The organism is Paenibacillus sp. FSL R10-2782, from assembly GCF_038592985.1.
Lineage (GTDB): Bacteria > Bacillota > Bacilli > Paenibacillales > Paenibacillaceae > Paenibacillus > Paenibacillus terrae_C.
Window position 1 is genome coordinate 230,344 of the sequence record NZ_CP151951.1, and the last position, 57,671, is coordinate 288,014.

The following is a 57,671-nucleotide window of genomic DNA, read 5'->3' on the forward strand; positions in this document are numbered from 1 at the left end:
GTGTGCCGGAACGGATGGATTTGCAGCGCGGACGTTTGCAGGCTCATGCCAAGGGATTTGCTTTTCTGATCCCAGAAGACCGGGAGCACCCGGATGTGTACATTCATGCTAATGACTTGAAGAGTGCAATGAATGGAGACACGGTACTGGTAAGAGTAACGTCGAAGGGACCTTCGGGTGGCCGTTTGGAAGGCGAAGTCGTGCGGATCGTGAAGCGCGCAGTGCTTCAGGTGGTAGGCGTGTTCCAGAGCCATGAAGCATACGGTTTTGTTTTGCCGGATGATAAGCGCATTAACCGGGATATTTTTATTCCAAAAGCCAGCTCCAACGGAGCCGTAAACGGTCAAAAGGTTGTTGTGCGTATTGTGAGCTATCCGGAAGGACGAGCTGCGGCGGAAGGCGAAGTGTTGGAGGTGCTGGGGCACAAGGATGATCCGGGTGTCGATATTTTGTCGGTCATTCGCAAGCATCAGCTTCCTGAAGCTTTTCCCGATGAAGTGACAGAGGAAGCGGAAAAGGCCCCCGATGCGATTACGGAAGAAGAAATCGTACGTCAGGGGCGGCGCGATCTGCGCGATAAAACGATTGTTACGATTGATGGCGAGGATGCCAAGGATCTGGATGATGCGGTTAATGTAGAGCGTCTGGCGAACGGCAACTACCGTCTGGGCGTTCATATTGCCGACGTAGGGTATTATGTGCGTGAGAGCTCCAAGCTGGATCAGGAGGCGTATAACCGCGGTTGTAGCGTGTATTTGGTCGACCGTGTTATTCCTATGCTTCCGCATCGGCTTTCAAACGGGATTTGTTCCTTGAATCCGCAGGTGGATCGGCTGACTTTGTCCTGTGAGATGGAATTTAATGAGCATATGAAGGTCGTAAAACATGATGTTTTCACCAGTGTCATTAAAACGAAGGAACGAATGACGTACACTAACGTTCGCAAAATCCTCGAAGAGGAAGATGCTGAACTGATGGAACGGTACAAGGATCTGGTTGAAGACTTCCGCACGATGAAGGAACTGGCTTTGAAGCTGCGAGCTAACCGGATGCGCCGGGGTGCGGTTGATTTTGATTTTGATGAAGCCAAAGTGATTGTGAATGATGAAGGCAAGGCCGTGGATATCGTTAAAAGAGAGCGCACCATTGCCGAACAGATCATTGAAGAGTTCATGCTGGCTGCCAATGAAACGGTAGCTGAGCATTTTCACTGGCTCAAAGTGCCGTTCCTATATCGGATTCATGAGGACCCGGACCCGGAAAAGCTACAAAACTTTATGGCTTTTGCGGCCAATTTTGGGCATCAGATTAAAGGTCGGGGGAACTCCATTCATCCGCGTGCGCTGCAAACGTTGCTGGAAGATATTCAGGGTACGAAGGAGCAAACCGTGCTTAGCACGATGATGCTGCGTTCGATGAAGCAGGCGAAGTATGATGCGGAGTCGACAGGCCATTTTGGACTGGCTGCGGAGTATTATTCTCATTTTACATCACCAATTCGTCGTTACCCTGACTTGGTGATTCACCGTGTCATTCGTGAGGTATTGGAAAACGGTGGGGCTTTAACAGCCGAGCGTCAGGAGTATTTGACTGCACGAATGCCAGATATTGCACAGCAATCCTCTGAGCGGGAACGTGTGGCTGTGGATGCAGAGCGTGATACGGAGCAGATGAAAAAGGCTGAATACATGCTGGACAAGGTCGGCGAGGAATTCGAGGGGATCATCAGCAGCGTAACCAGCTTTGGTATGTTCATTGAGCTGGACAATACGGTGGAAGGTCTGACGCGCCTGAGTGCGCTTACGGACGACTATTATCATTTTGACGAGCAGCATATGGCGCTGATCGGTGAACGTACCTCCAAGGTGTTCCGCATCGGAGATGAAGTTAAGGTTCGCGTCGCGCGCGTGAATATGGAAGATTACACGATTGATTTTGAACTCGTCGATATGAAGCAGCAGCAACGTCGTGAGCGCACGGGTGGTTCAAAGCCAGGTGTTGGCTTTGCGCGTGGCGGTGAGGGCCGAGGTAAAGGCAAGCCCCATGAAGGGCGCGACCGTAAGGGTGGCAAGGACAAGGCTGGCAGAGAGCGTAAAGGCGGTCGTGATGCTGCCGGGAAGCCTAAAGAAGCCGGCACAGTTGTAGGCGGCAGGGGTATTAGTACCACAGGTCGTACGGGCCGTAGCGGCGGAAACGGCGCAGGAGCGGGCTCAGCCAGCAGTTTCGGTTTTGGCAGCGGCAAGGGGGGCTACAACTCGCCAGCAGCGGGTGCGGGTAAACGTAAGAAAAAGACGTCAGCCAGCGGTATTTTTATCGGTGGAGCAGCTACCCCAGGAAGTGATGCCAGCCCGAGCGGTGACGGCGCTGTACGTCGTAAGCGAAAGAGCAAGGGCAGTGGTGGTGGCGGTAATAGCACCGCTGGATTTGTGCGGAAAAAGAAGAAGTAAGTGGCGGTAGCTTGCTTGTTGGATGGTAGGGCCTTTTGAGTCAGTGCAAGCTGATTTGAGGCTTGGGTTTGCGGCGGTTTCTGTCTGATGTTGTGGACGGAGGCCGCTTCGTTTTACAGACTTGACCTTTCTTGCTTTTACTGTCTGAATTTTGTTACAATATATTTCTAAGCCGCTCATTTACAGTTATGTAGTGAACGCGCTGAGTTTTCTTTTTACGGAATAGATTACATTAGGAACAAGGAGTGGTATTCATGGGTAAGAAGGCAGACGGGAAAGTGCTCGCCCAGAACAAAAAAGCTTCCCATGACTATTTTATCGAGGACACCTACGAGGCGGGCATGGTGTTAACGGGAACGGAAATTAAGTCTTTGCGTAATGGTCGCTCTAATATCAGTGATGCATTTGCAACTATTCGTAATGCTGAAATTCACATCCACAACATGCATATCAGTCCTTTTGAACAAGGCAATCGTAACAATCCGACCGATCCGACACGCACACGTAAGCTGCTGCTGCACAAAGAGCAGATTCGCAAGCTTATTGGTCTGTCCAAACAGGAAGGCTACACGATTGTGCCGTTAAAGATTTATGTTCGCAACGGTTATGCCAAGCTGCTGCTTGGACTCGGTAGAGGTAAAAAGCAGTACGACAAACGTGATGCTGCGGCCAAACGTGATGCTCAGCGTGATATCCAACGCGCTTTGCGTGAGAAGCAGAAAATTGCGAGATAATTTAGCGTAGCTTGGAGTCGGTAGACGAAGTGAAGCCATCGTAATGATTAGGCTGGAGCTGGAGTTTGCCATTGTTACTTGAATTATTAGGTATGGTACAAATTACGTGAATAAGCTACTTGTTCCTGCAATGGTGCTATTTTGTGGAGCTTAAATAGCTTCATTCCGTTCCGTTATGATGTGTAATATGGTATACTAATGAAGTAGTAAGTTTTAATGTTTTTGTACTTCTGAGCTTCGACTGTTGAATCTCAGGATTCAGCTTCCGATATAGTTACATGCATGCTTATGCTCCGGTATTTCCGGATTTATCCGTGGAGCCCTTTTATAATAAGGGGGCGTTTATGGATTCGACGGGGATAGTTCGAGCATGGGTAGCGGGTAGTGGGGACGCGTCCGCTTCATCAACGCTAAAGCCTATTAAACGGCAAACAACAAAACAACTACGCTTTCGCAGCCTAAGAAACTGTGTGCGTGCTTCTACTCAGCATCGTCCATGTGACTGGGATAGGGGCTAACAAATAGTGGAATACGCTGTCTCATCTCCGCCTGCGGTGAGCTGAAGAAGATAATCAGGCTGACCCGAAGGGAATCCGGTGACGGGGAGTTCCTAGGGTGACATCAAAACTGTCACTACACCCGTAGAAGCTTATGTGTCGTTATCTTCGGACAGGGGTTCGACTCCCCTCGCCTCCATTGCTAAAAACCCTGTACGTGATATCAGCGTCAAATTGGTTAATATCCTTTGATGGCTGGATTACTACACGGTCAACGTATTCTTGAAGGACCTGCTTCTTTTCGTCTTCATCGTCGGAAAGGAGTGAGTCCTTTTTGCTTTCCAGAATTTTAAGTATTAAAGATTCATCCAGCACAGATGTTTGTTTCATAATCTCAGCTTTTTGCAATTCATACTCAAGAGCCTCTTTCCGTTGTTCAGCCTGTTTAATGCTGTCGATAACGCTTTTTACACCTGCCCCCAAAGCTTCCATCCAGTTCGATATTTTCATATCCAATTCTTTTAATTCTTGCTTTATAGGCTCAATGTCATTTTCAGTTTGGTGTCTTTCTTTCTGGTACAGTTTCTGAACGCTTTGAACAATTTCGGCCATCCCATCAACGGAAAAACATTCTCCTAATAGATTTTTGATAGCAAGATGCTCAATGTCGTCTTTGCGAACATTTGTATTTCCACATTTCCCTTGGCACTTGTAATAGCTAAGAACTGTCTTTTCACTGCTCTTAGAATTCGTGTATGAATTCCCCGCATATAAAGCACCGCAGTTTCCGCAATAAATTTTACCTGTCAGTAAGTAGTTCACCTTAGCTTTCATCCTTCCTGGTTTACGTTTTCGTGCATTTTTCTTCTGGTTTACACGGTCCCATTGATCGGGTTGAATAATTGCAGGTAGGGCTCCTGGGATGATGATCTGTTGCTCCAAAGGTTTCTTATTATTCGTGTTACGCTTCCCATCTTCATCTTTGGGAGCTGATACATCGAATGCATAGTCGCCTTTATACTTAATGTTTGAGGCCCAGGTAGCGAAGCTGCTTTTAGTAAACTTGCGACCAGCAAGTGTTCTATACCCCTTATCGTTAAGTATTACAGCTATCTGTTCGTTGGGTACATCATTCTCAATGGAATCAAAATAAATCTGTACAGCCTTGTAACGAGCCGGATCAATCTCCAGTTTACGTGTTTCAGGATGTACTCTCAAGCCGTAGGGTGGTAGCCCCCCAGTGTGTTTTCCTTCCTCTGCATTTTCACGCATTCCTTTACGAACTTCACGGGCAAGATTCAATGAGTAGTATTCGGCCATTCCTTCAAGGACAGACTCTAGGACAATGGATTCAGGTGAGTTGTCTAGATGCTCAAGGACAGATTCTACCCGTACACCATTCCGCTTTAATATCCTCTTATAGTGGGCGCTGTCATATCGGTTGCGGGCAAAACGGTCCAGCTTATGTACGATAACCACATCAAAAAGATGCTTGGCTGAATCCTTAATCATTCTTTGGAAATTTGGGCGTTTATCTGTAGTGGCTGACTTTTCTTCGTCGGGGTACGAGTTTACTAATACATAACCTTTCTGTCGGCAGTATTCTTCAATTGCTCGCATTTGGGCAGTTATAGATTCTTCACGTTGGTTGTCCGAACTGTATCGCGGGTAGGCGACGGCACGAATTAGCTTGCTAGATGTATCCATTATTCAGGCTCACTCCAAACATATGTTCTGTATAAAGGTATATGTAAACGACCTTGCGGCTGGAAAGCGCAAAGGTATTTCTAAGTTGGGAACACCTTTATGACGCCAAGAGGATCAAAAAGAATAACATGGTGATCATCAGCTTTTACGGATATGCCGTACTTCTCAGTATACCGATCAATGGCTGCCTGTAAAAACTCTTCAGTGACTCCTAAGTATTCGGCCAGGTCATACCTGCCAGATATACGAGCATGGTGGGCCTCCACGATACGGTTCAAGGGTATCATACAATGGTAGGCCCACTGCCTGGCGCGTAGCTCCTGTTTGCGATTACGTATGTCTTGCTGGTCAAGGATATCTCCGGTACTGGTGTGGTAGTGTCCTATCTCTTCAGCAAGAGTACAGGCTTTATCTACTGTAGTTAAGGTGTATTTATTTACCCACACAATTCCATCTGCGTACAACCCCTTATTTCTGGGCAACATTGGCATTTCGTAGACTTCTATGTTGTGTTTTTGAGCTTCATCTAGAAGGTTTTCGTATGTTGCCATATCATCTGCCCTTTCGTTTTGACCTAACAAATTCTTTGAATCGTTCTATTTCAGCTAGTTCTTCCTCAGACCAATCCTCTCCTTCGTGATGGGCCGCTACGGTGTCGAAGTCTTCATCTTCAAAGTCCTTCTGTAATTCCTTAAAGGCTTCTTCTGGAGTTAGCGATGGTCCATCATAGGCCGGGGGTTCCTGCCGGGCTAGAGCCGATCTCAACTTAGATGGTGTGAGTTTAAGAGCTCTGGCAATTTTCTCAATCGTGACGTAATCACCAGCATCTGGAGTGACCTTGTCGACATTGAGTATAAAGCTTTTATTAACTCCTGCCTTCTCAGCTAGTTCATCTACAGTCATACCCTCCATTATTAATTCAAACTCAATGATGGCTCCTATTGAGTCTCCTGAAAGGTAATCGACAGTAACGCCTAGGAAGTCTGCCAGTGTACTCAAAGTATCAATTTGGGGATTCTTAGTTGTGCCATCCATAATTTTAATTAGCGTTGTGTACGGAACCCCAGTCAATTTTGCAAGCTTATACCGAGTCAGCCCTTTCTTTTTCATCAATCTGTCTAGTGTTTCGGCAATTTCAGTTTCACGTAATCCCACTTTAATTCCTCCTATTACTATTCAGATTATTACCGTATATGGTAATGATATTACGAAATTCGGTAGTAAGTCAAGCATAAGAGAGATATTGGAAGAGAAATATCATTTTATTACCTAATTCGGTAAATTATAGAATTAGCAAAAACATACCGTATACGGTAGTATTGCCATCGGGAGGTGAAAGTATTCATGGGAACAGCAATAAAGCAAAATGTGGACAGGCTCCTTGAGCGCAGGGGTTGGACTCGTTACCGTCTTAGCAAAGAAAGTGGAGTTGCCATGTCAGTAATCTACAGCCTTGGTGAAAAGGAATCCGGTCCAACGGCGGACAAGCTGCTAAAAATCGCTAATGCTCTTGGGTGCACTGTGGATGAATTGGTTAGATAAACAACTGTGCATTAAATCCGTAGTAAATCCATAGCGCAGGTGTAGTAAAGCTCGGATACGATTATTTCAAATTAGAAAGTGAGGTAGTGAAATGATTAAAAATGATGCATTAATCGAAAGTAAGACGCTCCGTGAGTCGTACATGAAGCATCTAAATGTTTTGGAAAAGGTGAAGAAGCTAACGTTGCTGCCGGATAATCTGAACGTAACGGTAGAAATGTCTGCAAATTATTACGAGGTTCATATCGATGCGATTGAATCTGTGATCCGCGACAACAAGGAAGAATTAATGTCTGATGGGTTGGAAGTTATAAAGGGCGAACGACTCTCCGCCTTTAAGGCGGAGTGTCAAATAAGCAGTAGAGCCTCTTCTTTAACTATTATCCCCCGTCGAGCTATCTTGAGGATCGGTATGCTGCTGCGAGACAGTCAGGTAGCTCGTGCGGTTCGCGACCTGCTCCTTAATGTTGAAGAAGTGGCACGTGTTGAACAGCCTCAGCTCATCCAGAAGGCAACTAATCAGCTTGAACTTGATATCAAGATGAAGCGAGCCGATGCCATGCTCAAAAACGCCACTACGAAACAGGCAACGGTCGTATTGCAGATGCTTGAGAAATTCAGTTCTGATTTGTCGCCTGTGGCAAAGGAAAGTCTCATTTCTGTAGCGACCAACACTCTGACCGGCACTTATTCCGCACCATTGCCGAACGTACAGAAAACATATACTGCCACTGAAATTGCTGAGGAACTTGGCACAAATAAGAGTGTCATCGGTAAACTGGCGAACAATCTGGGATTAAAAACGCCGGAATACGGAATTGAAGTGATGGACAAGTCGCCATACAGCTCTAAACAGGTTACTTCATTCCGATATTTCGAGTCTGGACGTCAAGCCCTTATCCAAGCTTATAGAAAGGGGGAGTGAACCCGCATGAAAGCCAAAATCAATGCAACGGTTCGAACTATCCCGCATCCTGACCCACAAAGGCTTATTGATCTATGGTCCCAGATTGTTCTAAAAGAGTTGCTTCGGCGCGAACAAGAAGCCGACCTAAACAATGGATAATGCATTCATGTGAAAGGAGGTGAATAACTTGCCACTACAAACATCCCGGCACTATGCCAGCGTGTGCGCCTTTTACTTGGACTGTGAAGCGCGGGCACGTCGCAAAAGACGGTTCGGTCTTATCAAGCATTACCGCAAGCAATACAAAAAGTACCGTGGTCTTCTTTATCGATCGGTATACGAAAAGAACCCAACAGGGTTAGGAGCCTGTTAGGTTCGGCACAAAAAAAACTAATACGATTGGCCCCATTATAACACGGGGTCGGAAAGAAGGAAACAAGTGAAAATCTGTTACCGGGAAATTCGGTTTCGTTCAGAAAGCCTTCGGCTGATTGAGAAGGTAAACGGGATTATAGATGAATATTCATCAATGGGCTATTCCCTTACCTTACGTCAAGTTTATTATCAGCTCGTCGCGCGTGATGTGATTCCAAATAATGAGCGTTCGTATAAGAATCTTGGAAACCTTATTTCAGATGGTCGTATGGCTGGCCTTATTGACTGGTCTGCTATTGAGGACCGCACGCGGAATCTGCGGAAAAATAGCCACTGGTCCACTCCAGGCTCTATTATCCACTCTGCTGCTTACTCTTTTGCCTATGACAAGTGGGAAGATCAGGAGAATTATGTAGAGGTGTGGGTAGAAAAAGATGCCTTAGTAGGTATCGTCGGTCAGGTGTGCGAGGAACTGGATGTTCCGTACTTCTCTTGTCGGGGGTATGTGAGTCAGTCGGAAATGTGGGCTGCAGCTCAGCGACTTGAAGATGTGGCGGGACAAAAAGATATCCATATTATCCATTTAGGTGACCATGACCCAAGCGGGAAGGACATGAGCCGGGATATCTGCGATCGGTTAGAGCTTTTCGGTGTGATGGTTGAATTTGAACGAATCGCCCTCAACTTCGATCAGATTGAAGCGTTTAACCCGCCACCTAACCCTACTAAATTAACGGATAGCCGGGCACCGGGATACATCGCTAATTTTGGGCATGAATGCTGGGAACTTGACGCTTTACGGCCCGATATCATTGAATCGTTAATTCGCGAGTCTGTTAACAAGTATTGTGACTTGGAACTGCTACAAGAGGCCAAGGTCAGAGAAGAAGAGGCAAAGCGTACTTTAAGAGCTGTTGCCCATGATTGGCCTAATATTGAAAGTAATTATTCAAATTAATAATCCTTAGGAGGACTCATACATGCCCGTTCAAATTAATATCACTGGCGAAGATGCCAACCAAGCTATAGAAGAATTCGCCATTTTATCTGCCGCTTTTACAGGTGTCCAGGCTCCAACTGTTCAGCCTACCCCGCAAGAGGATAAGCCTAAGCGCAATCGCACCACAGCGCCAAAACCTGAACCGAAGGAAGATCCAAACCCGGATAAAGTCAGTAATGAGGTTCAGGAAGACGGTAAAAAAATTGATATTCCTAGTGTGCTTGAGCTGCGGGAAGCTGCTGCAGGTGTTGGCTCAACACCAGAAGCTAAAGCCAAGATCAAGGCGCTGCTGGATCAGTACGAAGCCCGTAATCTTTCCGCTGTTCCTGATGATCAAAAAGTCGGATTTCTCGCAGCCTTGAAGGCTTTGGCTAATGAGTAGCCAACCGCATGCCGAACGTGCCCATGCTTTACTGGGCGCGTCCAAGGCTAGTCAGTGGATCAATTGTCCTCCAAGTGCAAGGCTTCAAGAGAGTGTGCCGGACAAGCGCAGCGCATATGCCGATGAAGGTACAGCAGCCCACGAGCTATCCGAAATTAAGCTGCGCCGCCGAATCTTACCTTGTGATTCCAAGGAACGTAAACGGCTTGATAAAGAACTTACCAAAATTAAGGCCTCAGAGTATTACAATCCCGAAATGGAGAATGCCACCGACGATTATGTAGAGGTAGTGGAAGAACGTTTTATGGCTGCAAAAGCCCGTTCTGCTGATGCGCTGGTGCTGTTGGAAGAACGGCTGGATTATACCGCTTGGGTGCCTGATGGTTTCGGTACGGGTGATGTGGTGCTGATTGCAGACGGTGTGATGGAGATTATCGACCTTAAATATGGTAAGGGCGTTCCGGTGAGCGCTATTGGTAACCCACAGATGCGGATTTATGCTCTTGGTGCCTATGACGCTTACAGCTACCTGTACGACATTCACGAGATTCATATGACTATCGTACAGCCGCGCCTTGATAGTGTCAGTACAGACAGTATTCAGGTGGATGAGTTGCTTGAATGGGCCGAGACTGTGGTCAGGCCTGCTGCTGCCCTGGCATTTGCCGGAGAGGGTGATTTTACAGCGGGGGATCATTGCCGCTGGTGCAAAGTCAAGGGGAAATGTCGTGCTCGTGCCGATGCCAATATGGCCGCCTTGGCTCACGAGTTCAAGGACCCGGCACTTTTAAGCCTGGATGAAGTCAGTTCCATTCTGTTCATTGCGGATCAGCTTTCCACTTGGGCAAAAGATGTGAAGGACTATGCTTTTGATCAGGCGAAGAACGGTCAGGCTATTCCGGCTTGGAAGTTGGTTGAGGGGCGTAGTAATCGGGCTATCACAGACAAGGAAGCTGCCAAAGCCGCAATGATAGCGGCTGAAATAGACGCGGACAAGTACCTCAAGCCGCAGGAGCTGCTTGGTATTGGCGATCTGGAAAAACGGATTGGCAAGAAGGAGCTTACGGCCTTGATCGGGGGCTTCATCATTAAGCCTGCTGGTAAACCTGTGCTCGTACCGGAGACGGATAAGCGTCCAGGGCTTAACAGTGTAGACGCTGATTTCGCAAATGAAAATTTTGGGGAGGGTTGACATGGGAGATATAGCAGATTATCACGTTGATAGGATGTCTTCCGGTGCTTGGTCTTCTGGCTATCATAACAATTCAATTCAAAGGAGAAATGGAAAAATGGCAATCGACAACCAAACAACCAAAGTAGTTACAGGAAAGGTGCGCCTTTCGTACTGCAACATTTTTGTACCACAGGCCAATGATCAAGGCGTTGATAAATACGGCACAGCTATTCTGATTCCTAAATCAGACAAGGACACGCTGCGGAAGATTAAAGCGGCTGTAGACGCTGCTGTTGAGCTTGGTAAAAGCAAATGGGGCGGTAAGATTCCGGCTAACCTTAAAAAACCGCTGCGGGACGGTGACGAAGAACGCCCGGATGATGAAGCTTACGCAGGGCATTATTTCTTAAATGCTTCCTCTAATAACAAACCTGGTATTGCTAAACCAACGGGTAAGGACGCGAACGGTAAAACCAAATTTGCCGAAATTACGGACTCTACTGAGGTATACAGTGGCTGCTTTGCCAAGGTGTCCCTTAACTTTTATCCGTATGATGCGAAAGGAAACCGGGGGGTCGCAGCCGGGTTGAATAACATTGTTAAGGTCCAGGATGGTGATTTCTTGGGTGGTCGTTCCAGTGTTAACGACGACTTCGCAGGCGAGGATTTTGACGACATTGTGGACATTAGCGACGATGACGACTTTTTGAGCTAAGTAACAGGATGCGTAAGGGGGATTTTTAGTGCCCCCTTTTTCTTTACCAAAAAATCGGGAGGAATCACGATGAATATACAGGATTTGGTTAAAAAGACACATGAAAATGCAGTGAATAAAGGTTGGTACGAGGAACCCCGCAGCTTTGGTGATGTAATTGCTTTGTCCCATGCGGAGCTGTCAGAAGCACTGGAAGACTACCGGAACGGACACGGCTTGAAAGAAATCTACTTTGAAGGATCGAAACCCTGCGGCATTCCAATTGAACTAGCTGACACGCTGCTACGTATTTTCGACTTCTGTGGTCATGTAGGCATTGACCTCGAAGCAGCTCTGGCTGAAAAGATGGCTTACAACGAATCCCGGCCACATAAGCATGGCGGCAAGGTCATATGACAAAGGTTCTGCAAATTGACATTGAGACGCACAGCAGCGTTGATATTCGGAAATCAGGGGTGTACCCCTACGTTGAAGCTCCAGACTTTGAAGTGTTGCTTTTTGCTTATGCCTTGAATGATGAGCCTGTTACCGTTGTTGATCTGCTGGATTATGAAGACATTCCCGAATCTGTACTTGAAGCGTTATGGGACCCCACCGTACTTAAAACAGCCTATAATGCCAACTTTGAACGAACGGCTTTGCGCAAGCATTTCAACCAAGACATGCCTGCGGATCAGTGGCAGTGTACCTCTGTTTTGGCGCTCACGCAAGGGCTACCGGGTACGTTGGACGGGGTTGCTAAGGTACTGGATCTGGGAGAGCAAAAGGATAGTAAAGGCAAGGCGCTCATTAAATATTTCAGTGTGCCGTGTAAGCCAACCAAGGTTAATGGGGGGCGAACCCGTAATATGCCCTGGCATGACCCTGACAAGTGGCAGGAATTTAAAGATTACTGTGTTCAGGATGTTGTGGTAGAACGGGAAATTCGCCGCAAGCTGGTTAAATATTCGCCTTCTAGATTTGAACAGAAGCTTTGGGCGCTGGATCAGCGGATCAATGACATAGGTATTCAAGTAGACCCGCAAATGGTGGAACATGCGATTGCGTGTGATGCCGCGTTCCAAGAACGCAAGCTGACGGAAGCCGCAGCGCTTACAGGTCTTGAGAATCCAAATAGCCTGACCCAAATTAAAGGGTGGCTTGGGGATCAAGGGTTAACTGTTTCTACTCTTACTAAGGAAACGATGTCGGATCTACTCAAGCAAGCCAAAGAGGAAGGGTTAACCGAGGCGCTTCAAATGTTGAACCTACGCCGGGAAATGGCAAAAACCAGTGTGAAGAAATACGAGGCCATGGATCGGGCTTTCGGTCCTGATTCACGGGTACGCGGATTGCTCCAATTTTATGGGGCTAACCGGACAGGCCGATGGGCCGGACGACTGGTGCAGGTGCAAAACCTTCCAAAGAACGAGCTTCCTGATCTGGATCTTGCCCGGAGACTGCTGCTGGCAGGAGACTATGAATTTATTGAAATGCTTTACCCTAGCGTTCCAGATGTCCTGTCCCAGTTGATCCGGACGGCATTCATAGCCTCAGAAGGTAACCGATTCATTGTTGCGGATTTTAGCGCCATCGAAGCTCGGGTAATCGCTTGGCTTGCCGATGAGCTATGGCGAATGGTCGTGTTCCGTGGTCACGGCAAGATATATGAAGCTTCCGCTTCGCAGATGTTCAAAGTACCGATTGAAGAGATTGGTAAGGGGAATCCGTTGCGTCAGAAAGGTAAAATCGCAGAGCTGGCGCTAGGGTATGGCGGTAGTGTCGGTGCTTTGGAACAAATGGGTGCCCTCAAAATGGGGCTGGAGCCGGATGAACTTAAACCACTCGTTGATGCTTGGCGTGCGGCTAATCGAAAGATTACAAAATTCTGGTGGAATGTGGGCGACGCTGCAATGTCTGCTGTTGCGGATCAGCGCAAAGTGGTTCTACATCACGGCTTGGAATTTAGCTGTAATGGCGGTTCTCTTTACATCAGGCTTCCCAGTGGTCGCCGTCTGGCTTACGTAAACCCAAAGATCAAGGAAGGCAAATTTGGAAAGCCTGCATTGACCTATGAAGGTATTAACCAGACGAAGGGCCGTTGGGAGCGGATCGACACATATGGGCCGAAGTTAGTGGAGAACATCGTCCAGGCGATAAGTCGAGACTGTTTGGCTGAAAGTATGATCCGACTGGACGATGCTGGATACAAAACAGTTATGCATGTGCATGATGAGGTGGTTATTGACGAACCAGTAGACCAGGATTCAATGGCTGAGATTGTTGGTATAATGGGTCAGCCTATCAGTTGGGCCCCTGGATTGCCCTTACGAGCGGATGCCTATGAGACTGTTTATTATAGAAAAGATTAAGCCTCTTTAATTTTATTTTTTTTCTATATCATCGAGATATTAAAATTTTCCTATTAAAAGGATAATATTTGTATTCTTTCTTGATTGAGAGAAATGGTATCAGCTACGATCCCTTCATGTCTCGTGTGAACCGGGGCTGGTCAATGGAAAAAGCCGCCACTAAGCCATTACCGACAGCGGAAGAAAGACGGCAGCAGTCGCAACACGCTACTAATCATCTTCGGGTGTATCCCGTGGAATACATCCAACTCGCTAACCAAAACGGCATTCCCTATCATACATTCTTTAACCGGGCTAAGAACTGTGGTTGGGATATGGATCGGGCTGCAACGGAGCCGTTATGGACGCGGGAGCAAATGGGCAGGCTGGGAGCTCAGCGATTGCGTGAGCGTGAAGGCGATTGGGCTGCACAGATTTTTGGAAAACAACAAATGAGCCGAAAGGGTTGACTATAAATGAATAAAAATGATCTGAAAAAAGTGATTAAATCCCGTATTGCGAATCAAAAAGAGGCACTGGAGGAATCACGGCCTACCGGTCTGCTCACGGCTCAACGATTCTTCAAGCAACATGCACCGCACATAAAATTCACCGTGATTGATGATCATGTGGATTCTATCGATCATATTGGTGATGAGCTTGCAAAGCAGTTCTACACTGTAAACGACAGTGAATATTCCGGTTTTGGCGGAGCATTATCTGCCTTACGAAATACCCAATCAAGGGTTGTAGATGCTTTGTCCAGTGTCTTTGATTTCGCAGCAGCCAACGGGTCAAGCTGGAAAACAGACTATCAGCTACGTAAATTCCTGAATTATCCTATCAGCAAAGAGATCGAGGCTATTGCCGATGATCTTACAACTAAATATTACGATCAGCGGGTAGCTTTGGACAAGCTTGAACTGGAATTGTTGTCCGTGGTGACGGCTGCCAAGAGCGCGAAGGCTGCGACTGAGACATTGGACGAACTAGGTATCACTCTAGATATTCCTGAGGCTAAGCAGGTTCAATCCAATCTGCCGGCAGTAGTTCAGTTGTCTGTACCGACAACGTTGTTCAACAAAGATATCAAAAAGGAAGGTGCCGGGGCATGAGTAAAAAAGTGATCGTTACGAGACCCCAAGCCGAAGCGCTTAACGGAATCATCCTCAACATGGAACAATTCGAAGCTATCAGGGCTCATGTGCTATCAAACGGATCATGCTGGGCCCGACTTGACCGGGCAGCGCTTAACGGTATGAGCGCTGAGGACCTTATTAGCGCGCTGGTGTTTGATTTTGAGGTTGAGAAGACGCCGCATGAACGGTTAGCGGAGGTGTACCAGTCGCCGGGGAAATCCGGTATATCACGTTCGTATATCACTTCTATGCATTCGGAGGGCTTTCGAACCGGTATTAAAACGGCCCTTGAGTTTTTAGGCATTGAGGTAACAGGGGTCAATGTGTGATTTGATTGAAAGGTGTTGGCTGAATTGACTGAACTAGAACTGGATATAAGCTTCGGGAAGCATCGGGCAGACACGAATTGGAAGCCGGAGTATTTAACCTGGGAAGAGTTCGTTACCCGGCTGCAAAAGGTACGACGGACGGTGGAGACGATGGCGCAGTATGACGGCATGAATGCCGCTTCTCAGGGTAAAGCCAAAGATGGTCCTGCTTTTGTTGGCGGTATGATACGGGGCGGCCGCCGGAAAAAGGAGAACGTAGACACCCGCAGCTTAATTACTTTGGATATTGATAACGGTGACGATGATTTTATTTTCACTTGTGACTTGGTGCTTGGGGGGACAGCTTATGTCGTCTACTCCACGCACAGCCACCGTCCACACAAGCCTAAATACCGTTTGATCATCCCTGTTGATCGGGCTATGAGCCCGGATGAGTACGCGGCAGTCAGCCGGAAGCTGGCAGAGCAAATTGGCATGACGTACTTTGATCGGACGACCTTCGATGTGCATCGTCTCATGTATATGCCAAGTTGCTCCAAGGACGCGAATCCGGTCATTGAAGTGTTTGACGGTGATCCGCTGGACGTAGACCAGGTACTTGCTCAATACACCAACTGGCAAGACGTTATGGCCTGGCCTCGTCATAAGGACGATAAGGGTGGGCCTGTACTGTTCGGTAAGAGGGCGCAGGACCCACGGGAGAAGTTCGGCGTTATTGGTCTGTTCTGCCGGGCATTTTCCATTGAAGAGGGAATTGACACGTTTCTGTCTGACACCTATACGCCTGGAACGATGGAGAACAGGTATACCTATATCCCCGGCACATCCGCCAATGGTCTGGAAGTTTACCCGGATCAGGATCTAGCCTATTCGCATCAAGACAGCGATCCGGTGGCTGATGGCCGTACTTATAATGTGTTTGACCTGCTGCGGGTGCATAAGTTTGGGCACCTTGACGAGCGGGTGAAAGACCATACGCCGGATGCTAAGAAACCGAGCCATCTGGCTATGGAACAGTGGGCGGCGACGCGGCCGGAGGTAAAAAAGCTCAGTACCGCCGAGCGGATGGCTGATTTTGCAGAGATGGCCGAAGGCTTCGAACCTGATAGTGATGATGAAGACCCGGAGGACGACGAGTGGGAAACGAAGCTGGAGCTTCATCACAAGACAGGCGCATTGCTACCCACGGCCGGGAACGTGGAGCTAATTCTAACACATGATATCTGGCGTGGCATTCTCGCCTTTGATGCGTTTGGCAATACAGAGGTTATTAAAAAGCCGTTGCCTTGGCGGCAGAGGGACCGGGAGAACCGGGACTATGAACCCTGGTTGGGGGCCGATGATAAACGGCTGCAACATTGGTTTGCCAAAGCACACAGTATTAATTCCGCCAAGACCATCCAGAACGCCTTTACGGAGGTTGTTCACCGGAACACGTTCCATCCTATTAAAGCGTATCTGGAAGCTATACCGTGGGACGGTGTGCCGCGTGCAGAACGGATTTTCGTGGACTATTTGGGGGCCCCAGATACGCATTATACCCGGCAGGCTACCCGGAAGATGCTACTTGCTGCGGTTATGCGGCTCTATCGTCCTGGCTGTAAGTTTGATCAGATGCTTGTTTTAGTGGGGCCCCAGGGGGCAGGTAAGAGTAGTTTGCTGGCGAAACTTGGCCGTGAGTGGTTTTCTGACAGCTTGCGGACGTTTGAAAATAAGGAAGCCGGGGAGCATTTGCAGTCAGGTTGGATCTTCGAGATCGGGGAGCTGTCGGCGCTTAAAAAGACTGAAGTGGATGAGGTAAAAGCCTTCTTGTCTAAAACGGAAGACAGGTACCGTGTGGCTTACGATCGGCAAGTTACGGAATTTCCACGTAAATGCGTGTTCTTCGGGACAACCAATACACGGGATTTTCTTCGCGACACCACAGGAAATCGGCGCTTTTGGCCTGTGGAGATTTTCCCAGATAATGCCGCGCTGAGCCATTGGGACGATATGGACGATGATGTGGTACGCCAGATATGGGCAGAGGTTATCCGCTGGTTCAAGGCGGGGGAAACCTTGGAGCTGGACCGGGAAGCACGCGTGGCGGCAGAGCAGCAGCAAGCATCACACATGGAATCTGATCCGCGTGACGGACTTATTCAGGAATGGCTTGATCAGCCCATTGAAGATGAAATGGGTCGGCCTACCGAGGATTTTCGGGATCGGGTGTGTGCGTCTCAAATATGGACGGAGTGCCTAGGTAACAAAAAGGGGTCTTTGCGTTCATGGGAAGCTAAGGAGATTATGAGTATCATGCGCAGTATGCCAGGATGGGAAGAAAGAAAGGGTAAAGCCAAGGTGACGGGCTACGGTGTCCAACGTGTATTTGAGAGGTTGCACTGAAAGGTTGCCTGAGGGTTGCCATACAGATGTATGGCAACCTTTACGGTTTCCGTAGTTGCCCTGATGTTGCCGGGAAAACATACCCTGTGGCAACAAGAAAACTACTACAACCCAAAGGCTTTTATCTATGAAGTTGCCAAGGTTGCCGTAAAATCTCTATAAGTAGTAGTAGTAGTAATTAAGTATACGTAGGGACTACTTAAACACCCATACAGGCTGTACGCGTGTGTGAGAAGCAATCCGGCAACCTTCAAAAAGGAGGACGCATGAGAGAATCTACACTGGAACGAAAGTTGGTGGATGCCGTCAAGCGGATTGGTGGTATGGCACCGAAATGGACAAGCCCTGGTAATCGTGGTGTACCTGATAGGTTGGTTATCCTTCCTAATGGCCTGACGGTGTACGTTGAGATGAAAGCTTCAGGTAAACCATTGCAGCCACTTCAAGTCCATTGGGCCAAGAAGCTGACCAAGCTAGGCCACCGAGTTTATAAAATTGATTCAGCCGCCGCCATAGATCAATTCATCAAAGAGGTGAGCAGCGTTGAGATATAAAGCACATCAATATCAGGATTATGCCACAGAGCGTATTTTGGATACGCCTTATATCGCCTTGCTACTCGAAATGGGTTTAGGTAAAACGGTATCTACGTTGACCGCAATTGATCTACTGTTGAACGAATACTTCGAAGCTGGCCGTGTCCTGGTGATTGCGCCGTTGCGAGTAGCGGAAGACACTTGGGCACGAGAGGTTGAGAAGTGGGATCATCTAAAGCATTTGCGTATTTCTAAAGTGTTGGGCAGTGCCGCTGTCCGGCGAAAGGCATTGAAGGCAGATGCCGATCTGTATGTGATTAATCGGGAGAATGTGGAATGGTTGGTGAGTGAGTACGGGACCAAGTGGCCGTTTGACACTGTTGTAATAGACGAACTATCCAGCTTCAAGAACCATCAATCCAAACGGTTTCGAGCTCTTCGTCGGATTCGACCTATGGTGAAACGGCTGATCGGCCTGACCGGAACACCAGCCCCAAATGGCTTGATGGATTTATGGGCACCTGTTTACCTGCTGGATCAGGGTGACCGGCTTGGTAAAACCGTGACTAGCTTCCGTGATCGTTACTTTGTCCCTGGTGAGCGTGACGGCCACGTTGTTTATAAATGGCATGAGAAGAAAGAGGCGCAGGAGCGGATTTATGAAGCCATATCAGATATAGCCGTGAGTATGAAGGCCGAAGACTGGTTGGAGCTGCCTGAACGAATTGACAGAATCGTTGATATCAGGCTGTCCCCTAAAGCGCAAGAGCTGTATGAAAAATTGGAAGAAGACTTATTAATCCCTTTCCGCGATGCGGATGTAGTTGCCAGTACCGCAGCCGTGTTGAGTAATAAGCTGCTGCAAATGGCTTCCGGCGCAGTTTATGACGAGGACAAGGGTGTGAAGCTGATTCATGATGCCAAGCTGGATGCCTTGGAAGATATCATTGAGGCGGCGAATGGTAAGCCTGTCATGGTGTTTTATAACTTTAAACATTCACTGGCCCGGATTCAGCAACGGTTCCCACAAGGCCGAATTTTGCGGAAAGGCAAAGACGGTACCGAGGATATTCGCGCTTGGAACAATGACGAGATACCGCTTCTGCTGCTGCATCCAAAGTCTGCCGGACACGGCCTGAACTTGCAGGACTCAAGCTGCCAAACCGTTGTATGGTTTGACCAAATTTGGAGTCTGGAAGAGGATCAGCAGGCCAATGCCCGTGTTCACCGTCAAGGGCAAACCCGCCGTATCGTGGTTATGCGTCTGGTAGCAGCAGGCACAATAGACGAGGATGCAGTAGCAGCATTGGAGCGTAAGGCTTCCGGTCAGGACGCGTTAATGGATGCTGTGAAAGCAAGAATTGAGAGGGTGAAGGGTTCATGAAAAAAGATATGGTAAATTCCCCGGACCACTATACAACTGGCGGAATTGAAACGATAGATTTTATACAAGCCAAGCTAGGTGTGGAAGGTTTCCGGGACTATTGTGTGGGGAACGTCATCAAGTATTGCAGCCGCTACAAGCACAAAGGCGGCAAAGAGGATTTGCAAAAAGCACGGTGGTATCTGGACCGCATGATTCAGGATGGTGAGCAGAATGAGTGAACAATTGACAGTCAACCAGCTTCAAGAATATAAACGTCTGCTTGCACGTATTAAGGTTTTGGAGACGTATTCCATCACAGGAGGACTTTTGCTGAGTACCCTTGCCGGTGATGATCGGTTGCAGGAGCTGCATAAGAAATTACGGGGTATAAAGACTTACATGTACCTGAACCGCCATGAACTGGAGCTGGAGCAAACCGCACACGCCTATCTGACTAGATACCCGACAGGAACACGGGCGCAACTGGCAGAGGTCAGACAGTGTGTTGGGGCTGACCCGGATGATGATAAGCTACTGCGAGAGCTGGAGCAGAAGATTCAGAAAGTCATTAAAGCGCGCGGTGGGGAAGTTGACGGGTACGGATTTGAGGATATTTTAGACCGCATTAGCCAGTTGCAGGATCTGGAGAGCCAGAAGAAGTATTTTCTACTTACGCTGGACACCTTGACCGGATACAATCAGAAGTATGGACGCATTTTGTATCTGCAATACGTAGAATTCAAAGAGCCGGGAGACATTGCGGACGAGATGGGGATTTCTTTACCAACCCTGTACAAATGGCGTAGACTGGCGATCAGGGAATATGCCGGGCTTATTGACGGCGTACTACCGATAAAATTGTGATAAAAAAGCGATAAAATATTGATAGTAAATCGAGACGACAACCCCGTTTTGACCGTGCTAAAATGGTATTGTGCCAAAGTTGTAAGAGGGTGTCTGTCTATGCTGTAGCGGTGTACGAACAGCACCTTTCATAAAATCGAACCAGTAAAAGGGCGACGGGAAACCGTTGCTTTTTTGCGTTTATGACACAACAGGTAAATAGGCGGTTCGATTCCGCTGTGTGTCTTAATAATGGGTTAGATGAATTTATGGGTTGCTGTTTGATATCGAGTATGATATATTTATATCGAGGACGATATCAGGCGTCCGATATCAAACAGAGAGAAGGAATAATCGATTTATGGCAGAAATCATCAATTACGCAACACCAAAAGGAAAGTCTGAGGTGGAAGAGGCTATTTTACAACTGAGCGAGAAAGCCGAAAAAGGTAATAAACAGGCTACTCGTGAGTTGGACGATATCCTTTACACCTTGGAACGATACGAAGACGGAATGCCACATTCACGGCAATTAAGGGGGCGTCTTTATGAACTGCGTCCCGGAAGGTACAGAATCCTTTACTTTCGTTGGCAGGGTAAACTGGTACTACTGACGATGTTCAGGAAGAGTACCCAGCAAACCCCAGTTCACGAGATTGAACGTGCCGAATCAAGAATGAAGGATTGGCTTAATCTTTACAAGGAGTAACGAGAATGGTAGGGAGGCTGGAATACAGCCTCCAAAATTCCGGCTTAGTGGAGGTGAAAACATAAATGGAAGATAATAAATTTAAAACTTGGTCCGACCTTAAGAGTAAATTGACCTACAAAACAGATCATGAAAAGAAAGTAATTTCTGAGATGGCACGTATGGTGAATGCGATCGTTAAAAGACGTAAAGAGCTTGGTCTCACTCAACGCGAAGTAGCTGAGAGAGCGGGCGTTACGCAGGCGCAAATTGCGCGATTGGAAACATCGACTTCTGTACCATCCATTGAAACAGTGATCAAAGTTGGCATGGCACTTGGTCTCACGGTTGGTTTTAAAGAATCCGCTGATGAACAAGCAGCCTCCAAACTGGTTTATGCGTGATCTTAAGGTGTAATAAGTAATATGATATTTCTGCCATAAAATATCAGGAGGGAGCCGAAAGGCTCCTTTTTCTTTTGTGATTTTAACTATCTTGTGAGAGGAGCTGAATTGTGATGGCAGGAGGACGGAAAAGTAAATATCAAACCCACGTTGAACCCAAGCTCCTGCTTATCGAAGCATGGGCACGTGATGGGATGATTCAGGAGGATATTGCCAAGAAACTTGGGGTGGCGATGTCCTCTTTTTCTGAGTATAAGAACAAATACCCGGAATTATCGGAAGCCCTAAAAAGAGGGCAGGAAGTCATTGATGTGCAAGTGGAAAATGCACTGCTTAAGCGAGCGATGGGGTATCGGTATGATGAGGTGACATGCGAGTATGGTGAGGAAACCAAGCGAGTTACCAAAGAGGTACAACCGGATGTGACCGCACAAATATTCTGGCTTAAGAACCGTAAGCCGGATGTGTGGCGGGATAAAAAAGAAGTGGATGCGAATGTAAGGGCTGCTAAGCTGGAGGATCTGCTATGATTACCTGCCGGCAGATCATTGACCGTCGCCGTGAGTTGTGGGAACAGAACCATGATGTGGAGCAGGATAAAGCCTATCGTGAATCCGTTGCTGTTTATTTGGTTGATCATCCCGAGGTACGGGCTGAGGTCCGAGACCACCCAGAATGCTTGATTGAAATGCTGTTCGTTATCGTCGATAAGGATAAGCAGACTTCACCATTTTTCCTGAATGACGCGCAGCGCAGCTTCTGTGACAAGCTCAATGCGGCCATAGAAGAGTTCAAGGCAGGCAGGCGGCTACACCTTAAGTTTCTCGTCCTGAAGGGGAGGCAGCAGGGGTTTACCTCTTTCATCACTGCTTACCAATTGGCCTGTACCATCACCCGTAAGAACTTTGAAGGGTTCACAGCAGCCGATGAAGATGGTAACAGTAGCGCCATTTTTGAGAACAAGGCCAAGTATCCATACAACGCGCTGCCAGATGCAATCAAGCCCACCGAGAAGTTCAACAACCGCAAGCAGCTCCTGTTCGATAAGCTGCACAGCTCGTGGGAAATCAAAACGGCCAGCCGGAACATGGGGCGTTCCCGTACAATCAACTTCTTTCATGGTAGCGAGGTTGCTTTCTGGCGTGACGGGATCAGCGGTGTACAGGCCGGGCTAGGTGAAGCTCTGACCAAGGATGCCATACAGATATACGAGTCTACCGCCAACGGATATAACGAGTATAAAGACCTGTGGGACAGTGAGGCCTGGGAGAATTGCTTCTTCGCTTGGTGGTTGACCCGCGAATATCGAATGGCGTTCGAAAGCCCTGAGCGTGACAAGTGGTTCCGTAGTCAAGTTGCTGGAGCTGCGGGCTGGATATGGGAACGATGCCGATGGCTGCTGGATACGATTGAGCTGGAATGGTCGCAGGTCTATTGGTACTACGTCAAATACGACGGGTACATCAACAAAGACATGATCAAGCAGGAGTATCCTTGTTCACCGCATGAAGCATTCTTGGCTTCTGGCCGTTGCGTGTTTAATCAGGAAATCATCGTCATGCGAATCGAATACCTCAAGCGTATATACGCCCAGCAGCCCCCTAAACGGGGCTATTTTCGTTTTCGCTGGAACGATGCTGAGACACAAGACCGCATCATAGATGATTCCATAGAGTGGGTGGACAAGGCTGACGGGCCAATCACCATCTATCAGGATGTGCAGCATCGGTACCCGTATGTTGTCGGCGGTGACACTAAGGGTGAAGGCCGAGATAAGTACGCAGCCACTGTCATTAATAACGTGACGGGCAAGCGTTGCGCCACGCTTCATTGGGAGCTGAACACCAGTAAGCCGTACACCTGGCAGATATATTGTCTTGGTCGCCATTTCAATACGGCACTGATTGGCATTGAGATGAACTTTAATACAGCTCCAATTGAAGAGCTGGAACGGCTCAAGTATCCCAAACAATACATGCGCCAGCAGTATGACAGCATGGCTAAACAGGTTCAGCGTAAATACGGCTGGAAGACAGACGGCAATACGCGACCTTTGATCATAGATAAGACGGTGGATCTGATTGAGAACAATATTGATTTGTTCGTGGATATCACCTTTTTGGAAGAGTGCCTGACATTCGTGTATGACGACAACAACCGTCCAGACGCTGAGAACGGCAAGCATGATGATGTCCTTATATCGGACATGATCGCCAATGAGATCCGCAGCCAACAAAGCTTTATTGTTCGGGACGATCCGGTGGAGGCTAAGCCTTTGCCATTCCCGTTTCAGTCCAATACAGATGGTGACGATGAAGGAGGGTTCCTAACATGGTAAACGAGATGATGGTAATCGGTAATCTACTTGCCTTACCGAATCTGGAGGAAGAGACAGTAAAAGTGGTTAACAAGACGCTGCGTGACATGGTAGGCCAGTACACATACAGCCGCCCACCTGATACAGAGTTTCAGCCGACTGACCCTATCGCGGTAGCTCAAAAGGCTGTTGCCGATGTGTTTGGTCAGAGCGTGCTAGATGAATGGATGAATGGGGTGACGCCGCGTGGCAATGCAGACAGCTGAGGAAACCACAATACAGAAACAGTACAAGGCCGGGCTAAACTACATGCAGCAGATGGGGTTTACAGATGCTTGGCCTGAATACGAGCGGTTCAAAGCTGGTGACCAGTGGCCGAAGCCTACAGCCAAGACCAAGACGATGCCGCGTCCTGTGTTCAATATCATCCGGTACATTCAGAATCACAAAGTTTCATCTGTAATGAATGAGAACGTCAATATGCTGTTCTCAGCACAGGAGAATGTTAACGGTATGCCGGAAGAAGCTGAGGCCGAAGTCAAACGAGCTCAAGAGGCTGGCGACCTGTTTACTCGCTTTTCCGCTACCACTTGGGAGAACAGTAAACAGGATGAGCTGAATGAGGAAGCACTGGAGAGTTGTTCCAGCGTTGGTACGGGTATCTGGCATTACTACTGGGATAGCAGTCGTAAAGGCGGCTTGACGCGTCCGTATCAGGGCGAAATGGTGGGTGAAGTGCTGGACCCAATCAATGTATTTTTCGGCAATCCGCAACAGCGCAAAGTGCAGAAGCAGCCTTACATCATTATCAGCAGCAGGGAGCCGTTGGATGTGGTGAAGAAAGAGGCTACGGCGAACGGACTGAGTGCAGACAAGTTGTTATTTATATCCGCTGATAAGGAAACACAGGTCGAGGCGTATGATCCGGCAAAGCGGGAACTGGATGGATCTGAAAAGGTTACGTTGTTGACGAAATATTGGAAGGAAGACGGTAAAATCTACTTTTCCAAAGAGGCATCAGGGCAGACGGTTAAACCGAAACAGGATACAGGCTTTACGCTGTACCCGATCATTGTCATGCAGTGGGAACGCCGGAAGAAGTCCATTCACGGAGTGGGTGACACTGAGGGCATTATACCGAATCAGAAAGCTATCAATTTCCTTATGGCCATGCAGCTCCTGTCTGTACAGCTCACGGGCTGGCCTAAGATGGTATACAATCCGAATTTTATAGATGCCAAGTCGCTGAACAATGACCCAAGCCAGGCAATCCCCGACCAGTCTCCACCAGGACAAAGGTCAATTGATTACCTGACACCGGGGCCTGTGTCCAGCTTGGCTAATGGTCTTGTTGAATCTTTCATGGACTATACCAAAATGTTGTCGTCTGCTCAGGATGCCAGCACGGGGGATATGTCGTCCGGTAATCTCAACGCCACGGCCATTATGTTGTTGCAAAAAGCCGCAGGGGTGCCAATTGAGACCATCAAAAAACGATTCTACCGGGCGATTGAGGATATCGGTAGGGTGTGGGAACAGTTCTGGAAGGTGCGCTATAACACGACAAGACGTGTCAATCTGGAAAATGATGATGGCGAGGAATACAGTCAGGAGTTTACAGGTACGGATTACGCCGACATCGAGCTCAACCTAAAAATAGACGTTGGGCCTGCTTCCACCTACAGCGAGGAACTTATGATGTCCTCCCTTGATAAGCTGTTCGACAGCCAACAGATCACATTGGAAGATTACCTGGAGTTCGCGCCGAAGAATGTCATTCCGTTCAAAGACCGTTTGCTGAAACGCATCAAGGAGCGTCAAGAACAGCAGGTGGCGCAGGAGCAAGCTATGCAGCAGATGCAGGCACAGCAGCCACAGGAAGATCCGGCAGCGGCACAAGAGGCACAACTCCAGCAGCAGTTAGCTCTTAAACAACAGGATCATGCCAACCGCATGGAGCTGGAGCAAGTCAAAGCACAAACCCAATTACAGCAGGCAGCTATGAAGCAGCCTGAATCTAAATAATTCTGGCTTCCGCTGAGACTGCGGTGGCCTATTCTATTTTCAAAATTCGGACGTAATAGCTGTGGTCGTCGCACAGCAGGAGGATCGGTATGGATGAAGAACAATTGCAAGGCCAATCGGGCGTAGAGGTTCCCGTCGCCGGGGAACAACAGGAAGGACAGCAAACGGAAACTACAGCCACCGAAACGGGCGCAGCATCACCTGAGGTCGCCGCTCAGAGTGGAGAGGATAAAGATTATGGCCCGATCATTACGGCAGAGATTGCCCGTAGAGAGGCCAAGCTTCAGGAACGATATGGCGCTACCCAGAAGAATCTGGAGCGTGTAGCTAAGCTGTACGGCTTTCAGGATGTTGATCAATACATGACTGCTCTTGATCAGTACGAGCGTGAGCAGGAAATCGCTGCCGAAGCGCAGCGCCTGGGTATCGATGAACAATTGGTGATTGAACACCTTGCCCCATTACGGGAAAAGCTGACCAAATACGAACAGGAAATGCAGTCAGTCCGCGAGGAAAAAGAGCTACTTCGTGTGGAACGGGAAATCGCGGATCTGACCAAACAGTATCCCGATTTTGGGCAGTATCAGGACAAGGTGATTCAGAAGGCCATAGAAACAGGCTACCGTCTGGAGGATGCCTATAAGCTGGTCACTTTCGAGGACAAGCTAGCCAATGTCAGCAAGCAGACCGAAGCGGATACCATCCGCAAATTGCAGGAGAATGCCAACAGCACACCGGGGGCGCTTGGAAGCGAAGGCGCTGAGCACAAGACGGGGTTTGCAGCTCTGTCTAAAGCGGATCAACGAAAAATGATAGAAGAGGTCAAAGCCGGAAGGCGGACTTCACTTTAATATTGAGAGGATGATTTTAAATGCCAACACAAGTACAGTCCTATAACAATACTACAGGCACTAACCAGCTATCTGCGGAGAACGCAACGTTCTACCAAACTGCAATGCTGGATCGGTTGGTACCGGAGCTTGTATACATGAAATACGGCGATAAGAAGAACATTCCTAAACGGTCAGGGGCTACAGCTCAATGGCGACGACTGAACAGTTTGGCCGTTTCCACTACCGCCGTAACAGAGGGTGTCACGCCGGATGCAGTAAACTTGGATATCACAGCTGTTACCGCCACGGTACAGACATACGGTGCTTGGACGAAAATTTCTGACTTCTTAGATCTGGTCGGCCTTGATCCGATACTGACAGAAACATCAGAGTTGATGGGTGAACACGCTGGGGAATCGTCTGATACTATTGTTCGAGATGTTATTTTTGCAGGTACCAACGTGCAATATGCCAACGGTAAGGCTACTCGTGCCACGTTAACAGCTACGGATACGGTCAAGGCGATTGATATTCTCCGTGCTCGTCGGACGCTGAAACGTAACAAGGTTAAACCTATTAACATCCCTGGTCGTGGCCGTGGATACATCGCCTTTGTGCATACCGACGTGGCAATGGATCTCATGCAAATGCCGCAGTGGGAAAAGGCGAATGTCGAGAATGCAAAGAGCGATTTTGTAGATGGCATTATCGGTAAGATGTACGGTGTTTATTTCATTGAGGTTGACAACGGTATGAAGTATGCAGGTGCCGGTGCAGCAGGTGCAGACGTATTCGCTACGTTGTTTATCGGTCGTGGTGCGTATGGTGTGCCTGACGTCGAGGGCAGTTCCAAGCCAGAAATCATTGTTCACGGTGCTGGTTCCGCCGGTACTGCTGATCCGATGAACCAATTCAATACGGTGGCTTGGAAATCTGTTTTTGCCACGATGCGTATTAATGAGCTGTGCTTAGTTCGTCTGGAATCTGGCGCAACAGTCTAATAAAAACATTCTGGAGGGGCTACGGCTCCTCTTTTAATTTATAGGAGGGTAATTTATATGGCAGATGAAACAAATGTGAATATTGAAGCTACGGAGGCAGAGGACAAAAAGGCCACAGCCGAAAAGCAGAAGAAAGCAGCCGACCTGGAAAAACAACTGGAAAATCAGATCACTCGCGAGGAAAAGGATTTTAAAAAACAGTTGGTAAAAATGAAGAAAGTCTTTATGACTATTCCCGAGGACCCAAACAACCCTGATGATGTTGTGCCAGTGGGCTGGAACGGTGTTATCTATACCATCCCACGTGGAATTGAGGTAGAGGTGCCGGAAGTGATACGAGATATCTGGCGCGAAAGTTATGCCAAGACGCAAGAGGTCAATAAGCGTATTCGCGATTCTGTTAAAAAGGAATTGAAGATTAACTAATTAGGCGGGGTGGTACCTTGATACTACAGGAGATATTGGATGAGATTGCAGAGAAATACCCTCACGGATTGCCCAGTTCTAGTGTGTTGCGGAAACTGAATACGTTGCAGCAAGAGTTGTTTCGGCTTTACTTCCGGGTAAACACTATGATTAGGTACGAGGTCGTGACAGGAGTGTTTGCCTACCCAATGCCTGCTAAGAGGTCCAACATAATTGACGTTGTGGTTGGCGAGCGGGAATATGTCTACTATGCGGTAAAAGGACAAGCGGACTGTCCCTTTTATTATATTACTGAATCAGACGAGTTGGGCATTTATCCAACGCCGGATGAAGACGGGACCATGATTATTTCTTATTACAAAGAGCCGACCCTACTGGTGGAAGCGGATTTAAAAGTCGTTCCTGACTTGGATTCAGATTATCACATGCTACTGGTGTACGGCACGCTGGCACAGATATGCGAAGGTTTCAACGATGTTGATATGGTAAACAACTATACGGCTAAATTTAATGGCTTGCTGGAGGACTTCAAACGGGTCATACACGAAACCCCGGATTACCCAGTAATTGAAAACGTGATGGGGAGATACCTGTTATGAACCAAGCCAGCTTAATGATCGCCGCTCAGTACCGAAATGCAGAACTCGTCAAACGCGGGTTCGGTGATGCCTTTTATATAGCTACAGCTTTTGGCATTTTCCCGAATGGCAAAGACATGACAAACAAACTCCAAGCCCTTGTAAATCTGGCTAATTCCGAAGGGCGTTCTGCAATATTCTTCCCGCACGGAGATTACACCGTTACCCACATCGACAATGATGAGAACATTACTTATTTCGGGGACAATGCTAAATTTGTAGGGTACGGAAGGAAAATAAATCAGGTTGGATATGGTCCGACAGACAGCATCTTTATAAATGTCAAAGAATTCGGAGCTAAGGGTGACGGGGTAAGCGACGATTCGGCTGCTTTTCAGAGTGCTGTCGATGCTGTAATTCAAGTAGGCGGGACCATCTACGTGCCAGTTGGTCGATATGTGCTTAAAACAAGGGTTAATATCGACCTGACCAACTTTACCACCTCAGGAAAAGCAGTGAATATCCGAGGGGATAATGCAAACACCACATTTATAATTAATCAAACGAACGCTGACTTTGCATTTTACGTACATGGTAAACACTTTTCCTACTTCCATATGGAGAATATGACCATAACCGGAACGGACCTTAACACCCATAAGGGCCTTCACATGGTGTTTCTTTCAGAGCAGTATCTGGAGAACTTGGTATTCACTAATTTGTTTTTAGGTATACAAATGGAGGATGTTGTTCGGTGCAAACTCATGTCGTGTACGTTCAACCAAAACAAAAACGGCATGTACTGTAACGATCGGATATCTGAGTCCACGGCGAACGCCATTGATTTTTTCGGCTGTGTGTTTTATGGAAACGCTGAGGCTGGGCTATATGTAAAAGGCGGCTGTAACATAAACTTTTTCGGGGGTACAGTAGAGACTAATGGTCATGCATCTATGCCAGCTCAGCGTTGGGGAGTGCGATTGCAGGACATGGGCCGATATGGTGCGGGTGGCGCTACTTTTGTGGGAACTTATTTCGAAGGCAATGCAAATATCGCAGATGTTTGGATCAATGAGTCGACATACCCAAGCACATATACCTTTATCGGCTGCACTTTCAATCGCTTTGCAGCACCATTGAACAATGACCACAACATACGAGTAGATGCAGGTAATTTTCCTGGGCCAAACGGCTACCCTGTAAAGGTTGTAGTGACTGGATGCGCATTTCGAGATATGGGGAATACGCCATCAGCTACTACTCAGTATATCAAATTTTACACAGGCGGCGCCCCAGTTATGTTCGAGCAATCCGGGAATTATTATCAGTCTCAGGTCGAGTTACCTGCCCCCTCATCGAATCGGGTGTTTGCCACAGGTAGGATTGTAAACCTCAACACTACACCATCAATATGGAGAGCATTCAACGTGGATTCGGTAACCAAGATAAGCACGGGGGTTTATCAGGTAAATTTTATCTTCCCGAGCACATCAGACAAAAATATTACAACGCTGGGGATCGATATATTGGGATTCTGCCGGGTAACAGCTGAAACGAACGCGGGATTTCGAATTGAAGTATTTAATTCAGGTGGCACGCCTACCGATCCGGGGCAGATCACGTTTATAAGCTGCGAATAGGAGGCGTAATATGGAACCTTGGGTATCCTCTCCAACAAAAACAAAACAAGCTATTTTAACATTGGCAGACGGGATTAATCAGGCGACAGAGTCTATAGAAATTAAAGATAGTCAATGTGTGTCTGCGGTCAATCTAGATTCGTCTTTGTATCCTACCCTGCAAGTGGTGGATGGATACGCGTTGCACAGCCAGCACACGGGTTATATAAGCCGCCTATTTAAGTTTGACAATAAACTATACTGTACCAATGGAAAGGGTCTGTATAAGTATTCTGGCGGCTCTTGGAATACGGTATTCGAGCCTGGTGGAGACGATAACAATCGTCCTTGGCCGTATTCAATGTTTTTTGATGGTAGCAAGCTATTTTTTTCCGATGGAGATATTCGGCTTCACCAGTGGGATGGTGCTTCCATTACCACAGTAACAGATGCCCCGTTAGGCGAGTCATTCATAACATCACACTCTAACCGCTTCTTTCTTGCTGGTAAAGGCGATAACCTGTTGTCCTTTTCAGGGCTACGAGATGCTACAGACTGGAAAAGTACAGATAAGTATGTGGGCACGGGTAAGATCACAGTAGAGACTTCTGACGGTGAAAAACCAAACGGATTGACGTCCTTTTCTAATCACGTTATTTTGTTCAAACGCTACACTATGCATAAGTTGTTTGGCGAGGACTCTACCAATTTCAATATGACTCAACCGTATGGTGTAGGGTGTGTGTCTGATCGCTCCGTTGTACCGACACGGGATTCACTGTTTTGGCTCGGGCCTGACGGGTTTTATGACTACATGGGTGGAGCTGCACCGACCAAGATTAGCGAACCAATCAAAAATTACATTGCACAGATTAATCCACTATACGCCCAAAACTGCTGCGCTAGCACAGATGGGCGTTTTGTATATTTGTCGTTGGTCACGGGCACAGCAACATTACCCAACGTGACACTTAAATACGACATGCAGGGTGGTCGCTGGTGGCCTGTTAGCTTTGTGGCTACGGCCTATTACTTGGACGGTCAAACGCTGTACTTCGGTACGGCTGACGGTAAGATCATTAAAGTAGGCGGCAATGACTTTGCAGGGTCGACAATCAACTGGTCTATTGAAACCAAACCATTCAGCGAAGACGACGAGACGATCAGAAAGACCATTAACCGCCTGTTTATCGTGGCAGACATAGAACCCGGATCAACGCTAAATGTTGCCTATGCAGGCGGCACAGAAGGCGGTACGTGGAATCAGGTGTATACCACTAGCAATGGTACGGGTGCAATCCAAAGTATCCGTATCCCTGTCATTGTCCGCACGCCTGAAACATGGTACCGGCTTAAGTTGTCGGGTACAGGTAAAGTTAAGATGCATCGCATTATACGGGAGGTGAGCAAACGCAATGGCTAATGTGGAATTGCCATCCGTTAACCCTAGCTTAGGGGATATAAGTCAAAGTGGAGTTGATCAGCTGCGAACGCTGGTTAAACAGCTCCACAACGCGTCTGTTATGCAAACTGAGGAATTATTGTACATCCTCAATAACCTGGACACGCGCAACGTGAATGAAATTGATGGGGATATCCTCGTAAAAGGCACAGTAACAGCTATCAAAATGAATGTGCAGAAACTGTCTGCCATTACCGCCGACCTGGGTAAAATGACGGCTGGGGAAATCTACGGCGCGTATATTGCCACATCTGAGGATCAATATCCTATGGTGACTATTACACCGGAAGGATTCAAGGGTTATGGTCCGAAGGGTGGGGAGTCTCTTTCCTTGGGGCAGGCAGACGATGGTGGCCACTTGTTGTTTATGGATGAAGGCTCCCCCCGAGGATCTATTTACGCTGACACAGAAGGTCTTCATATAGGGAACATGGCGAGTGTTCATATTAAGTCAACTGATGATGCGACTTACCTTGAGGGACCGATTAGTTTTGAAAATGCGTTAGAAGTAATTGGCTTGAAAATAGAACATATAAAAGATCTATCGCAACAACTCGCGGAAATTAACGGTGATATTCTTCAAAACATGGTGATCAACGCCAGTTTTGATAATAGTACACGACATTTAAAGCTGTTTAGTAAAACAAGAACTGTTGCTACAGTATTTATCCCTGCGAGTGCGCCTGAATAATCTCATTGACTTGCTGACCTGAAATGGTAGAATTAGGGCAAATCTACTATTCGGGGGAACTGAACGTGAAAAAATGGTCTTATTTACTCATTGGTATGCTGATCGGCGCGGTTGTTGCTACAGCCGGTAGTGCCTTTGCGGGCCGTGTCCGATTCTTTGGGGGCTGGTGTAAAAGTGGATGGAAAAACAATTCAAATAGATACCCAAACAAGTGCAGTGTCTTCTGTTGAAACGAAAGACACATCTAGTAAAACGGTCGTCGAAAGTCAAGGTGAGAAAACAGAGGAAATTATAGAATCTATAAAAAGCTATAAGGGCTTTTGGGAAGGACTATTGCGCGATGCTGAGGATAGTCAAGTAAAATACAACAAAAGAATAGATGAATTAACGAACCTTCCAGCTAGTAACGATCCAATTACTCAGGAGAATAGGAAGAAATCTTTAGCCCGCGCACAAGAGGCGATTGAAGAAAACAACAAAAAAATTGCTGAATACAAAGCGAAGATTGCTGAGATAGAAGCTCAGCTTGCAGCTAAAATGAATAAATAAACTAAGGACTCTCAATCGAGGGTCCTTTTATTTTGTCCAGAAAGGAGTGTGGGTATATGGTAACTGTCCGAAATCAGATCGGTAACGGCGGTGCCAATTACGGTACTGCGAATGCCGCACTCAAGAAAAAGCTTGTTCAGACTCAATCCAATATTGCCAGTAACGCTGGATTCAAACAGAACGAGACGCAGCGTGCGCTTTCAGTGCTTCAGCAGCGGGAAGCCGTAGGACAAGACACCTCAGCTCAGCGTAAGTACCTTACGTCCAACTTGGGTTATCAGTTTCCCGCTGTCACCAAGCCATCGATAACGGCGCAGCCATTTAAGCCGGTTAACACCATCAGCGCCAACACGCAAAGCGGAAATGAATTGATGAGTCAGATGAGGCAGCTCGCTTCCCAGCAGCCGAAGCTATTTGACTATGACGTGAAAAGTGACCCGGAATATCAGGCTGCTTTACAGCGCGCACAGTCTAATATTAAGACGGGAACCAATCAGACTATGGCCGAAATGAATCGACGTGGCATCCTGAACAGTACCATTACAACGGACCGAGCTGACGAGATCGCAGCGAATGAGATGGGACGTGTAGAAACTGACGTTGTGCCGTCGCTGGTCAGTCAAGCTTATCAGCGTTTCCAAAACGAGCAAGCGCAGCAGCAACAGCAGATATCCAACTATGCAACGATGGCACAGATGTACCAGGGCGAGGATCAACGGGGCTTTGGGAATAAGGTAACTGAATCAGGAATAACCGGCAACTGGATGCCAGAGGGAGCGCAGGAGATTGTTAATAATATCTTGTCGTTCAAGCAGCGGGCCGAGGCGCCGGGGGTTACCGCTCAACAACGTGCGCAGTTAAGTGCACAGGCTGACGGGGCGCGGGCTCAGTTGTTGTCCTTGGGGGTTAACCCTAGTGCTTACGGCGCGAACGTTAATTCTTCCGCAGCTCGTGCTGTTAATCAGGGTATTCGTACTTTGCCAGGGCAGGCGCAGGATCTGGCAGCTCAAGGTCAGCAGTTCAACCAAGGGCTCCAAACGGCGCAGTACAATGAGGGCGTCCGTCAGTATGATCAGAACTTTGCTTATCAGACAGCGCGCGATGCAATTACCGATCAACAGTGGCGGCAGGTATTTGATAGGGACGTTAGTCAATTCGGCATGACCTACGCTTTGCAGAGACTTCAGGAGCAGAATAACCAAGCTTTCCGGCAGGCTTCTCTGGCGCTTCAACAGGATGATAATGCGCGGCAATGGGCTGACTTGGATTATAAGCAGGCTAACCCAAGCGGTGCAGCAGGCGGGCTTACAACTAATCAGGTCTTGTCCAGTATGCAAGATCAATATTCGGTGCCTACCTTCACGAAAAACGCTGATGGCAAGAGCGTTAAAGAAGGAACACGGATAACGTCAGATCCCGCTAAGCGACAGCAGATGTTCCAAAATGTGATTGATGCTGGACTGTCTGACGCTCAAACCGATCAGATTTTTGCGGCTCTTGGATTAACCAAAAAGGAAATTACGGATTTCAACAAACTGTATCAGGGAAAATGAATACCTCGTTAGGTGCGCCGCAAGCCTATCGGGGGTTAATTACCAACTCAGCTAATAAACATGGTGTGCCTGCTGGGTTGGTCGATGCGGTAATTAACGCTGAGAGCAGCTACAATCCACGAGCAAGGAGTGGCGTAGGAGCTACCGGTTTGATGCAACTCATGCCCGGTACCGCTGCCGGTCTTGGCGTCAGCAACCCCTATGATCCTGCCCAGAACATAGATGGCGGGGCGAAGTACCTTAAAGGCCAGATTGCTCGGTATGGTGGCGATTATCAACTGGCGCTGGCTGCTTACAATTGGGGCCCGGGCAACGTGAACAAGGCAATTAAGAAATACGGTAATAGCTGGTCGGCTATACAAGCACATGCGCCAAAAGAGACGCAAAAGTATGTAAATAAAGTAATGAAGAATTGGAGGGGATAACATGGCATCTAAATACGACGCAGTCCGTAACCGTAGGCAACAAGGAGAAGAGGCACGAGCCCGTGTCTTGGCGCGAGCAAGCAACCCGAATCCTGTAGGTGTGGGGAGCGAGAGCAAATATGCGGCTGTGAGAAATCGTACTGCTGACATTGCCCCTCCTACTTTGTTGAATAACGTGAAAAACACCCTAACGGGTCCGGCTGTTCAGGACTTTGTGGCTAAGGGGTTGGACTATGCGGGAAAGGAAATGCAGCAGAAGGCTGCTAATCGAGAAAAGAACCGGCTTAAACTGCCTCCTGCGCTCGTTGTCGGTCCAGGCTTCATAGAAAACTCTACCTTTGCCCAAGCGACTCAAGGCAACCGGGATGCTATAGGCACATATAGAGCAGCAACAGGTAGAACGATTAAGCCGCTGACGCAATATGAACAGAATCTAGAAGAGATCAATAAAGCTGCCGCGGAGCACCCGTTTTATGGAGAACACTTAGCTCCCTTGTCTCGTGAATTAAACTGGCTTACAGAAGGTAACCCTGTAGGTCGATTCATTGGACGCGCCACAACAACAGGCGCTGAAATGTCTCTAGGCAAAGCTTCTACCATGCCAACTACAGGCAACGCTACAGCAGATAATGTAGCAGACAAATTGGGTATGGTTGGCGGTGTCTTTGGGATGGCATTTAATCCTGCTGCACCTGGGGTTAAAGGTCAAAACCTGCTGACCGGGCCAATGGCTGCGGCAGAGGGTGCGATTGCTACACGAACGGGGAATGCTGCTGTAAATGCGATTAGTCGACAGGCATCCAAATTACCAGGCGTGTCGTCTGCCGCTGCTGATCGTGTTACTCGAGGGATTGCTACCGGAGCAGCGACAGGAGCCATTGGTAATACAGCCTATGGCCTTAACATGGATCAGTCTACAGGTGAGGAAGTGCTTCATAATGCCGCCCTTGGCGCAGCGTTCGGTGCTGGTGGGGAAGTAGTGGCCAGAGGTGTCGGCGCTGGCTGGCGTTCGCTGTTCAAAAAGAACGGCATCCCTGACAGGGAAGTGTCTGAAATACTCAGCCTGCCGGTGGGTAGAAAGGAAGCTCGTATTAATTCGGCAACGGCCCGATCTGTCCAACAGGCAGGGGACGAAGCAATTGCTAATCCGTTTACGTTTACTCTTCCGGAAGGCTCACCACAGACTCGCCGCGCTACTGCAAATGCTGCTGAAGGTCGTGGAGAAATCCAACAGATTAATTCACGTCTGCAAGAGCTGGAAAGTCAGTATGGCCAGAGGGTGATTGATGAGTATAAATACCTTAAGCAGTCCCGTGACAGTCGCGGTGGCGTATCGCAAGGTCAACTTCAACGTGGATTAGACGGTGATGTTATTGGCCGTACTGGACGCACGTCTCAGAATCCACTGTGGTATCAGGAGTTTTACCAGACTCATGGGAAAGCGCCTAGCAACAATGATTTATATAAACTGGCACAGGAACGTGTTGATAACGGCTTTATGGATGAGTCGGGCCGTGTGCCGTCGTGGAGGGAAACAAGCGGGTTCGACGAACAGTTGGCGGCATATACAGCGGCTCGGGATAATTTACGTACCGGTGTGCAAGAGCTTGACCCTGCTTTGCGCGTTACCGATCAGCCGCTTGTATCGAGCCGGTTAAAGCAGGAGAGTTCAGGCCTCCGTGTGAATGAATCTTCTATTAATAAGCAGGAAACTTTCAGCGTTAATGATCCTGCGGTTCCTGAGTTCATGCGTGCGAGACAGGCCAGACAAGAAGCGGCTAAGGGAAAACAGGAGTCGGTCGCACCTGAGAATTCACCGATTAAACCGGACGAAAATTATGTCCTTCCGAAACAGTATGAAGAGCAAAATGGATTAGGTATTTCAGCATTCGCCCAAACGAAACCCTATGATTCGCTGTCCACGTCAACCCGTTCGCAATTGGTTACCCGTCAAATGCGCGACCCGCGGAGCCTGAAAGGTTCGTCGGATCGGCTATACACCGCTTTGGTTGATGATGCACATCCATACAATCTTTTTGACAGGATGGTGGAGAAGGTCCTCGGGAGAAAACTAGATGCGTCGGAATCAACTCATAAACTCGCTTTAGCCTCTCGCGGTTCGGACATGGTAGCAAAGCAGATTGTCACAGATAAGATGGTCAATAGTGCTGGTGAGGTAGTAGGAGATTCTCTGAAAGATGTCTTATCCACTTTGCCCGGCGGGAAAAACGCGCCTAAGGTAGAAAGTGGCACACGTGGAGAACTACGCTCACGCACCAGTAAAACCATCTATGTTGATTTTGAAGACTACCTTATCAATAAGCATGCCATCACTCGGTGGGATCGTGGCGAAAAGGTGTTCGCTGATAAGCTGGAGTGGACGCCGGAGAAAGGGCAAAAAATCGTTGATGAATATGAGCGGTTGTTTCCTGAGTTTGTAGAGACTGCTGATAATTTGTATAAATTCAATCAGAACTTAGTAAACAACTGGTTAGTGGATACGGGTGTTATAAGCAAGGAAATGGCAGAGACTTGGTTCCATGAGAACCCATACTACGTACCGAATAAACGGTACTTTACCAGTCTTGAGAAACGCAATGGAGCTGGAGGCAAGGCAAAGCAGGGATATGGAAATCAGTCCAATCCGGTTAAAGGTTACAGTAAGGGCGGTTCACAGAAAAAGATTATATCGCCGATCGAAGCCACGATCGAGAACGTCGATGCCTATGTGAAGACGGCCAAGCGTAACCAGGTCATGCAGCAGTTTGTTAAGAACTTGAACCAAGACGCTGAAGCATTTAAAGATATAGCCACGGTTGTTGTGTCTCGTGATATAGGAAAAGAGAAGCTTGCCCGTGAGATTTTGGAGGAAAATGGACTTGATAAATTTATGCAGTCGCTTGACGAAGATTATGCACGGCTGCGCCGTGATCGGCTCGATACTGACAACACTGTACGGGTGCTGATGAACGGTGATCCGGTACGTGTAAAGGTCCATGACGCTCAGACCCTTGATGCGGTTACGTCTCTCGGGCCTCAAGGTGCCAATGCTGTTATGGATGCAATCGGGTGGCTAACCAACAAGATGAAGACATTAACAACTGGAGCCAACCCGGTGTTCTCTCTGACACGTAACTTATTTCGGGATATTCCACAGGCTTATGTAGCTTCTAAAACGACCAATAACCCGGTTCGGTTCATCGTGGATCTGGCCGACGCTTCTGTGCAGATACTTCGTAATGGTGAGCTATACAAGCGGTACAAACGGATAGGCGGAGGTCATAGTTCTCCTATCGCGGCAGACCGAAATTTGCTAAAGCAGAGCAAACGTGAAGTATTACCCAAAAGTATGGTGAAGGATCTCGGACCACGTTTGTATTACGGATTGGAAAACATCATGAATGCTGTGGAGTCTGCGCCTCGATTGGCAGAATTTAAGCGTGTAGCTAAAGGCGGAGCGCCAGAGGACATCCAAAAAGCTCTCTTTGCAGCCCAGGATGTAACGGTTAACTTTAAGCGGCGGGGCAAACTGGTGAGGGATCTGGACAAGGCTTTCCCATACATGAATGCAGCTCTACAAGGTTTAGATCAATTCGTCCGGGTTTACAAGGACAATCCTGCAAAGGCAACTATGAAAGCTGTTTTGGCCCTGACTATTCCAAGCATTGTGACGTATGTGTGGAATCATGATGACCCGAATTACCAAAAGTTAAGTAACCGGATAAAGGATTCGTTCATCTTGATTCCTAAGGGGGATGGCACTTTCATCAAAATTGCTAAACCTCAGGAGCTTGGTACTCTCTTTTCGGATCTACCGGAACGGCTGCTTCGTAAGTTTCAGGACGATGATCCGGCGGCCTTTAGGGATTTTGCCGACCGTATCCGTACCACGTTCACGCCACCAGGAGTACAAGGGGCACTGAAAGAGGGCGGTATAATTGATCGACTTCAGGGGATGGGCGGTGAAACAATTCTTGGCCCTGTCCCAGACCTAGCTGCAAACAAAACCTTTTCCGGCTCCCCTATTGTTCCAGGCTATCTGCAAAACCTATCGCCTGAGTTACAGACCGATGCCAAAACGACCAAGATCGCTACTTGGCTGGGAGAGAAAACAGGCACAAGCCCTAAGCAGTTGGATTATCTGGCTCGGCAATATACGGGCTTCATTGGGCAGTTTGGACAGCCGCTCTTGTCACCAGGGGGAGACTTTGGCAATGCTCTGATACAACAGGTTACCACTGATCCTGTTTTCAGTAATGATATCAGTACTGAGTTCTACAAGTACAAGGAGAAGCTTGACCAGGTCAATTATGACTCTGATTTGCGGAAGCCTCCTGCTTGGTATGACGATTCGCTACGTAAGAAGATGACTAAGATTAGCAAGGAAATGGGCGCGATTCGTAAGGATGTTAGGGCTGTACAGGACGACGAATCTATAAGCAATAAGGAAAAACGCGCAAGATTACGGGCGCTGCAAGAGAAGATCAACCAACTGGCTGAGGGCGGCAATGAGTTGGCCCGAGGCAAAGTCCCTTATTAATAAGGTGATACCTGGGCGCGTTATATGACGCGCTCTTTTTGTTGTTCAAATAATTTTGACAGGTCAGGAAAATTTCCTGAACAGAAACAGGAGGAACATAATGGATAGATTGGATTTGGTATTTAAATGGTTTACTGCTGCTGGGAGTGGTGCAGCAGCTTATTTTTTTGGCGGGTGGTCTGGTGTACTAAGCGCCCTACTGGTATTTGTCGCAGTAGATTACATTACAGGGTGTGCAGCGGCGGCGGCAGAAGGTGGTCTTAAAAGTAAGGTCGGCCTTATTGGCGTAGCACGTAAGGTATTTATTTTTGCTATGGTCGCTGTGGCGCACTTGGTAGATGGTGTATTGGGCGACTCTCATTTGTTTCGGGATTCCGTTGCTTATTTTTACATCTCCAACGAGCTGCTATCTATTATCGAAAATGGCGGGAGATTGGGAGCGCCGATCCCGCCGGTTATCCGTCAGGCCGTGGAAGTTCTCAAGGGTAAAGGCAATATTGATAAAGGAGCTGATAAATAATGCGGAAAATATCGAAAGCGGGAATTGCGTTAATTAAAAATTTCGAGGGCGTGCGCCTGACAGCGTACAAGCCCGTCCCCACCGAACAGTATCGGACCATAGGCTGGGGCCATTACGGACAGGACGTTAAAGCAGGCATGACCATAACGCAGGCCCAAGCTGACGCAATGTTGGTCGCTGACCTTGCCAAATACGAGGCGTATGTAAACAACCCGTTATATGTCCCGGTAACGGACCAACTCACGCAAAACCAATTTGACGCGCTGACGTCGTTTTGCTACAACTGCGGCGCAGGTAGTCTCAAGACACTCTGTAAAGGTCGCACAGTGACGCAGATTGCCGCCAACATCACCAAATACAACAAGGCGGGGGGGGGTAATGTGCTGGCTGGTCTGACACGGCGCAGAGAAGCAGAGCTGTCCTTGTATAACAAACCGGATGCGAAGGACGATGAAAAGATGGAAAAGGCAAATGTAATCGTAAATGGTAAGACTATCGCTGATGTTAAGATGATTAACGGTACGACGTATGTACCATTGCGGGCTGTTGGCGAGGCGTGGGGCGCTACAGTGGAGTGGGATAGTAAGACTAATACGGCTACAGTAAGCAAGTAAAACAAAAGGCCCTGAGCGATTATGCCGGGGCCTTTTTCCATGCTATTTACCTATTAGATATGAAACTGATTTATTAAAAAAATTGAAGGCCAAAATTTTAACTAAGAAAATAAGCAGCGAACAATATATGACTATTTGCAAAGCGTTATCTAAATGTATGGATATGTTGAACATCCCCATAACATTCAGTGAAATGTTTTTAATAATCATTTCTAGCCCCATTAGTACTAAAGTGTTTTTACCTATCTCTGAAAGTATTTTAAAGTCCGAAATTAAATGGCTTACATATAATACTGCTGAAATAATAATTAAGGTTAACGCCAATCTGTAAGCATTATAAATAACATGTCCATCAATATTAATACCATAAGATTTATACCAGTCTGGAGTGAAAGTGAAAATTCCATAAGCGCAAAAAAATAAAAAAGAACCTATAACATGTATGAAATATTTTATTTTTTTCCGTTGTGCCTTAAAATCGAAATTTCGAAGATGACTGAATATATAATCTCCTAGTGCAAAGAATAGTAGATAATTAGGTGTATCGTAGACGTTTAAAAATGATAAATGCTTAAGTAAAACAGTAATTACAGGCACCTTGGCGAATAGGAATATAATCAATGATAGCACTAATATTGCATGTCTGTTTTTTATAATTTTATTTATGAGATAGTAAAATATTGAGACACAAAACAAACTAGCCATGAACCACAACTCTGGAGCGGGATGATCTTTAAACCCTGTGAATATTGATGCGAATTGAGACCACATGACAGGGGAGGTTTCGTCTTTGTAGAAATCAAAAAACAGAATATTCAATACCCCAAAAAACACTAAAGGAACTATTAGCCTTTTTATTTGTTCTTTTAAAAATACCGAAAAGGGTAAGTCCTTATTCTTGCTAAAAAAGAAGCCGGAAATCAAAAAGAAAAGTTGAAGATGGAACAAATAACAGAAAACTTCTAGCCTACGGTCAGGAGTTAAAAAATGACCGCAGAAAACAGCTATTATAGCTATCCCTCTGGCTGTATCAACCCAGTCTAACCTTTTACGTTCTACACGTTCTACACATTCTGACATTACTTAAGTTAGCCCCCGTTGATGTTTGGTATGTTGAAACATATGTATTCTATCAGACCTAGGAATATTTATCCACATAAAAAAGCAAGAGGATTATTCCCCTTGCTCTGTTTGTAGGAGTCCATTGAAGAGTACAATTAAAGGCTTCTTGATGAAGTTACAACTTATATGTAACGTACAGGGTTTTTATTAGTGTAAGTTCGCCTCCATCTAAAAAACCCGCTCACTGAGCGGGTTTTTGCTTTTTATTGAGTTAAAATGTAGACATGAAATTATTAAGAGTCAAATTGTACTAGACTTGTAGACATCATGTCTACAAACTTGGCTTATAAATTTTATGCACTGGATACAAATCATTTGGTATTGACCTTTCATTTGCGTAAGTTATTTTTGAAGGGGAATAGAGCAGGTAGAAAGAATGCTTGGCAAGCAGGATGACATGGAATTTGCTCCATTTCTATAGAAAAATAGCGACGGTACCGACGTTGGCGTAGAATGACGCTTTCGTCGGTACCGTCGCTTTTTAGGTTGAAAGGGGGTGATGATTTGCCCTTAAAAAGGAAAGGAATATCTGGTGTGTGCTCTACATGATAATTTCTTTTTTTGGCTAAGACGGATTTAGTTTGATCGGTAGTCAGTTTCTATGCATCCTCTTTTCCATATTAATTTCAGAAATATACATTGAAAATAACGCTTGGGATGGTTCTTTCTGTAAACATAATCTCTATTCTGGCCGATACATACATAAGATGGGCTATTGTTAAATATACCCTCTTACTTTCGTATTTTGAAGTAAACTCTCATCTTTTTAAGAAGAAGGGACTACCTCTATGAATTATATGGACGAGCATATCCTAAGTCTCAAAAATAAGCTTAACCACGATGTAGCATCTAATAACGAAAATATGAACCTATCTCAACCTGCTGTACCCGATCAGGATAACTCTGTTGCTGAACAAAACAGGGTGCTGCGGATGGGTGATGAACTGATCCCGTTGGAATGGAAACCGATTTTGGATGGACAAATGGCGTTTAGCATCCCCAAATCTTTTAGCTTGATGCCACTGGAGCAATCCCGATTTAAATATCCTTCGGAACATCGTCCTCAGATTATTTACACTTCTTGGGACGGAACGGTGGATACCACCTTTAATCCGACAGAATCGGCTTTGGAGGTGGACGAGCTTCCCGAATTTGTAGAACAAATGGCGGATGTACTGCGGTCTGTACAACCCGTTCGTAATTGGATCGGTACCGAAATGATCGTGAATCGTTCCGGGCTGTCTATCGGAATTATTCGTTTTGTAGCAGCAGGTGTGGATATGAATTTGTACAATGAAATACTGCTGTTTATCCATAAAGGACAGGTGATAATGGGCACATTTAACTGTATGGAATCGGATATGGAAGCGTGGTTACCTGTGGCAGAAAATACAGTGCAATCTCTCCATAGGCTACCGATTCCCTCACATCCCACGTATGAGAAAGGAGCGGATTCGTTATGAGTTTGGGCTACGATAATATCCAAATATATCCCTATGTTATGGTGGATCTGGAGCAGCTTACCCTCACGAAAAAAATCAACGAGCATACCCGGCTCTATTTTACAGGAATCATCCCCGAGGAGATGCAGGACAGCTATGTGGAAACGACTGAAAAGAACACCGTCATCGAGGTGAGCCAGCGGGATGAAACGGGCGAAAGCAAGCCGCTGTTCAGCGGGATTGCCCTGTCGGTCGAAGTGAAGGTCGTGCGGGACGTGTACTATCTGGAGGTGGAGGCGATTTCTCATACCTACCGGATGGATATCCAGCAGCGTACCCGTTCTTTTCAATATACAAAAATGACCATTCCTCAGATGTTGGAGCAGATCGGCAAGGACTACGAAGGGCTGGATGTGATTGATGGAGCGACAGGTGGAGAGCCAATCGGAAGGCTGGCCATCCAGTATCAGGAGACGGACTGGGCGTTCTTGAGACGTATGGCCTCCCGGTATCATACGAGCCTGATGCCTGTGGCTCGTTTTGACAGTCCAAAATTTTATTTTGGCATTGAGGATAGCCCTGCACAGGTGGTGCTGGATCATACTCGTTATACCGTGCGCAAGCAGATGCTGCCTTTCCGTTATTTTCAGGAAAATGAGCAGGCGAAGGTGACGGAAAATGACTTTATTTTCTATGAGGTAGAAACGGACGAGGTACTGGATTTGGGAGCTCAGCTGACCTTTCAGGGACACAGCTTGTACGTCATTGAGGCGTATACCGAAATGAGGCAAGGACTGCTGCGACATCAATATGTGCTTGCCTCGTACAAAGGCTTACGGCAAAAAAGCTACTACCAGGAAAAGCTGGCGGGAGCCTCGTTAAGCGGTGTGGTTGTGGACTTGCGTCAGGATCAGGTGCGAATTCATCTGGATTGCGATGAGAAGCAGGATAAAGATAAGGCGCATTGGTTCAACTATTCGACGGTGTACAGTGGGGGAGGACATACAGGCTGGTACGTGATGCCAGAAAAAGGAGACTCCGTATCGTTGTATTTTCTGGGCAGTCGTGAAGAAGATGGGATTGCGGGGAGTGCGATCAGGCGTGCAGGCAGAGGGAGCGGACACAACAAGTTTTCCAATCCCCAGATGAAAATATGGCGAACGCCTCATGGCAAAGAGATTCGTTTGGGGCCGGATGAACTGGTCGTGACGGGGAAGGACGGCGCTATTTTTATCAAGCTGGATGACAAGGAAGGCATTCATATCGTGAGCAGTAAGCAGGTAAGTATCTCGGCGGGTGGCAACTTGAGTTTATCTGCTGGTAAAACGATGAGTCTGTCCGCAGGCAGTGAGCTGCGTATGGATTGCAACGGTAGTCATATTCAATTGAGCGGATCAGCGGATATGAAGGGTAGCGAAGTGAAGTCGAATTAGGCTGCAGGGCGGCTGCTGAATGGCGGCAACATGATGATATGACATGAAGAGCTTTAGGTGGTGGATGAAAGCAAATGGAGAAGCCTATAGATGAGCTAGACCCGCAGCAGCGGCAAGCCATTTTGGATCAGGCGTGGTTTCTGATCCGCAGAGATTGGGCGCTGAAGTTCAAGGTGACGCAAGAGAAACGGATTCAAGCCTGTGTCGAGGTCTTCCAAGGATACTGTCAGAAGATTCGGCAAGAGCAGCTTCAAGGAAGAAAAGGAAAGATCGGTTATATCACGTACTCCGTGCTACGTACCACATGGCTGGAGGAGCAGCCTACTTATCTCGTGGAGGCAGCAGACGCCTTATGGGTACTTGATCCTGAACCGATCCGATTCGAATATGATACAGAGTGGACGTTCTCCTATTGGTGTGATTTGCAGCAGCATTTGAGAACGGAGGTAGAGAAACAACAAATTTCTCTAACAGAGCTGGAATGGGAGCAGATCATGCTGGAGGCAGCGGTACATATTCATGAGCTAGTGGTGAATATGATTCGTTTGGCGATGAAACAGGCGGTGTGTTTACCGGAGTTTCAGGAACTGGAGCGGGAAGAAACATTCGAGATTCGTGTTGGAGAGTACCTGGATCAGAGTGTGTCTGTGTATAAAGAAGACCGCAGACGGATGGATGCGAACGTAATCAAGTCGTGGCTGGAGGAAAAAGAAGAACAAGCCTACAGCTATCAGGCGTTGGAGGGCATCCAGCTATCGGACGGGGATTATAGCCAGTTGGATTTTCGGTATACGGCCTTTCGCCAGATCAAGATGGAACATAATCGCTTGCGTGGCTGTGTCTTGGTTGGAACGATGTGGGAGGAAAGTCGACTCGATGGGATCGACTTAACATACAGCTTGCTTCATGGAGCCGATTTTAGCGGTTGCTCCATGAGAGGGGCAATATTGGATGTTGTTATGGGCAACGCCGGATATGGCTCGGATGCTTCTTTAGATTGGGAGCCACTGGGGTTTGCTGGCGTAGATTTCACAGGGACGAGCTTGCAGGGAGCTCATTTTCAAGATGCACAGTTGCGAGGAGCTGTATTCCAAGATGCCCTGCTGCAAAGAGCGTCCTTGAACGGAGCGGATCTAACAGATGCTTATTTTGCGGGAGCGGACGTGTCAGGTGCTTCCTTTGAGGGAGCCTATTTGAACCGGGCCGATTTTACGGGCGCAAATGTACAAGGCGTGATGTTTACCGACGAACAGCGTAGGCAGGCCATTGGATTGGAATGTGTAGCCCTTGAGTCTCCTTCATGGGGGGAGCCTTCTACATCTGCACAGGCGAGGGATGGCAGGAAAAGGGAGTGGTTGCATTGAGATATTTCCGACTGATGATGGATGAGCGGGTAAAACATCGGATAGAACCTGCTGCGCTCTCTCCCTTGCAGGTAGAGGCCATCCTGTCAGATGCCCCGATGAAGGAACCGCAGGATGAACCTCTTTTTTTAGATGTACATACTGATCAACGAACGATATACCCAGATTTTTTGGAATTTCCAATGCCGCTGGTGTCGGATCGGCTGAAAGCATTATTGGAGAAATATATGCCGGGACTGGAATGGGAAGCGGCCATCCTTACCGATTTTCAGCAAGCTAGACAGGACGTGTACTGGATACTTCGGCCGCCGATAGTAGATTGCCTTTCCGTACAAACGGAGTGGTATCCCAATGATACGTTGAAGCATTTGGTGCTCAAACAGGGGGATATCCCATCGCCTGTTTTTCGGATTGCGGGACTGATCGAACCCCATATCTATATTCATCTGGCTGTGGCGGAAAGTCTGCTGCGCCGATCTTTTACAGGCATTCGAGTACAACGAATCGAGATGGAGCACTAAGGAGGATGGAGCAAGGTGGAAGAAGCCCAAGTGAAACCGGGAACCGGTGCGAAAAAGAGCTATGTCGTGGCAGGAGCAATTTTAAGCTGTAGTTATGGCACGCAGCCTACGCGTTTGAAACGGCCTTTTAGCCATGGGGTCTACGTGAAAAACAAGGCACAAATGAACATTGGAGATTATGTACCGGGAGTGAACATCCAGTCTTTTGGGAACTGCTCCAGTCCATTAAATCCGGCTGTGCAAGCCAGTGACATGGTGGACATCTATGGCGTGAAGAAAGCCCCGTGCGTTCCTGTCCTGACCATGCCGTGGCTGAACGGAAAAAGCGACATGAGGATTGAGGGCCAACCTGCCTTGACACAGAACTGTACCCACCAGTGTCTGTATTGTGGTCATATCCGAATTGAAAATGACGGGCAGGAGCTGGATTAAAGACCTGCTCTTTGACTTGTTTCATGACGCCATATTTCGGATACTCCCTCGCAATTTTATGTTGTCGGAAAGGAGAACTGAAAGGACTTGAGCGTATTGCAATACATGGAAACGGATGGGCGTTTTTAAAGCGCCTCGCCTCCCGCTTTGGGTCGGTATTAGTGCCAGAGGTCACCGCAGCTTCTCCCAAGGTTTTTTTCGGGATGCCGGAAGGCAAATCGTACAGGGTGGAACGGGATGTATTTTACCGGGAAAGGAGAAAATCGTCAGGCATTACGCGCAGTTCGAGGCTTCTTATCGCAAGGAGCTGGGGCTGGAGCCGCCGCAGGAGCTGAGAAGCCAGAAGATATCATATTTGGAGTAGGTCGGCAAGTCGATGTATGGGGGTAAAATAGTGGACAAAGTTTTTCTTGTCCAACCGTTTTTACCGAAAACTGAATACTGGATTAATAAGAAAGTGATTATTCCCAGTTGAACAATCTATTAGGGGATAGTCTCTTTTTTGTTTTTTCGACAGCATTCGCGGTTTTGTGAGAATTTTGTGAGAACGGTTTGATAGAATGTTATTGCAATGGGGAGGGAGAGGCAATATGGGCGAGTGAATCAAGCGATACTGTTCGGAGTTCTGGTAAATCGAGCGTTTCAGTCACGATTTATAATCAGGACGAGCAGCAACACGTAAGTAGCGACGGTAAATAGCGCAGGAAAGATATAGAAGATTATTGGAGTTGTAGCAGAAGCGTTGAGAGACGATTGAAACTCGTATGAACTTCATCATCGAATATAACGAGAGGCGAGTGAAAGTAGCAGATGATTAGACGGTGTATTTCTTCGTTATTGGTATTATTTCTTATTGCAGGAGTGACCCCTGTACATGCAGCCGCTACTAACTTGGCGTTAAATAAAACTGCAACAGCTAGCAGTATATGGTTCGGTTCTCTTCCAAGTTATGCAGTCGACGGGAATCCACGTAGTGAGTGGGGACCATCAACCGCAAGCGGTTCTCCTTGGCTCAAGGTTGACTTAGGCTCGGTAACACAATTTAATAGTTATATGGTACAGACATTGTCAGATCGGTACAACAGTGCGATCACATTAGAAACAAGCAATGATGATTCAACTTGGACTGTATTGGATACAGTATCTGGAAATACTAGTGTAACTATCAATAAAACATTGCCTCAAGTTGTCAGTGCAAGATATGTGAAGGTTACGATTAATTCGTGGTCTTTTTTTCCTGACATTACAGAATTCCAACTATACAATACCTCGCTGGGGGCGCCAACCGACGTCGCAGCTACAGCAAGTGATGAGCAAGTAACGTTAAACTGGAGCAGCGGGTTGAATGCAACGAGCTATAAAGTGTATCAAGGAACATCGCCAGGTATATACGATGCAGCTCCGGTAGCGACAGTCAACGGCACAACTGCAACAGTAACAGGGCTGACCAATGGTACAACTTATTACTTTGCGGTTAAGTCTAATAACGAACACGGGGAAAGCTCTTTCTCGAATGAAGTGAGCGCAAAGCCACATATGAACCCGCCTGCGGCACCAACAGGACTCACAGCGACAGCCAGTAACAGACAAGTAGCGTTAAGCTGGAACAGTGTTGCCGGAGCTGTCACCTACGATGTTTACAAGGGAACAACATTGGGGTCCTACGAGTCAACTCCGGTTGCGACCGTGAGCGGGGCGACTTATAGCTACACGGAAACAGGTTTAACGAACGGTGTGACGTATTATTTTGTAATCAAGGCAAGCAACGCAGGAGGCAACAGCGACAACTCCAATGAAGCGAGTGCAACGCCTCAAGTTTCAGTACCTGGAGTGCCGGTATTGCTGCCCGCCACAGCGGGAGATTCGCGAGTAAGTTTAACTTGGAATCCGATGATCGATTCCACGGGGTACAAAATATTCAAAAGTACGACTTCCGGGGCTTATGGGGCAGAAGAAACCACGGTAAGTGGCTCGGTATACAGCTATGATGTAACAGGATTGGCGAATGGCACCACATACTATTTTGTCGTCCAAGCAACGAATCCAGCAGGAGAAAGCACTGCTTCCAATGAAGTGAGCGAAACGCCCAAAACCGTGCCGTCATCGCCAACGGATGTAACTGTGACAGCAGGTGATAAACAAGCGACCGTTAGCTTCAATACCCCTGTCGAAAATGGAGGAAGCCCAATAACACGCTACGAGGTCACAGCCTCACCAGGGAATATTACCACAATAGGGACGGCAAGTCCGATCACGGTAACGGGGCTGTCAAATGACACCACGTATACGTTTACGGTGAAAGCTGAAAATGGTGCAGGTAGCAGTGCAGCTTCCACTGTCTCCAAGGAAGTCACGCCAACAGCGCCATCCAGAAACAGAGATAAATCAGTAACGGATACATCATCTGAGTCTTCTACATCGACTATATCGCCAACACAGACCACGTCGCCTGCTCCGGCACCAACTCCTGAACCTGCGCAGCCTACTGTTGATGTATTCAAGAGCAGCATTGTCAATGTAGCAAGCTCAGTTAAGGCTATTGAGTCCAAGGTAGCGGAAGCAAAGCAAGCAAATGTTAAGACTGAATTAGCTGATATTAAAGGGCACTGGGCTGAAAAGGCGATCAATACGTTCGTGAAATTGCAGTTTATCAAAGGTTATGAGAATGGACAGTTCAAGCCTAATGGTAATATTACACGTGCGGAGTTCGCAATGCTTGTCTCTCGCGTATTCGATATTAGCGGCGATGCTGACCATTCCGCAGCTATGAGCGATATCAGCAGTCACTGGGCTAAGGGAGCTATTGAGAAGCTCGCCAGCGCGGGAGTAATTGGTGGATATGGCGACGGAACCTTCAAACCGAACCAAACGATTAGCCGTGAAGAAATAGTTATCATCCTATCCCGTATTGTGAATTTGAGTAGTGTGAATAAAGATGATTCCAAAGGTAACTTTACAGATTTATCGAGTGCAAGCTCCTATGCAACGAACGCAATTAAGGATGTCGCAGAAGCGGGTATTATCACTGGCAAGAGCGATGGCGTATTTGATCCACAGGGCAATGCCACTCGCGCTGAGGCTCTAACAATTATTCTGAATGCATTGAGCCTTCATCCACAAGTTAAGAATCTCGTGGGTTCCTTGGACTAATGTCTTACCTGATATAATTCATATGTAACAGCGGAGCTATATGTCAAAGGTTATCCTGAAACAGTTGGAAAGGACTGTTGCAGGATAACCTTTTGTTTTAGCTGCTGATATGATGTTGCCTATAATACCTCATAAATGGATTGGGTCCATACCACCTCCCTAAATAAGCTAAGTATTGCGGCGGTGGATTTTATCTCTGAAAGCAAACCAATGCTTTATCTTCTCTTCTTTTGAATAAGTATTGACACGGATAGAAAAGTATTATATCTTTATATCAAGATAAATAAATTAAAGATATAACCAATCAAGAAAATATTAAATATGGAGGTAAAGATATGATTGCAATTTTAAAAAGAATTAATCAGCTTGCTCAAAAATCAAAAGAAGTCGGGTTAACTGAAATTGAAAAAACTGAACAAACTGATCTTCGCAAAGAATACCTTCAAATATTCCGGGGTTCTATAAAAAGCATTCTCCTGAATGCTACTATTTATGATCCGCATGGAGACGATATTACTCCTGAAAAACTAAAAAAAGAACAGGCTCAAATAGTACAGCAATGAACTTAATTTTATCCAATATCTTTAATTAAATAATCTTAAAATAAATATGACATGGAGAGTGAGTGATTTTTATGTTGGCAAGTGGATTGTTACTGGTACGTTTGGTGGTTGGATTGTTGTTGGTCGGGCACGGAGCTCAGAAGCTTTTTGGCTGGTTTGGAGGCTATGGTCCAAAAGGTACTGGCGGTTGGATGGAATCGGTCGGAATTAAACCCGGAGTATTCATGGCCGTATCTGCTGGGTTGATGGAATTGCTGGGAGGAGCCCTATTTGCTTTGGGATTACTCACTCCATTGGCTGCATTGTTCATTACCCTGACTATGCTTGGGGCGATTTTCAAAGTACACGGCCAAAACGGGATTTGGGCAACAGCTAATGGCTATGAATATCCGCTAGTTCTGATTGCAGTCGTAGTCGGTATCGCATTGACAGGGGCAGGCTCATATTCCATCGATGCAATACTTAAATAAAAGACTATGAACCTTTAGAACACAACAACCCCTATTCGTCCTGTGTATCTTTAACTACTCAGACGAACAGGGGTTAACTTTTTGTTGTATGGTTATTGTGTCGAAGTTTTTTTTCGTGCGTCTTCATTCGTTTCTTTCTCAGTTAAAAAGTAAAGCAAAGCTAGCAGCGGCAGCGCGACTCCAATCAGAGCACTGAAATTCCAACCTCCTTGCGCATAAGACCAACCGCCTATAGATGATCCAATGGCACCGCCTACGAAAAAAATAGACATGAAGAGTCCGTTTAGACGCCCCCTCGCTTCACTTCCCAAGGAATAAATCACACGCTGCCCAAGTACAAGATTTCCCGATACGGCCATATCTAGTGTAATCGCTGAAAGAAAGAGCAGTATAAGAGCAATTGTCGAATGGTTTTGAACAAGATAGATTAGTAAAAAAGACAAGGCGGCAATGATCATGGCTAGCCCGGTTAAGAATTTGCTCCAGCCTTTATCAGCCCATCTTCCGGCTATCGGAGCTGCTACTGCACCGCCCACGCCTACTAAAGCAAACAATGCAATACCTTGCTGGGACATTCCGAAATCATCCGCTAATCGTAGAGGAACGACAGTCCAGAATAGGCTGAAGGCTCCAAATAGACAGGCTTGATATAGGGCGCGGCGGCGTAATACGGGTGTTTGTTTTAAAAGAGTGCCTAGAGAGAAAATTAATTTTCCGTAAGATACCGTAGGCGCAGGCTTGCGTTCAGGAAGAACTCGCGAGAGCAAAATCGTCAACAGCGTCACAACAATCGCTGACAAAATAAATATGGCTTGCCATCCCCAGATGCTGGTTATAAAGCTTGCCACTGGTCGTGCGAACATAATGCCTAGCAACAGTCCGCTCATTACATTCCCGACAACGCGGCCGCGCTGCTCTTCAGATGCTAAGTACGTGGCATATGGCACCAGTATTTGGGCTACCACCGATCCAATTCCAATGAACAGAGATGCGGTCAGGAACAACGGTGCATTGGGGGCGAATGCGGCTGCGAGCAATGCACCGACTGTAATCACTAACGATACGACCATGAGGCGTCGATTTTCAATAATGTCACTGAGCGGTACGATAAACAGTAATCCCACAACATAACCGATTTGAGTTAAAGTGACAATAAAGCCCGCTGCTGTGGAAGAAAGGCCCATAGCAACATGGATAGGGCCTACCAGGGTTTGAGCATAATAAAGATTGGCAACGATAAGGCCGCATGCGGCCGCCAACAGAAACATCATCCCATTTGAAATACGGTTACTTTCTATGGCTTGTTGTTCTCTTTGCATGATAATCCTCCTCATAATTGTTTAGTAATTGTGCAACAACACTCATTATTTCAGTGCTACCAGAGAAAATAAATACTGAACGTATAGTTCATTAATTTGATAATCAAATAATATACTGAACGTTTGGTTTTGTAAATAGGTAAATTCGTTTTATTTTTTCTCAATATTTGATATACTGAACGTACAGTTTATTTTTTGTTTACTTACATCTATGGAGGAAGGGGGGATTCCAGTGCAGAGTAAAAGAGGACGTCCGCGTAATGTCGAGACGCAAAAGTCTATCCTTAACGCTTCCTATGATCTACTGTTGGAGCATGGCTTTGGGGCAGTTACGGTAGAAAAAATTGCCGAGCGAGCCAAAGTTAGCAAAGCGACCATTTATAAATGGTGGCCTAACAAGGCTGCCGTGGTGATGGATGGTTTTTTATCAGCTACCATAGCGAGATTGCCCGTGCCCGACACGGGTTCTGTACTAGATGATATTCTCATTCATGCCACGAATTTAGTAAGGTTCTTAATAAGTCGAGAGGGTAAAATCATTACAGAGTTAATAGGTGAGGGGCAGCTTGATTCAGGATTATCGGAGGCATATCGAACCCGATATTTCCATCCTCGGCGACTCGAAGCCAGGCTCCTTTTGGAGCGGGGGATGGAGCGCGGGGAATTGAAGAAAAATCTCGATATTGAATTAAGTATAGATCTCATTTACGGACCGATTTTTTATCGATTGCTGGTAACTGGTGATCCATTAGACGATTCCTATGTGCGACAATTAGTAATGAATGCGTTCGAAGGAATTCGCTCGTACTGAATCAGGATTAAAGAAACAAAGAGGATGTCCCAAGGCCTCTTCTTTAAAGCACCAAACTCAGAATTTGGAGATTTTTGATTTTGAGTTGTCGGAAGAGGAAATGAATGTGATTTCGAAGTTCAGCAGTGAGGACGGATATGGGGGCAGGACCCCAAAGCTTATGAAGAATTATAATGCGGAAGGATAGACTCCTCTCCAATTGATTAGCCCACTCAGAGAGCGGGCTTTTTCTGTTTCATGAGCTAGATTGTAAATGGACTGTAGGTCAAATACTCAAATGTCAGGGAATTGAACCCTTTTTTCCGAATTTGATGTATTATATGGTAGGAATGCAGTCTTTTCGAAGGGAGACCATGATGGGGATTCTGTCGAGATTTAGGGATATTATGAAAATGAATGTTAACGCCTTATTAGACAAGGTGGAAGATCCGGAGAAGACAATTGACGATTACATGCAGAACCTGAACATTGACCTGGGCAGAGTGAAAGCGGAAACCGCTTCGGTGTTGGCGGATGAGAGAAGAGCGAAAAGAGCTTTGGATGAATGCAGAGCGGAGATCAAAAAGCTCCAGCATTATGCTATGAAGGCAGTGGAAGCTGGCAATGACGAGAACGCTCGAAAGTTTCTGGAGAGAAAGGTAACGCAGGTGGAGAAACGGGGACAATTCGAAACCGCTTATGACTTGGCTTCATCAAACGCCGCAAGTATGAAACAAATGCAGGATAAACTGGTGTCCGATATGAACCAATTGGAAGCACGGCGCATCAATCTAAAAGGGAAAATGGCGGTTGCCAAAGTACAGCAATCATTGAACGCCATGGGCGGTCAGGATTCCGTATTCGAAGCTATGGAAGAGAAGGTTAATCGGGCTTATGATGAAGCAATGGCTATAGCCGAGCTTAGAGCAGGGACGCAGGACGATCTGGATGATTTATTCGCACAATATGAGAAAAGCACGAGTGCAGAGGACGAATTGGCTGCAATCAAAGAAAAACTGAAAGATCGGAAATAACAGTTCTTTATGATAGAGGTGAGCAGATGCCGGTTATCGAATACAAATGCCCAAACTGCGGCAGTGGCATGGTCTTTGACAGTGAAACAGGAATGTTATCCTGTCATAGTTGCGGAAGAAAGGACAATATCGAGTATTTCCCTGATCCTCTGACGAATCAAGTTTTTCTAGAAGACGAGGCCCAGGAGTATCATTGCACCAGCTGCGGAGCAGTCATTATGACTGAAATGGAGACAAGCGCCACGGTTTGCAGTTTTTGCGGTTCAGCGGTTGTGCTCGGCGATCGACTGACAGGGGAGCTGGCTCCCGCGCAGGTCATTCCTTTTTCGATCAGTAAGGAAGAAGCTATGCAAGCTTTCCGAAAATGGTGCAAGAATGGCCGTCTGACGCCGAATCGGTTCATGACAGCAGACCGAATCAAGGGAATCACCGGGATGTATGTGCCTTTTTGGTTGTATGAATTACATAATAAAATTGAGGTTCAGGGTCAGGGCAAAAAAGTGAGAACCTATACGAGTGGGGACTACGAGTATACGGAAACGCAGCATTTTGATGTATACCGGAAAATTCGTCTCAATTACGTGAAGGTTCCGATTGATGCCGCGGAGAAAATGAACGACGAGCTGATGGATAAATTGGAGCCTTTTCCATACGATCAGCTAAAAAGCTTTAAAACTCCGTATCTCGCCGGCTACATTGCGGAGAAATACAGTTATAACGACGAGGAGCTTTTCCCGCGAGTGAAAGAAAAAGTGAAGGAATATATTGATGCTTATATTCAGTCATCGGTGTCAGAGTATACTGCTGTGGACTATACGGATAAGCAAATTGATACCACATTAAAACAAGCTGATTACGTCCTGCTCCCGGTATGGGTCATACACTATGACTACAATCGATTGGAGCATACGTTTGCCATGAACGGTCAGACGGGCAAGGTAGTCGGCAAGCCTCCAATTAGCAAGCTCAAAGTGACTGCCTGGTTTGCAGGCATTTCCGGTGTCTCTTTCCTTTCATTGAAGCTAATCACTTGGGTGATTATGGGGGGGATGTTTTAATGAAAAGGGTTGGACTGATCCTGGCAATCTTGTTTTTCTTCGCTGCTTTTCTAGCCATTCCTGTGGAAATAAAGGCCGAAGCGGCTACAACGGAATGGAAACCATTGATTTATGATGAAGCGGGTCTGCTTAATCAGACAGAGTATGATGAGCTGAACACGATGGCTAACCAATACGGGGCTGAAAGAGAGACGGATATTATTATTTTTACCTCCAGTAACCCCGACAATATGGATGTTATGAAAATGACGCAGGACTTTTATGATGATCATGGACCTGGATATGACAGGTCTCATGGAAATGCGGTTATTTTAACGCTGGACATGCGAAATAGAGAGATTTATTTGGCCGGATTTTACAAAGCAGAGCGGTATCTGGATGACGACAGACTGGATAAAATACGTGACGAAATTAGCCCGTACTTGACGAGCAGTAACTATGAGCTTGCATTCCAAAAATATATTTTAAGTGCGCACAGGTATTTGGGAATCCGACCAGGGGTGAACCCGGACAGTATATTTTATAGTATTGCGTTTCAATTGGTGGCTTCACTGGTATTGGCGGGGATTATCGTGGGGAAGATGGTTTCCAATTCCGGCGGCCGTGTTACAGTCAATCGGCAGACCTATGAGGATGCCAGCACTTCGGGGATTTTGGAGCATCGGGATCAATACCTCCACACCACAACAACGAAACGTAAGATCGAAAAGAGTAGCAGTAGCAGCGGCTCAAGCGGGGGCGGAACCACCAGTGGCGGTCATTCGCATAGCGGTAGCAGAGGTTCATTTTAACTGAGGGGATGGGAACAAAATGGGATTCTTCAGAAACCAATTTGCGAATGTGGTAGAGTGGGAAGAATTTAGAGATGATATGATTTTTTGGAAATGGAGCAACCGGGAGATTAAAAAAGGAAGCAAGTTAATGATCCGCTCCGGCCAAGACGCGATTTTCGTAAATAACGGCAAGATCGAAGGGATTTTCGAGAATGAAGGATCTTACAATATAGATTCTGAGATTATCCCGTTTCTGTCCACATTAAAAGGGTTCAAATTTGGCTTTAACAGTGGCATGAGGGTAGAGGTTTTATTCGTTAATACGAAGGAGTTTACCGTCAAATGGGGGACGCAGAATCCGGTGTTGATCCCGACTCCCCAGCTTCCGGGCGGGATGCCTATCCGTGCCAACGGCACGTTTAATTTTAAAGTAGATGATTATGTTACGCTCATCGATAAGATTGCCGGGATGAAAGATAGTTATCTGGTGGAGGATGTTAAAATCCGGATTACTTCTGTGCTGGATCAGTTGTTAATGAAGTGGATCAGCAGAGAAGGGAAGGACATGTTTAACCTGCAAGCGAATGCTTCCGATATTTCCAAAGGCATTCAAGAGGATCTGGATATGCAAGTGATGGACAACGGGATGACGATTACAGGCTTTCACGTGATGAGCTTCAATTATCCTCAAGAAATTCAGGATATGATTACGAAGACGGCTTCTCATGAAATGATCGGTAATTTGCAAAAGTATCAACAGGTCACAATGGCGGACGGTATTGCATCTGGCAACGTAAAAGGCGGCGGCGCTGCTTCGGACATGGCGGGTATGATGATGGGGATGAATATAGCGAATGAAATGATGAAAAATTTGAACCCCAACTCCAACCCAAAGCCTTCGGCCGAGCCTCAACCGGACTCTGCTGCTCCCTCTCCTGATGGAGACCACAAAAAGCCCAATTTCTGCCCTAACTGTGGCGTGAAAAACGAAGGAGCTAACTTCTGTCCGAATTGTGGTCAGAAACTTTGAACGTGTAGCCCATGAGGTCGGCCAACAAATAGATGGTCGTTGGATTGCATTTGGAATTAAAGAAAGCAATTCATCAATGGAGTGAAAAATTCACTCTAGCAAGGATTGCCCATCTGAAAAACCGCTCATTGAGCGGTTTTTTTGTCACAATAAAGGATTGAAACATGTGGGCAGGATAAGGTACTATAGTTACATAGTATATATTTATATTAATAATTAGTTATTACATTAACAAAATATATGTATAGGAGCAACGAAGATGACCAAATTCCAAGATCAAATCATTGCGCAGTACAAGTTTGATGATGCGGGGAACGTCGGCAAAGATAGCTCAGGGCAAGGTAATGACGGGGTTGCTTCCGGCACAGTAGCACCAACAATCTCCAATGCCAGCGGCAGAATGGCTTTAACGCTAGAGGGAGGTCCTAATGGTACATCCTATATACAGCTTCCTTCTGATCTGCTTAAAGATGTAAGCGATAACACGGGTGTCACGGTGACTGCTTGGGTAAGCTTC

59 protein-coding genes and 1 other RNA gene (2 of these 60 only partly in view) are annotated in these 57,671 nt (G+C 46.9%); 55 read left to right on the forward strand and 5 right to left on the reverse strand.

Translation table 11 applies throughout. The features are described from left to right. The 3 genes from rnr to ssrA all read left to right on the forward strand — a co-directional run. On the forward strand, positions 1-2,447 hold the 3' portion of the coding sequence (rnr, locus tag NST83_RS01020) for a ribonuclease R (protein ID WP_342416237.1). It extends 181 nt beyond the left edge of the window; 2,447 of the gene's 2,628 nt are visible here — the last part of the coding sequence; its start codon lies off the left edge, out of view; its stop codon occupies positions 2,445-2,447. A 254-nt stretch (positions 2,448-2,701) separates the two neighbouring features. Beyond that, entirely contained in the window at positions 2,702-3,181 is a 480-nt protein-coding gene (gene smpB / locus NST83_RS01025; protein ID WP_014279183.1) for an SsrA-binding protein SmpB, read from the forward strand. Between the two features lie 334 nt (positions 3,182-3,515). Next, positions 3,516-3,880, forward strand: a transfer-messenger RNA (tmRNA) gene (ssrA, locus tag NST83_RS01030). Here ssrA and NST83_RS01035 read toward each other — a convergent pair. The 3 genes from NST83_RS01035 to NST83_RS01045 all read right to left on the reverse strand — a co-directional run bounded on the left by NST83_RS01035 (position 3,841) and on the right by NST83_RS01045 (position 6,540). Further along, positions 3,841-5,385 carry a recombinase family protein gene (locus NST83_RS01035; protein ID WP_342416238.1) on the reverse strand — a complete coding sequence of 515 codons (1,545 nt, stop codon included), beginning with the start codon at positions 5,383-5,385 and terminating at the stop codon, positions 3,841-3,843. The genes ssrA and NST83_RS01035 overlap by 40 nt on opposite strands. Positions 5,386-5,465: 80 nt before the next feature. Beyond that, positions 5,466-5,936, reverse strand: a complete 471-nt coding sequence (locus tag NST83_RS01040; RefSeq protein WP_342416239.1) for an ImmA/IrrE family metallo-endopeptidase — start codon at positions 5,934-5,936, stop codon at positions 5,466-5,468. 1 nt (position 5,937) lies between these two features. Continuing rightward, positions 5,938-6,540, reverse strand: coding sequence for a helix-turn-helix transcriptional regulator (locus NST83_RS01045; RefSeq protein WP_342416240.1), 603 nt, complete (start codon positions 6,538-6,540; stop codon positions 5,938-5,940). Between the two features lie 189 nt (positions 6,541-6,729). Here NST83_RS01045 and NST83_RS01050 point away from each other — a divergent pair, with 189 nt between their 5' ends. From NST83_RS01050 to NST83_RS01230, 37 genes are all read left to right on the forward strand, one after another. Then, positions 6,730-6,927, forward strand: a complete 198-nt coding sequence (locus NST83_RS01050) for a helix-turn-helix transcriptional regulator (RefSeq protein WP_342416241.1) — start codon at positions 6,730-6,732, stop codon at positions 6,925-6,927. A gap of 91 nt (positions 6,928-7,018) precedes the next feature. Continuing rightward, positions 7,019-7,852 carry a hypothetical protein gene (locus tag NST83_RS01055; RefSeq protein WP_342416242.1) on the forward strand — a complete coding sequence of 278 codons (834 nt, stop codon included), beginning with the start codon at positions 7,019-7,021 and terminating at the stop codon, positions 7,850-7,852. Positions 7,853-7,858: 6 nt separating this feature from the next. Further along, positions 7,859-7,993, forward strand: a complete 135-nt coding sequence (locus tag NST83_RS01060; protein ID WP_342416243.1) for a hypothetical protein — start codon at positions 7,859-7,861, stop codon at positions 7,991-7,993. A gap of 28 nt (positions 7,994-8,021) precedes the next feature. Continuing rightward, the gene (locus NST83_RS01065) at positions 8,022-8,207 is read left to right on the forward strand and encodes a hypothetical protein (protein ID WP_342416244.1); all 186 of its coding nucleotides are present in this window, start codon (positions 8,022-8,024) and stop codon (positions 8,205-8,207) included. A 66-nt stretch (positions 8,208-8,273) separates the two neighbouring features. Beyond that, positions 8,274-9,167 carry a hypothetical protein gene (locus NST83_RS01070; RefSeq protein ID WP_342416245.1) on the forward strand — a complete coding sequence of 298 codons (894 nt, stop codon included), beginning with the start codon at positions 8,274-8,276 and terminating at the stop codon, positions 9,165-9,167. Between the two features lie 22 nt (positions 9,168-9,189). Continuing rightward, positions 9,190-9,591: a hypothetical protein gene (locus NST83_RS01075; RefSeq protein ID WP_342416246.1), complete on the forward strand. Its 402-nt coding sequence runs from the start codon at positions 9,190-9,192 to the stop codon at positions 9,589-9,591. Then, complete coding sequence (locus NST83_RS01080) at positions 9,584-10,783, forward strand: DUF2800 domain-containing protein (RefSeq protein WP_342416247.1); 1,200 nt, start codon at positions 9,584-9,586, stop codon at positions 10,781-10,783. The genes NST83_RS01075 and NST83_RS01080 overlap by 8 nt, the downstream gene beginning before the upstream one ends. Positions 10,784-10,880: 97 nt before the next feature. Beyond that, positions 10,881-11,480 carry a DUF2815 family protein gene (locus NST83_RS01085; RefSeq protein ID WP_342416248.1) on the forward strand — a complete coding sequence of 200 codons (600 nt, stop codon included), beginning with the start codon at positions 10,881-10,883 and terminating at the stop codon, positions 11,478-11,480. A 69-nt stretch (positions 11,481-11,549) separates the two neighbouring features. Then, complete coding sequence (locus NST83_RS01090; protein ID WP_342416249.1) at positions 11,550-11,876, forward strand: hypothetical protein; 327 nt, start codon at positions 11,550-11,552, stop codon at positions 11,874-11,876. Continuing rightward, positions 11,873-13,831 carry a DNA polymerase gene (locus NST83_RS01095; protein ID WP_342416250.1) on the forward strand — a complete coding sequence of 653 codons (1,959 nt, stop codon included), beginning with the start codon at positions 11,873-11,875 and terminating at the stop codon, positions 13,829-13,831. Before NST83_RS01090 ends, NST83_RS01095 begins: the two co-directional genes overlap by 4 nt. Positions 13,832-13,899: 68 nt before the next feature. After that, on the forward strand, positions 13,900-14,280 hold the full coding sequence (locus NST83_RS01100; protein WP_342416251.1) for a hypothetical protein: 381 nt from the start codon (positions 13,900-13,902) through the stop codon (positions 14,278-14,280). 6 nt (positions 14,281-14,286) lie between these two features. After that, complete coding sequence (locus tag NST83_RS01105) at positions 14,287-14,925, forward strand: hypothetical protein (RefSeq protein WP_342416252.1); 639 nt, start codon at positions 14,287-14,289, stop codon at positions 14,923-14,925. Continuing rightward, the gene (locus NST83_RS01110) at positions 14,922-15,278 is read left to right on the forward strand and encodes a hypothetical protein (RefSeq protein ID WP_342416253.1); all 357 of its coding nucleotides are present in this window, start codon (positions 14,922-14,924) and stop codon (positions 15,276-15,278) included. Before NST83_RS01105 ends, NST83_RS01110 begins: the two co-directional genes overlap by 4 nt. Positions 15,279-15,302: 24 nt before the next feature. Further along, on the forward strand, positions 15,303-17,663 hold the full coding sequence (locus tag NST83_RS01115) for a virulence-associated E family protein (RefSeq protein ID WP_342416254.1): 2,361 nt from the start codon (positions 15,303-15,305) through the stop codon (positions 17,661-17,663). Between the two features lie 266 nt (positions 17,664-17,929). Beyond that, positions 17,930-18,217 carry a VRR-NUC domain-containing protein gene (locus NST83_RS01120; protein ID WP_342416255.1) on the forward strand — a complete coding sequence of 96 codons (288 nt, stop codon included), beginning with the start codon at positions 17,930-17,932 and terminating at the stop codon, positions 18,215-18,217. Continuing rightward, on the forward strand, positions 18,207-19,583 hold the full coding sequence (locus NST83_RS01125) for a DEAD/DEAH box helicase (RefSeq protein WP_342416256.1): 1,377 nt from the start codon (positions 18,207-18,209) through the stop codon (positions 19,581-19,583). Before NST83_RS01120 ends, NST83_RS01125 begins: the two co-directional genes overlap by 11 nt. Continuing rightward, the gene (locus NST83_RS01130) at positions 19,580-19,804 is read left to right on the forward strand and encodes a DUF3310 domain-containing protein (RefSeq protein ID WP_342416257.1); all 225 of its coding nucleotides are present in this window, start codon (positions 19,580-19,582) and stop codon (positions 19,802-19,804) included. Before NST83_RS01125 ends, NST83_RS01130 begins: the two co-directional genes overlap by 4 nt. After that, positions 19,797-20,429: an RNA polymerase subunit sigma-24 gene (locus NST83_RS01135; protein ID WP_342416258.1), complete on the forward strand. Its 633-nt coding sequence runs from the start codon at positions 19,797-19,799 to the stop codon at positions 20,427-20,429. The genes NST83_RS01130 and NST83_RS01135 overlap by 8 nt, the downstream gene beginning before the upstream one ends. A 340-nt stretch (positions 20,430-20,769) precedes the next feature. Further along, positions 20,770-21,117: a type II toxin-antitoxin system RelE/ParE family toxin gene (locus NST83_RS01140; protein WP_342416259.1), complete on the forward strand. Its 348-nt coding sequence runs from the start codon at positions 20,770-20,772 to the stop codon at positions 21,115-21,117. A 65-nt stretch (positions 21,118-21,182) separates the two neighbouring features. After that, positions 21,183-21,500 carry a helix-turn-helix transcriptional regulator gene (locus NST83_RS01145; protein WP_342416260.1) on the forward strand — a complete coding sequence of 106 codons (318 nt, stop codon included), beginning with the start codon at positions 21,183-21,185 and terminating at the stop codon, positions 21,498-21,500. 113 nt (positions 21,501-21,613) lie between these two features. Further along, positions 21,614-22,030 carry a transposase gene (locus tag NST83_RS01150; protein ID WP_342416261.1) on the forward strand — a complete coding sequence of 139 codons (417 nt, stop codon included), beginning with the start codon at positions 21,614-21,616 and terminating at the stop codon, positions 22,028-22,030. Then, positions 22,027-23,838 (forward strand): hypothetical protein, encoded by a 1,812-nt coding sequence (locus NST83_RS01155; protein ID WP_342416262.1) that lies wholly within the window; start codon positions 22,027-22,029, stop codon positions 23,836-23,838. The genes NST83_RS01150 and NST83_RS01155 overlap by 4 nt, the downstream gene beginning before the upstream one ends. Then, the gene (locus NST83_RS01160; protein ID WP_342416263.1) at positions 23,832-24,083 is read left to right on the forward strand and encodes a hypothetical protein; all 252 of its coding nucleotides are present in this window, start codon (positions 23,832-23,834) and stop codon (positions 24,081-24,083) included. The genes NST83_RS01155 and NST83_RS01160 overlap by 7 nt, the downstream gene beginning before the upstream one ends. After that, a complete protein-coding gene (locus tag NST83_RS01165) occupies positions 24,064-25,842 on the forward strand; it encodes a hypothetical protein (RefSeq protein ID WP_342416264.1) in 1,779 nt (592 codons plus the stop codon). Before NST83_RS01160 ends, NST83_RS01165 begins: the two co-directional genes overlap by 20 nt. A gap of 89 nt (positions 25,843-25,931) precedes the next feature. Beyond that, positions 25,932-26,693: a hypothetical protein gene (locus NST83_RS01170; RefSeq protein WP_342416265.1), complete on the forward strand. Its 762-nt coding sequence runs from the start codon at positions 25,932-25,934 to the stop codon at positions 26,691-26,693. Between the two features lie 20 nt (positions 26,694-26,713). Continuing rightward, positions 26,714-27,676 carry a N4-gp56 family major capsid protein gene (locus tag NST83_RS01175; protein WP_342416266.1) on the forward strand — a complete coding sequence of 321 codons (963 nt, stop codon included), beginning with the start codon at positions 26,714-26,716 and terminating at the stop codon, positions 27,674-27,676. 57 nt (positions 27,677-27,733) lie between these two features. Further along, positions 27,734-28,102, forward strand: coding sequence for a hypothetical protein (locus NST83_RS01180; RefSeq protein WP_342416267.1), 369 nt, complete (start codon positions 27,734-27,736; stop codon positions 28,100-28,102). Between the two features lie 17 nt (positions 28,103-28,119). Beyond that, positions 28,120-28,701 carry a hypothetical protein gene (locus NST83_RS01185; protein ID WP_342416268.1) on the forward strand — a complete coding sequence of 194 codons (582 nt, stop codon included), beginning with the start codon at positions 28,120-28,122 and terminating at the stop codon, positions 28,699-28,701. Beyond that, positions 28,698-30,320 (forward strand): glycosyl hydrolase family 28-related protein, encoded by a 1,623-nt coding sequence (locus tag NST83_RS01190; RefSeq protein WP_342416270.1) that lies wholly within the window; start codon positions 28,698-28,700, stop codon positions 30,318-30,320. The genes NST83_RS01185 and NST83_RS01190 overlap by 4 nt, the downstream gene beginning before the upstream one ends. Before the next feature lie 10 nt (positions 30,321-30,330). Continuing rightward, on the forward strand, positions 30,331-31,722 hold the full coding sequence (locus NST83_RS01195; protein WP_342416272.1) for a hypothetical protein: 1,392 nt from the start codon (positions 30,331-30,333) through the stop codon (positions 31,720-31,722). Then, positions 31,715-32,452, forward strand: coding sequence for a hypothetical protein (locus NST83_RS01200; RefSeq protein ID WP_342416273.1), 738 nt, complete (start codon positions 31,715-31,717; stop codon positions 32,450-32,452). Before NST83_RS01195 ends, NST83_RS01200 begins: the two co-directional genes overlap by 8 nt. Positions 32,453-32,626: 174 nt before the next feature. Beyond that, entirely contained in the window at positions 32,627-33,001 is a 375-nt protein-coding gene (locus NST83_RS01205; RefSeq protein WP_342416274.1) for a hypothetical protein, read from the forward strand. 56 nt (positions 33,002-33,057) lie between these two features. After that, positions 33,058-34,554 carry a hypothetical protein gene (locus NST83_RS01210; RefSeq protein WP_342416275.1) on the forward strand — a complete coding sequence of 499 codons (1,497 nt, stop codon included), beginning with the start codon at positions 33,058-33,060 and terminating at the stop codon, positions 34,552-34,554. Beyond that, complete coding sequence (locus tag NST83_RS01215) at positions 34,551-34,979, forward strand: lytic transglycosylase domain-containing protein (protein WP_342416276.1); 429 nt, start codon at positions 34,551-34,553, stop codon at positions 34,977-34,979. The genes NST83_RS01210 and NST83_RS01215 overlap by 4 nt, the downstream gene beginning before the upstream one ends. Position 34,980: 1 nt before the next feature. Next, positions 34,981-39,519 (forward strand): LPD38 domain-containing protein, encoded by a 4,539-nt coding sequence (locus NST83_RS01220; RefSeq protein ID WP_342416277.1) that lies wholly within the window; start codon positions 34,981-34,983, stop codon positions 39,517-39,519. A 100-nt stretch (positions 39,520-39,619) separates the two neighbouring features. Beyond that, positions 39,620-40,039, forward strand: a complete 420-nt coding sequence (locus NST83_RS01225) for a phage holin family protein (protein WP_342416278.1) — start codon at positions 39,620-39,622, stop codon at positions 40,037-40,039. Beyond that, positions 40,039-40,653, forward strand: a complete 615-nt coding sequence (locus NST83_RS01230) for a glycoside hydrolase family protein (protein ID WP_342416279.1) — start codon at positions 40,039-40,041, stop codon at positions 40,651-40,653. Before NST83_RS01225 ends, NST83_RS01230 begins: the two co-directional genes overlap by 1 nt. A gap of 42 nt (positions 40,654-40,695) precedes the next feature. On the opposite strand, the gene NST83_RS01235 is transcribed toward NST83_RS01230, so the two are convergent. Continuing rightward, positions 40,696-41,733, reverse strand: a complete 1,038-nt coding sequence (locus NST83_RS01235; RefSeq protein WP_342416280.1) for an acyltransferase family protein — start codon at positions 41,731-41,733, stop codon at positions 40,696-40,698. Positions 41,734-42,563: 830 nt separating this feature from the next. Here NST83_RS01235 and NST83_RS01240 point away from each other — a divergent pair. From NST83_RS01240 to NST83_RS01280, 9 genes are all read left to right on the forward strand, one after another. Beyond that, entirely contained in the window at positions 42,564-43,238 is a 675-nt protein-coding gene (locus tag NST83_RS01240) for a hypothetical protein (protein WP_342416281.1), read from the forward strand. Next, on the forward strand, positions 43,235-44,650 hold the full coding sequence (locus NST83_RS01245) for a phage baseplate assembly protein V (RefSeq protein ID WP_342416282.1): 1,416 nt from the start codon (positions 43,235-43,237) through the stop codon (positions 44,648-44,650). The genes NST83_RS01240 and NST83_RS01245 overlap by 4 nt, the downstream gene beginning before the upstream one ends. A 74-nt stretch (positions 44,651-44,724) precedes the next feature. Further along, positions 44,725-46,014, forward strand: a complete 1,290-nt coding sequence (locus NST83_RS01250) for a pentapeptide repeat-containing protein (RefSeq protein WP_342416283.1) — start codon at positions 44,725-44,727, stop codon at positions 46,012-46,014. A gap of 14 nt (positions 46,015-46,028) precedes the next feature. Then, positions 46,029-46,535: a hypothetical protein gene (locus NST83_RS01255; protein WP_342417846.1), complete on the forward strand. Its 507-nt coding sequence runs from the start codon at positions 46,029-46,031 to the stop codon at positions 46,533-46,535. Positions 46,536-46,550: 15 nt separating this feature from the next. Further along, entirely contained in the window at positions 46,551-46,967 is a 417-nt protein-coding gene (locus NST83_RS01260) for a DUF4280 domain-containing protein (RefSeq protein ID WP_044645018.1), read from the forward strand. A gap of 115 nt (positions 46,968-47,082) precedes the next feature. Then, positions 47,083-47,331, forward strand: coding sequence for a hypothetical protein (locus NST83_RS01265; protein ID WP_342416284.1), 249 nt, complete (start codon positions 47,083-47,085; stop codon positions 47,329-47,331). A gap of 446 nt (positions 47,332-47,777) precedes the next feature. After that, complete coding sequence (locus tag NST83_RS01270) at positions 47,778-50,117, forward strand: S-layer homology domain-containing protein (protein ID WP_342416285.1); 2,340 nt, start codon at positions 47,778-47,780, stop codon at positions 50,115-50,117. Between the two features lie 335 nt (positions 50,118-50,452). Beyond that, on the forward strand, positions 50,453-50,680 hold the full coding sequence (locus NST83_RS01275; RefSeq protein WP_342416286.1) for a DUF896 domain-containing protein: 228 nt from the start codon (positions 50,453-50,455) through the stop codon (positions 50,678-50,680). A 71-nt stretch (positions 50,681-50,751) separates the two neighbouring features. Further along, entirely contained in the window at positions 50,752-51,150 is a 399-nt protein-coding gene (locus tag NST83_RS01280) for a DoxX family protein (protein ID WP_342417847.1), read from the forward strand. Between the two features lie 92 nt (positions 51,151-51,242). Here the strand turns inward: NST83_RS01280 and NST83_RS01285 are convergent, their stop codons facing one another. Next, positions 51,243-52,469 (reverse strand): MFS transporter, encoded by a 1,227-nt coding sequence (locus NST83_RS01285; protein WP_342416287.1) that lies wholly within the window; start codon positions 52,467-52,469, stop codon positions 51,243-51,245. A 232-nt stretch (positions 52,470-52,701) separates the two neighbouring features. Here NST83_RS01285 and NST83_RS01290 point away from each other — a divergent pair, with 232 nt between their 5' ends. The 6 genes from NST83_RS01290 to NST83_RS01315 form a co-directional block, all read left to right on the forward strand. After that, positions 52,702-53,280, forward strand: coding sequence for a TetR/AcrR family transcriptional regulator (locus NST83_RS01290; RefSeq protein WP_342416288.1), 579 nt, complete (start codon positions 52,702-52,704; stop codon positions 53,278-53,280). Positions 53,281-53,636: 356 nt separating this feature from the next. Further along, positions 53,637-54,293 (forward strand): PspA/IM30 family protein, encoded by a 657-nt coding sequence (locus NST83_RS01295; RefSeq protein ID WP_342417848.1) that lies wholly within the window; start codon positions 53,637-53,639, stop codon positions 54,291-54,293. A 26-nt stretch (positions 54,294-54,319) separates the two neighbouring features. Beyond that, positions 54,320-55,351 carry a TFIIB-type zinc ribbon-containing protein gene (locus tag NST83_RS01300; RefSeq protein ID WP_342416289.1) on the forward strand — a complete coding sequence of 344 codons (1,032 nt, stop codon included), beginning with the start codon at positions 54,320-54,322 and terminating at the stop codon, positions 55,349-55,351. Then, a complete protein-coding gene (locus tag NST83_RS01305; RefSeq protein WP_137061217.1) occupies positions 55,351-56,142 on the forward strand; it encodes a TPM domain-containing protein in 792 nt (263 codons plus the stop codon). The genes NST83_RS01300 and NST83_RS01305 overlap by 1 nt, the downstream gene beginning before the upstream one ends. A 19-nt stretch (positions 56,143-56,161) precedes the next feature. Then, positions 56,162-57,154 (forward strand): SPFH domain-containing protein, encoded by a 993-nt coding sequence (locus tag NST83_RS01310; RefSeq protein ID WP_342416290.1) that lies wholly within the window; start codon positions 56,162-56,164, stop codon positions 57,152-57,154. Positions 57,155-57,413: 259 nt separating this feature from the next. Then, positions 57,414-57,671: the start of an alpha-L-arabinofuranosidase C-terminal domain-containing protein gene (locus NST83_RS01315; RefSeq protein WP_342416291.1), read on the forward strand. It continues 3,483 nt past the right edge of the window; the window shows 258 of its 3,741 coding nt (coding positions 1-258); its start codon is at positions 57,414-57,416; its stop codon lies beyond the right edge, outside the window.

Coding starts and splice junctions, on each gene's coding strand:
- NST83_RS01275 (WP_342416286.1), top strand. CDS start 50,453: ATGATTGCAATTTTAAAAAGAATTAATCAGCTTGCTCAAAAATCAAAA.
- NST83_RS01160 (WP_342416263.1), top strand. CDS start 23,832: ATGGTAAACGAGATGATGGTAATCGGTAATCTACTTGCCTTACCGAAT.
- NST83_RS01200 (WP_342416273.1), top strand. CDS start 31,715: ATGGCTAATGTGGAATTGCCATCCGTTAACCCTAGCTTAGGGGATATA.
- NST83_RS01295 (WP_342417848.1), top strand. CDS start 53,637: ATGGGGATTCTGTCGAGATTTAGGGATATTATGAAAATGAATGTTAAC.
- NST83_RS01155 (WP_342416262.1), top strand. CDS start 22,027: ATGATTACCTGCCGGCAGATCATTGACCGTCGCCGTGAGTTGTGGGAA.
- NST83_RS01075 (WP_342416246.1), top strand. CDS start 9,190: ATGCCCGTTCAAATTAATATCACTGGCGAAGATGCCAACCAAGCTATA.
- NST83_RS01085 (WP_342416248.1), top strand. CDS start 10,881: ATGGCAATCGACAACCAAACAACCAAAGTAGTTACAGGAAAGGTGCGC.
- NST83_RS01130 (WP_342416257.1), top strand. CDS start 19,580: ATGAAAAAAGATATGGTAAATTCCCCGGACCACTATACAACTGGCGGA.
- NST83_RS01105 (WP_342416252.1), top strand. CDS start 14,287: ATGAATAAAAATGATCTGAAAAAAGTGATTAAATCCCGTATTGCGAAT.
- NST83_RS01170 (WP_342416265.1), top strand. CDS start 25,932: ATGGATGAAGAACAATTGCAAGGCCAATCGGGCGTAGAGGTTCCCGTC.
- NST83_RS01195 (WP_342416272.1), top strand. CDS start 30,331: ATGGAACCTTGGGTATCCTCTCCAACAAAAACAAAACAAGCTATTTTA.
- NST83_RS01060 (WP_342416243.1), top strand. CDS start 7,859: ATGAAAGCCAAAATCAATGCAACGGTTCGAACTATCCCGCATCCTGAC.
- NST83_RS01095 (WP_342416250.1), top strand. CDS start 11,873: ATGACAAAGGTTCTGCAAATTGACATTGAGACGCACAGCAGCGTTGAT.
- NST83_RS01250 (WP_342416283.1), top strand. CDS start 44,725: ATGGAGAAGCCTATAGATGAGCTAGACCCGCAGCAGCGGCAAGCCATT.
- NST83_RS01140 (WP_342416259.1), top strand. CDS start 20,770: ATGGCAGAAATCATCAATTACGCAACACCAAAAGGAAAGTCTGAGGTG.
- NST83_RS01135 (WP_342416258.1), top strand. CDS start 19,797: ATGAGTGAACAATTGACAGTCAACCAGCTTCAAGAATATAAACGTCTG.
- NST83_RS01305 (WP_137061217.1), top strand. CDS start 55,351: ATGAAAAGGGTTGGACTGATCCTGGCAATCTTGTTTTTCTTCGCTGCT.
- NST83_RS01270 (WP_342416285.1), top strand. CDS start 47,778: ATGATTAGACGGTGTATTTCTTCGTTATTGGTATTATTTCTTATTGCA.
- NST83_RS01255 (WP_342417846.1), top strand. CDS start 46,029: ATGATGGATGAGCGGGTAAAACATCGGATAGAACCTGCTGCGCTCTCT.
- smpB (WP_014279183.1), top strand. CDS start 2,702: ATGGGTAAGAAGGCAGACGGGAAAGTGCTCGCCCAGAACAAAAAAGCT.
- NST83_RS01265 (WP_342416284.1), top strand. CDS start 47,083: ATGGGCGTTTTTAAAGCGCCTCGCCTCCCGCTTTGGGTCGGTATTAGT.
- NST83_RS01285 (WP_342416287.1), bottom strand. CDS start 52,469: ATGCAAAGAGAACAACAAGCCATAGAAAGTAACCGTATTTCAAATGGG.
- NST83_RS01230 (WP_342416279.1), top strand. CDS start 40,039: ATGCGGAAAATATCGAAAGCGGGAATTGCGTTAATTAAAAATTTCGAG.
- NST83_RS01150 (WP_342416261.1), top strand. CDS start 21,614: ATGGCAGGAGGACGGAAAAGTAAATATCAAACCCACGTTGAACCCAAG.
- NST83_RS01035 (WP_342416238.1), bottom strand. CDS start 5,385: ATGGATACATCTAGCAAGCTAATTCGTGCCGTCGCCTACCCGCGATAC.
- NST83_RS01235 (WP_342416280.1), bottom strand. CDS start 41,733: ATGTCAGAATGTGTAGAACGTGTAGAACGTAAAAGGTTAGACTGGGTT.
- NST83_RS01090 (WP_342416249.1), top strand. CDS start 11,550: ATGAATATACAGGATTTGGTTAAAAAGACACATGAAAATGCAGTGAAT.
- NST83_RS01245 (WP_342416282.1), top strand. CDS start 43,235: ATGAGTTTGGGCTACGATAATATCCAAATATATCCCTATGTTATGGTG.
- NST83_RS01120 (WP_342416255.1), top strand. CDS start 17,930: ATGAGAGAATCTACACTGGAACGAAAGTTGGTGGATGCCGTCAAGCGG.
- NST83_RS01055 (WP_342416242.1), top strand. CDS start 7,019: ATGATTAAAAATGATGCATTAATCGAAAGTAAGACGCTCCGTGAGTCG.
- NST83_RS01300 (WP_342416289.1), top strand. CDS start 54,320: ATGCCGGTTATCGAATACAAATGCCCAAACTGCGGCAGTGGCATGGTC.
- NST83_RS01110 (WP_342416253.1), top strand. CDS start 14,922: ATGAGTAAAAAAGTGATCGTTACGAGACCCCAAGCCGAAGCGCTTAAC.
- NST83_RS01220 (WP_342416277.1), top strand. CDS start 34,981: ATGGCATCTAAATACGACGCAGTCCGTAACCGTAGGCAACAAGGAGAA.
- NST83_RS01040 (WP_342416239.1), bottom strand. CDS start 5,936: ATGGCAACATACGAAAACCTTCTAGATGAAGCTCAAAAACACAACATA.
- NST83_RS01280 (WP_342417847.1), top strand. CDS start 50,752: ATGTTGGCAAGTGGATTGTTACTGGTACGTTTGGTGGTTGGATTGTTG.
- NST83_RS01180 (WP_342416267.1), top strand. CDS start 27,734: ATGGCAGATGAAACAAATGTGAATATTGAAGCTACGGAGGCAGAGGAC.
- NST83_RS01175 (WP_342416266.1), top strand. CDS start 26,714: ATGCCAACACAAGTACAGTCCTATAACAATACTACAGGCACTAACCAG.
- NST83_RS01190 (WP_342416270.1), top strand. CDS start 28,698: ATGAACCAAGCCAGCTTAATGATCGCCGCTCAGTACCGAAATGCAGAA.
- NST83_RS01225 (WP_342416278.1), top strand. CDS start 39,620: ATGGATAGATTGGATTTGGTATTTAAATGGTTTACTGCTGCTGGGAGT.
- NST83_RS01080 (WP_342416247.1), top strand. CDS start 9,584: ATGAGTAGCCAACCGCATGCCGAACGTGCCCATGCTTTACTGGGCGCG.
- NST83_RS01145 (WP_342416260.1), top strand. CDS start 21,183: ATGGAAGATAATAAATTTAAAACTTGGTCCGACCTTAAGAGTAAATTG.
- NST83_RS01215 (WP_342416276.1), top strand. CDS start 34,551: ATGAATACCTCGTTAGGTGCGCCGCAAGCCTATCGGGGGTTAATTACC.
- NST83_RS01050 (WP_342416241.1), top strand. CDS start 6,730: ATGGGAACAGCAATAAAGCAAAATGTGGACAGGCTCCTTGAGCGCAGG.
- NST83_RS01310 (WP_342416290.1), top strand. CDS start 56,162: ATGGGATTCTTCAGAAACCAATTTGCGAATGTGGTAGAGTGGGAAGAA.
- NST83_RS01240 (WP_342416281.1), top strand. CDS start 42,564: ATGAATTATATGGACGAGCATATCCTAAGTCTCAAAAATAAGCTTAAC.
- NST83_RS01210 (WP_342416275.1), top strand. CDS start 33,058: ATGGTAACTGTCCGAAATCAGATCGGTAACGGCGGTGCCAATTACGGT.